The organism is Nocardioides sp. QY071 (assembly GCF_029961765.1).
Lineage (GTDB): Bacteria > Actinomycetota > Actinomycetes > Propionibacteriales > Nocardioidaceae > Nocardioides.
Genome location: NZ_CP124681.1, coordinates 3,111,679 through 3,169,349 on the forward strand (window position 1 = coordinate 3,111,679; position 57,671 = coordinate 3,169,349).

Sequence of the window (57,671 nt, forward strand, 5' to 3'; positions counted from 1 at the left end):
CGTCGAGGGGCGCGAGGAAGGCGGCGGCGTACTCATGGCCGAGGGCCTCGGGCACCAGCGCCAGCGGACCGGCGTCGGCGACCTCCTCCCAGCGCCGGACCGGGCTCGCCGCGGTGGTGCGGTCGAGGGCGTGGCCGGCGGTCTCGGCGCCACGGCGCCCGTCCTGTGCCGGCACCGCCCGCCCGACGCCGGCCCGCAGTCCGCCGGCCCGGGCGAGGACGGCCCCGATCCGCGACGGCACGGCGACCGCCACCAGCTCGCCGTCGAGCAAGCCGGCCAGCACGCCCTCGTCGGCGAGGTCGTCCTCGAGGCGCTCGAGCACGTCGCCGAGCGTCTCCTCGGGCCCGGTCATCCGTACGACGCGCAGCCGCTCGGGCACCGACCGGCCGCCCTCGGCGGCGTCGAGCAGCACCTCGGCCGAGCGCAGGTCCCCGGCGCAGAGCAGCTCCAGGGCGCGCCCGCGCAGCCGGCGGTCGGCGGCGCGGCGCTCGGCGCGGCGCTCCACGGCCAGGCTGAGCAGCACGGCCGCGGTGCTGACCGCGGAGCGCTGCGGCTCGGCCAGACCGCCCGGGAGGCAGACCGCGAGGTAGAGCTCGGGCCGCCCGGCGAGGCCGATCGGGCGCACGACGGTGGTGTCGCGGGCGCGCGTGGTCGTGGAGACGGCGCCCAGGCCCTGGCCCTTGATGCCGGCGACCTCGCCCCGGACCAGGTCGAGGTCGAGGGTCTCGGGGTGCGCGCCGAGCGGCCCCTCGGCCGGTGCCCCGTCGCGCTGCACCAACGCCACGCTCGCGTCGAGGAGCTGGGCCAGCCGCTCGACGAGCGGGCGCAGGTCGAGGCCGAGCGCGGCCCGGGTGAGGCGGCGCTGCAGGTCGAGCGCGAGGCGGGTGGTGGCCGCCTCCTGGTCCTGGAGCAGCTCGGCCGCGGCGCGGGAGACGGCGACGAAGGGCGTGGCCCGCGGGACCTCCAGCAGCACCAGCCCGCGCGCCGCGCAGGCGGCGACGAGGGCCGGCGGCAGCCGGTCGTGGGTGAGCCCGGTGCCGAGGCCGAGAGCCGCGGCGCCGGCGTCGGCCAGCCGGTCGACGTACGACGCCCACTCCCGGCTCCACCCACGGGTGCCCAGGCCGGTGGTGAGCAGCAGCTCCCCACCTTCGAGGTACGGCGTCGGGTCGGCCAGCTCGCTCGTCGCGACCCAGCGCAGGACCGGCCCGTCGAGCGCCGGGGCGCCCTCGGCCGGGCGCAGGCCCAGGCCGGGCATCGCCACCAGGTCGGCCACCGTCACCACGGTGACATTGTTGCACAACCATTCGAGCAAGATTGTGCAGATCGAGCATGGCCGGGCAGGCCGGGCGGTCCTACCGTCGTACTCATGACCGACACCACCTCCGGGCACACCTCCGGCGGCCCTGGCATCACCCAGGAGCGACGCCTCGTCACCGCTATCCCCGGCCCGCGCTCGCAGGAGCTCGCGGCCCGCAAGGCGAAGGCGGTCGCCTCCGGCGTCGCCGTCGGCCTGCCCGTCCAGGTCGTCGCGGCCGGTGGCGGCATCCTCGTCGACGCCGACGGCAACCAGCTGATCGACCTCGGCTCCGGCATCGCCGTCACCACCGTCGGCAACAGCTCGCCGCGCGTGGTCGAGGCCGTGACCCGGCAGGTCGCCGAGTTCACCCACACCTGCTTCATGGTCACCCCCTACGAGGGCTACGTGGCCGTCGCCGAGAAGCTCAACGAGCTCACCCCCGGCACCCACGAGAAGCGCTCGGCGCTGTTCAACGCCGGCGCCGAGGCGGTCGAGAACGCCGTCAAGATCGCCCGCTCGGCCACCGGCAAGCAGGCCGTCGTGGTCTTCGACCACGCCTACCACGGCCGCACGAACCTCACCATGGCGATGACGGCGAAGAGCATGCCCTACAAGAGCGGCTTCGGCCCGTTCGCCTCCGAGGTCTACCGTGCCCCGCTGTCCTACCCCTTCCGCGACGGCGGCCTCGACGGCGTCGAGGCGGCCCGCAGGGCGATCGACGTCATCGAGAAGCAGGTCGGCGCGGGCAACCTGGCCGCGGTCGTGATCGAGCCCATCCAGGGCGAGGGCGGCTTCATCGTCCCGGCCGAGGGCTTCCTGCCGACCCTGGTGGCCTGGTGCCGCGAGAACGGCGTCGTCTTCGTCGCCGACGAGGTGCAGACCGGCTTCGCCCGCACCGGCGAGCTGTTCGCCTGCGACCACGAGGGCGTCGTGCCCGACCTGATCGTGACCGCCAAGGGCATCGCCGGCGGCCTCCCGCTCGCCGCCGTCACCGGCCGCGCCGAGATCATGGACGCCGCGCACGCGGGCGGCCTCGGTGGCACCTACGGTGGCAACCCGCTCGCCTGCGCCGCCGCGCTCGCCGTCTTCGAGACGATCGAGGCCGAAGGCCTGGTCGACCGCGCCCGCACCATCGGCAAGACCATGACCGAGCGGCTCGCCGCGATGCAGGAGAACGACCCCCGCATCGGCGAGGTCCGCGGCCGCGGCGCGATGATCGCCGTCGAGCTGGTCAAGCCCGGCAGCACCGACCCGGACGCCGACCTCACCAAGAAGGTCGCCGCCGCCGCCAACGCCAAGGGCATGGTCGTGCTGACCTGCGGCACCTACGGCAACGTGCTGCGCTTCCTCCCGCCGCTGTCGATGCCCGACCACCTCCTCGACGAGGCGCTCGACCTCCTCACGGAAGTCTTCCAGGAGAACTGATGACCGCGCTCCAGGAGCCCGTCGCCACCGCGACCGGGCCGCTGAATGACGCCCGCACGCAGCTGCGGGAGGCCACCACGCTGCTCGGGTACGACGAGGGCCTGCACCAGATGCTCGCCACCCCGCGCCGCGAGGTGACCGTCAGCATCCCGCTGCGCCGCGACGACGGCACCACCGAGCTGTTCGTCGGCCACCGGGTCCAGCACAACTTCTCCCGCGGTCCGGCCAAGGGCGGCCTGCGCTACTCCCCCGACGTCGACCTCGACGAGGTCCGCGCGCTGGCGATGTGGATGACCTGGAAGTGCGCCCTGCTCGACGTTCCGTACGGCGGTGCGAAGGGCGGCGTCCGGATCGACCCGCGCAACTACTCCGATGCGGAGCTGGAGCGCGTGACCCGCCGCTACACCAGCGAGATCAGCCCGCTGATCGGCCCCGAGCGCGACATCCCGGCGCCGGACATCGGCACCGACGAGAAGACCATGGCCTGGCTGATGGACACCTACTCCGTCCAGCAGGGCCACACCGTCCTCGGCGTCACCACCGGCAAGCCGATCAGCCTCGGCGGCTCGCGTGGCCGCGCCACCGCCACCTCGCGCGGTGTCGTCCACGTCGCCCTGGCGGCGCTGCGCTCGCGCGGCATCTCGCCGGACGCAGCCACGGCGTCGGTGCAGGGCTTCGGCAAGGTGGGCCGGTACGCCGCCCGATTCCTCGCCGAGGCCGGCACCCGGGTGCTGGCGGTGTCCGACCAGTACGGCGCGGTGTTCGCGTCGACCGGACTCGACATCGTCGCCCTCGAGGCGCACGTCGACGCCACCGGTTCGGTCGTCGGCTTCGCCGGCGCCGAGGCGATCACCAACGACGACGTGCTCGAGGCCGAGGTCGACCTGCTCGTCCCCGCCGCGGTCGAAGGAGTCCTCCGCGCCGACAACGCCGGCCGGGTGCGCGCCGCGGTGATCGTGGAGGGCGCCAACGGACCCACCACGCCCGAGGCCGACCGGATCCTGCAGCAGGCTGACCGCCTCGTCGTACCGGACATCCTGGCGAACGCCGGCGGCGTGATCGTGTCCTACTTCGAGTGGGTGCAGGCCAACCAGGCGTACTGGTGGAGCGAGACCGAGGTCGAGGCCCGCCTCGCCGAGCGCATGCTCGACGCGTGGGAGTCGGTCAACGCCGCCGCCACCCGCCTCGACGTACCCCTGCGCACCGCGGCGACCTGCCTCGCCGTCGAGCGCGTCGCCCAGGCGCACCAGCTGCGCGGCCTCTACCCGTGATCCGCACCCCTGATCTGGAGACCACCATGACGAACACCTTCGAGGTCCACGACCCCGCCACCGGCGCGGTCATCGACACCGTCGCCGATGGCACCGTCGCCGACGCGACCGCAGCGGTCGACGCGGCCGCCGCCGCGTTCCCTGCCTGGGCCGCGACGCCGGCCCGGGTCCGTGCCGAGATCCTGCGCCGCTGCTACGACCTGATGGTCCGCGACGCCGACCTGCTCACCGGCCTGATCGCCGCCGAGAACGGCAAGTCCGTCACCGACGCGCGTGCCGAGGTCACCTACGCCGCCGAGTTCTTCCGCTGGTTCAGCGAGGAGGCCGTCCGTGGCGAGGGCACGTACGGCGACGCGCCGGCCGGCAACGCCAAGACCCTGGTGACCTACGCCCCCGTGGGCGTGGCCGCGCTGATCACGCCGTGGAACTTCCCGGCCGCGATGGCGACCCGCAAGATCGCGCCCGCCCTGGCCGCCGGCTGCACCGTCGTCCTCAAGCCTGCCGCGGAGACCCCGCTGACCGCGCTCGCCGTGGCGAGGATCCTGCTCGAGGCCGGCGTGCCCGAGGGCGTCGTCAACGTGGTCCCGACCACCGACGCCGCTGCCGTCGTGACCGCCTGGCTCGAGGACCCCCGTGTCCGCAAGGTCAGCTTCACCGGCTCCACCGGCGTCGGCCGCACCCTGCTGCGCCAGGCCGCCGACCGGGTCCTCAACTCCAGCATGGAGCTCGGCGGCAACGCCCCGTTCGTCGTCACCGCCGACGCGGACATCGACGCGGCCGTCGCCGGCGCGATGATCGCGAAGTTCCGCGGCGGCGGCCAGGCCTGCACCGCCGCCAACCGGTTCTACGTGCACGCCGACGTTGCCACCGAGTTCGTCGAGAAGTTCTCGGCTGCCGTCGCCGCGCTCAAGGTCGGCCCGTCCGCGGACGAGGCCAACCAGATCGGCCCGGTCATCAGCGAGAAGGCGCTCACCGGCATCACCAAGCTGGTCGACGCCGCTGTCGCGGACGGCGCGAAGGTGGCCGTGCAGGGCACCGTCCCGGCCGAGGGGTGGTTCTTCCCGCCGACGATCCTGGTCGACGTACCCGTCGGTGCGCCGATCCTGTCCGAGGAGATCTTCGGCCCGGTCGCGCCGGTCGTCACCTGGACCGACGAGGCCGAGCTGCTCGCGTCGGTCAACGACACCGAGTTCGGCCTCGCGGCGTACGTCTTCGCCGGCCGGCTCCAGGACGCGCTGCGCCTCGGCGAGCGGATCGACGCCGGCATGGTCGGCATCAACCGCGGCATCGTGTCCGACCCCTCCGCGCCGTTCGGCGGGGTCAAGCAGAGCGGCATCGGCCGCGAGGGCGCCCACGAGGGCATCCGCGAGTACCAGGAGACGCGCTACTACAGCGTCGACTGGAGCTGAGTCAGTCACGAGGTTCAGCTCCGGAACCGCCCCTCACCGCTGTGTCGGTGCGGGGCGGTTCCGCCATCTCGGTCGGGGAGCCGCGGCGGCAGGTCGAAGGCGTCGAGCACCTGCTCGTCGCTGAAGACCGTGGCCGTCACGGAGCACGTACGCCGCGAAGCCGGCCTGGCCGTTGGCGCGGACCGGGACGGTGCGCCAGTGCGTGCCGTTGGCCGCGAACACCCAGTCCATGAACACGCCGTAGCTCTCCGGCCAGGTGAACCAGTTGGTCATCGGCGGCATCTCCATGATCACGTCGGCCGCGTCCGGCTCCCGGGCGCGGTCCGCACCCGGGCATCCGGCAGCGGTTGCAACCACGGCACCTCCCCCATCTCGAACGGGCTGCGCGGGTCCGTCTCCGGGACCAGCCCGGACGGCAGCGGGCGCCCGGTCTCGCCGGCGAGCAGGATCCCCGCCTCGCTGCGGGCGATCACCGCGTCGGCGCCGAGGAAGCGCAGGCTGACCCGGGTGTCGACGGCGGTGCTGCCTCTGAGCGGACCGGCGAAGCCCGCCGCCATGGCGTCGCAGACGGCCGCCCGGCCAGCACGCAGGGAGCCGGGCATGATCGCGGGGCCGGTACCTCTGGAGTACGTACTCGCGGCGACGGTGGAACTCACCGGCCTGATCGCGACTTTTCGCGGGTGTCCACAGCAGCGGCCTGACGCGGGGTCGGGGCCGCCGCGCCGGTAGGATTCCGATGTGAAGGCCCTACTCCTCGAGAACATCCACCCGGCCGCCGTCGAGACCCTGGAGGCCCGCGGCTACGACGTGGAGCTGCGTGCGGGCTCCCTGTCCGAGGACGAGCTGATCGCCGCCCTCCCCGGCGTCCACCTGCTCGGCGTACGGTCCAACACCAACGTGACCACCAAGGTCCTCGAGTCCGCGTCCGACCTCGTCGCCGTCGGCTGCTTCTGCATCGGCACCAACCAGGTGGACCTCAAGACCGCCGCCGCCACGGGCATCGGGGTGTTCAACGCGCCGTACTCCAACACGCGCAGCGTCGTCGAGCTGGTCATCGCCGAGATCATCGCGCTCGCCCGCCGCCTGCCCGAGAAGACCCAGCGCATGCACGAGGGCGTGTGGGACAAGTCGGCCAAGGGCAGCCACGAGGTGCGCGGGCGGACGCTCGGCATCGTCGGCTACGGCAACATCGGCACGCAGCTCTCCACCGTCGCCGAGGCCCTCGGCTTCAACGTCGTGTTCTACGACACCGCCGACCGCCCGGCCCACGGCACCGCCCGCCGCGTTCGCTCGCTGCGCGAGCTGCTCGAGATCTCCGACGTCGTGAGCCTCCACGTCGACGGGCGCCCCGGCAACGCCGGCTTCTTCGGTGCCGCCGAGTTCGCCCAGATGAAGCCGCGGGCGCTGTTCATCAACGCCTCGCGCGGCATGGTCGTCGACTACGAGGCCCTGCGTGACTGCCTGGAGTCGGGCCATGTCGCCGGTGCCGCCGTCGACGTCTTCCCCGCCGAGCCGAAGGCCCAGGGCGACCCGTTCGACTCGGTGCTGCGCGGGCTCGACAACGTCATCCTGACGCCCCACATCGGTGGCTCCACGCAGGAGGCGCAGGAGGAGATCGGCTGGTTCGTCGCCGAGAAGCTCGCCCGCTTCGCCCTCGAGGGCAGCACCGCCCTGTCGGTGAACCTGCCCGCCGTCCAGCCGCCCGAGCTGCCCGCCGGCCGGCGCCTGGGCCTGCTGCACCGCAACGTCCCCGGTGTCCTCGCCGACCTCAACGCCACCTTCGCCGAGGCCGGCGACAACGTCGTCGACCAGCTCCTCTCCACCAAGGACGGCCTCGGCTACGTCGTCATCGACGCCGCCGAGCCACTCTCCAGCGCCGCCCTCGACCGGCTCCGCGCCGCCGAGTACACCGTCTGGGCGCGCACCTGGTGACCACCTGAGTGGACGCCCTTCGGGGCTTTCCACAGCTCGCCGCCTGTTGGTGGCGCCTGCCGCCCGGATCGGGATAGCGTCACGAACGCGTCCCCGGTCCGGGCGCTGCAATTCTCGGGAGGACCCATGGGTACGACGCTCCGCGCCGCCGCCGCCGCCGCAGCTGCCGTGCTGCTGCTCGTGGCTGGGTGCTCCGACGACGGCCCGTCCCCACGGGACCCGACCTCGACCTGGAGCCCGACGGGGAAGATGGAGACACCCACCTCCGCCGCGCCCGACCCGGTCGAGCCGGACTTGCCGGCTGCGGCGGCCGAGGCGAGTGAGGCCGGGGCTCGGGCGTTCATCGGGTACTACTGGGAGCTGATCAACTACGCCCAGGCGACGGGGGATGTGAAGGCACTCAGGTCGGTGTCAGCATCGACCTGCGAGGGCTGCATGGCCGGAATACGCGGAATCGAGAAGCACTACAAGGCCGGCGGGTCGATCGTCGGTGGAACCAATCGGATCGCGCACCTGAACCTGACCGAGGTGACGTCGGCATCCGGCATCTACGCGTTCCAAGGCGACGCCCGGGTCGACCACGACGCACAGACGATCGTTGCTGGCGACGGCACCCAGGACCCGCGCACGTCCGGGTCCGACAAATGGAACCTGTACGCCCTTTGGGCAGACAACTCCCATTGGCGCCTGGACGTCATGGAGCTGAAGTGAGAGTCCCGGTCCTAGTGCTGAGCGTAGCGCTCGCGAGCCTCGGGTCAGTGGCCCATGCGGACGACGGCGACTCGTCGGGGACCTCGGACGAGTCGTTCTGGGCTCAGGAAGTCGACGAGTCTCAGGCGAGCGGTGGAGGCCACCCGGCACATCAGGTCAACACCGCCACCGATGAGCCGCACATCACCGTGGGTGAGCACGCGTGCGTAGGAGCAGAGCAAGTCGTGGCTGCTCAATCCGGCGGCGAGACCGGCGCAGCTGTGTGCGGCGCCGAAGCGCAGCCCACGCTCACCACCGCCGACGTCCAGAAAGCCTTCGCCGAGCTCAAGCTCGACCCCGGCACCCTCGTCATCCAACCACCCGACGGCCTCACCCTGGTCAACTTCAAGACCAACTTCTACACGACCACAACCACCCCGACGACCCTGACCGTCACCCTCCTCGACCAACCCGTCACCCTCGAAGCCACCCCCGCCACCTACACCTGGCACTTCGGCGACGGCCAGACCACCAGCACCACCGAACCCGGCGCCGCCTACCCCGCCCTCACCATCACCCACGAATACCTCCGCAAGGGCGACTACCGCCCCAGCCTCTCCACCACCTACACCGGCCGCTACAAGATCGGCGCCGGACCCTGGCAGACCATCCCCGGCACCGTCACCATCGACGGGCCCACCCAACCGCTGCGCGCGATCGAGGCCCAACCCAAGCTGGTCGGCTACTGACCGGCGTCTCAGGCGGCGTTGTCGAGCAGCAACGTCGTCACCATGATGTCGGCGCGCGTCGATACCTCATCCGCCCGCGGGGCGGTGATGCGTCGTGTGCCGCTCGGATCGACCAGGTAGTGAGCCCCGTAGGGATCGCGCCAGATCACGATCCCGGGGAACGGATGTCGTACGTGCCAGCCGGCATGGGTCTTGATCCGGTGATGGGTCCGCGTCAGCGGCGCGAGGTTGTCGACACTCGTCGGACCGCCCTGGGCGTGAGGGACGGCATGGTCCAGGTCCATCCGCCGGCCAGTGTTGGCCGCGAACGGGAACACGTCGCCGGGATGGACCAGGTGGACCGCCTCACGCATGCGGGCGGGGATCTCGTAGGCGTCGACCGGCGCCATCCCCGCAAGATCGAGGACCGGCGTCACCTGCACTCGCGCGGCGGTGCCAGCCAGCAGCTCGACGATCCGGCCGACCGTGACCGGTCCATGGCCCTCGAGCCGGGCGACCGGTGAGTCGGCGTACAGGTGGAGGTAGACCTTGGCCCGCACCTTCACCGGCCCCGCTGTCGCGTCCACCTCGTCGAGGTCTCGGTGGGCGTCGGGGTTGAGCAACAACGCGGCAGCCGCGACCCGACGATCGTTGAGCGCGGCATCGGGCATCGCGCCCTTCAACCGCTCCGCGACCGCCGTGACCGCGGCGTCGATGCCCGCGATGGTCACGGCATCGGCGCGGATGGTGAAGGTCGCCATGCCGTGCAGGTTGACCCGCGAGGGCCGTGCACAGCGCTCCTTGGCGGCTGCTTGCTCACGGACGCGGGCCAGCTCGGGCGCCGCGGCGGCGACCTTGCCTTGGACCAGCAGCTCGAAGCGGGACCACGCCAGTCGGCCGTCCGCGACCTGGACCACCTCGCCGTCGACCCACCCTGCTTCGTCGACGGCGAGCTCGCGGGTCGCCGCAGCCACCCATCGCGCGTGCGAGACCCGCACCGTCCCGGCCTGCACGCCGGCCCACAGCTTCGGCAACCGCAGCACCAGGTCGACCGCGTCCGCGATCAGCCGGCGTGCGCCGTACGGACTCGTCTGGATCCGCGCGCCGAAGGCAGCGGCCGCATGCTCGGTGATCAACGGAGTGCCCGCTCCACCGACCCGACGAGCACGCGTCCGGCCACGTCGATCCGAGACAGGAAGCCGATCAGGATGGTGCAGCACCGCCCACTGGTAGGCCGCCTGCAGGATCCGGCGTTCGGCCTCCACCCGGGCAGCATGAGCAGCCTCGACGAAGTCGAGGACCCCCACTGCAGGCAGACCCTTCAGGTCTGCCACCGCCCGATCGGTGACCATGCCCCGATCGAACACGAGGGGTCCGACACAAACCCCCGCGTCCCGCCCCCGGGCCGACGAGGGTCAGGCGGGCTTGCCCGGCAGCACCGACAACAGCTCGTAGGCGACGTGGGCGGCGGCGATGCCGGTGATCTCGGCGTGGTCGTACGCCGGGGACACCTCAACGATGTCGGCGCCGACGACGTTGAGACCCTCGAGGCCGCGCAGCACCTCGAGCAGCTGGGCGCTGGAGAGGCCGCCGGCCTCGGGGGTGCCGGTGCCGGGCGCGAAGGCGGGGTCGAGGACGTCGATGTCGAGCGACACGTAGACGGGGCGGTCGCCGAGGCGCTCGCGCATCCGGTTGATGATGTCGTCGATGGGCGAGCGCACGAAGTCGCGGGCGTGGACGGCGGAGAAGCCGAGCGCCTCGGACTCGTCGAGGTCGAGCTTGCTGTAGAGCGGCCCGCGGATGCCCATGTGCATCGCGTGGGTGAAGTCGATCAGTCCCTCCTCGGAGGCGCGCCGGAACGGCGTGCCGTGGGTGTACGGCGCGCCGAAGTAGGTGTCCCACGTGTCGAGGTGTGCGTCGAAGTGGAGGACGGCGATCGGCCCGTGCCGCTCGGCCTGGACCCGCAGCAGCGGCAGGGCGATGGTGTGGTCGCCGCCGATGGTGAGCAGGGTGCGCGAGGTACCGGACAGCTCGCGGGCGCCGGCCTCGATGGAGGCGATCGCCTCGTCGAGCGAGAACGGGTTGGCGCCGAGGTCACCGGCGTCGGCGACCTGTGCCCGGGCGAAGGGCTCGCTGTCGTTGGCGGGGTTGTAGGGACGCAGCAGTCGCGAGGACTGGCGGATGTGGTTCGGGCCGAAGCGGGCGCCGGGCCGGTAGGAGACGCCGCCGTCGAACGGCACGCCCCACACGAGGGTGTCGGCGTCGCCGACGTCACTGAGCCGCGGCAGGCGCGCGAAGGTGGTGTCCCCCGCGTACCGCGGGATCTGGGTCGCGTCGACGGGTCCGACGGTCATGCTGCGCCTCCCTGGCTCTGGTTGTCTGCTGCGTCCATGATCTCGCGAGCTCCACGCTTCCCCGACTCGATGGCGCCGTCAATGAAGGCGCGCCACCGGGTCGCGGTGTGCGAGCCGGTGAAGTGCACGCGGCCCTCGGGGCGGGCCAGCGCGTGCTCGTACTTCGCGAACTGGCCGGCCCGGAAGGTCGCCCAGGTGCCGTACGAGAACTCGTCGTGCACCCAGTCGTGGGTGGCGGCGTCCACGACGACGGCGTCCGGCGCGTACTCCCGTACGGCGCGCTGGACGTCGGCGAGGTCGCTCGCGTCGACTCGGTCGTGCTCGGGCGCGAAGCAGACGAGCACGGTGCCCTCGGGCGACTCGTGCATCGCGCCGACGTAGTCGAACGACGTGCCCCAGCCGTAGCCGCTGATGTCGTCGGGCACGTTCGTCGCCAGCGCCCAGACCTTCTGGCCCTGGCCGGCGTGGTTCTCCTGCGAGGCGGCGAGCTTGTCGGCGGGAAGCGCGGGCTCCCACGCGATGTCCTTGAGTACGCCGATCGGCACCGTCACCAGGACCCGCCCGGCGGTGGCGGTGCCGCCGTCGTAGGTCACCGTCACGCCGTCGGCGTCCTGCACGACCGAGCGCACCGGGGAGGACAGCTTCAGCTCACCGGCCAGGTCCGCGCGGATCGCGTCGGCCAGCGACCGGGTGCCGTCGGTGAAGGTGTGGCCCAGCACCGAGGCCTGGACCATGCCCCACAGCGAGTTGTCCATCGAGGCGCACCAACGGATGATGTCGAGCGCCGAGCCGATCGACTCGTGCGCGTTCGCGCAGCCGCAGAACCACGAGATCAGCAGCTCGCGGGCGTTGCCCTTCATCCCGACGCTGTCGGCCCACTCCTCGATCGGCACGTCGAGGTCCGCGAGGTCCTGCTCGGACAGCGGCCGGGTGTAGTCGAGGCGGTCGCCGGCGGCGAGCAGCTGGCGCACGGCGTGCTCGAGGTCGCCGTACTCCGCGGGCGTGCAGGGCAGCAGTGTCTCGAGCACCTTGCCGTGGTCCGACCAGGTCATCCGGTCCGGGAGCACCGAGTCCTGGATCGGTACGCCGTAGCGCTCCACCTCACCCCAGACGTGGGTCTGCTGCGGGACGATCCAGGTGCCGCCCATCTCCAGGCCGACGCCGCCGAGCAGGTCGGTGCGGTACCAGGTGGAGCCGCCGATCCGGTCACGCGCCTCCAGGACGAGGACGCTCCGGCCGGCCTCCCCCAGCTCGCGGGCCGCGGTCAGGCCGGAGAAGCCGGCACCGATCACGATGACGTCGTAGTGCGGTTGGTTCATCGGGCGCTCCTGGTCGAAAAACTGAATGCCCGTTCAGAATGACCCATGCCACACCCGGAGGGCAGGGTCGGATCCTCCAATCTCGTCGACCAGCGTTGGAGGATCCTCCACCTCAGGGCAGGGCGCGCAGCGCTAAGAAGAGGTCGACCCGGTCGGCGGTGGAGGCCAGCGAGCGTCCGGTCAGCTCCTCGACGCGCTTCATCCGGTGGCGCAGCGTGTTGATGTGCACGTGCAGCGCGTCGGCCGTCTCCTGCCAGCGCCCGCCGCCGTCGAGGAAGGCACGCAGGGTGGCGACCAGCTCGGTCCCACGGTCGCGGTCGCTGTCGAGCACCCCGCCGAGCACCGTGCGGGCCAGCGCCTGCAGCACCGCCGGGTCCTGTGCGGCGAGCAGCACCGCCGGGCTGGCGAGCTCCTCGTGGGTCAGCCAGCCCTCGACACCGCGTGCCACCAGGGCGTCGGCCGCGTGCCGCGCCTGGAGCAGGCTGACCCGCAGGTCCTCCGCGGCAGCGGCCTGTCCGACACCGACATAGCCCGCGACCGGCACCCGGGCGACGTCGTCCCCCACGAGGCACACGACGTCATCGGCCCGCTCCACGACGAGGTACGGCGCCAGCGCGGCCGCGACCACAGCCGGGGTCACGCCCCGGGCGACCACGCAGCGCAGCGTGCGGCCGAGCGGGACACCCAGCGCCTCGAGCCGTGCGGTCACCGTCGCGGCCGGTGCGCCGGTGGCGATCCACTCGACGACCTCCCAGGCGTAGCGCTGCTCGGTGGCACGTACCGCCCGCTCCCGCTCCAGCTCCAGCGCCAGGAAGGGCATCGCACTGGAGACGGCGGCCTGGACGTCGACGTCGAGCGCGGCGAGCGGGCGCGGGAGCACCAGTGACGCGTCGGCGAGCCCCTCACCGATCAGCGTGACCGGACAGCCGCCCTCGGGGACCGGGCCGTGGGTCGTCGTACCGGCGACGACGGCGACCTCGATGCCGAGCCGGCGACGCAGCACGCGCAGCACCGAGTCGACACCCCGCTCGGCGCGCAGCGCGGCCACGATGGCGCCGTGGTGCTCGAGCTGGCGGCGCAGCGGCGCCTCCCACTCGACCCGCTTGGCGGCGACGAACACCTCCGCCAGCTGGACGAAGGGCACCGCGACGGGTACGGCGAAGCAGGTCAGCCCGCGCGCCGCGGCGGCGGCCACCAGGCCGGCGGGCGCCTCGTCGTCGGCTGCGAGCCGGCCGAAGCCGATCGCGATCGCACCGGCATCGGCGACCTCGTCCACCCATGCAGCGGGCGCCTGACCGAGCCGCTGCCAGGCGCCGGTGGTCAGCACGACCTCGCCACCACGGAGGAACTCCCCCGGGTCGGCGACCTCGATGCTGTGCACCATGCGCACCTCCCGGTCCGCAGCGCCGGGGACCAGGACCTCGAGACCGAGCGCCGGGTCGTCGAGCAGCTCGTGGAGCAGCACGTCCGCCCCGCTCAGCAGGCGAACTGGCGGCGGTAGCTCTGCGGGCTGACCCCGCGGACCCGCACGAAGTGGTGGCGCAGCGTCGCGGCGTTGCCGAAGCCGACCTCGCCGGCGATCCACTCGACCGGCTGCTCGGTGCGCTCCAGCAGCTCCTCGGCGGCACTGACCCGCTGCCGGGTGACCCAGTGGTGCGGGGTCGTTCCGGTCTCGTCGCGGAAGCGGCGGGCGAAGGTGCGTGGCGACATCAGCGCCCGCTTGGCGAGCGCCTCGACGGAGTGGTCCTCGCCGAGGTTCTCCAGGATCCAGGTGAGCAGCGGGCGGAGCGTGTCGGCGTCGCAGTCGGGCACGGCGCGGGCGATGTACTGGGCCTGTCCCCCGTCGCGGTACGGCGGCACGACGGCCCGACGCGCGACGATGTTGGCGATGCCGGCGCCGTACTCCTGGCGCCAGATGTGCAGCGCGGCGTCGAGCCCGGCCGCACTGCCGGCGCCGGTGACCACCTGGCCCGCGTCGACGTAGAGGACCTCGGGGATCACCTTCGCGAGCGGGTACTCGCGCTGCAGCCGCTCGGTGTGCATCCAGTGCGTCGTGCACTCGCGGCCGTCGAGCAGGCCGGCCTGGCCGAGCACGAAGGAGCCACTGCAGACCGACATCAGCCGGGCACCGCGGTCGTGGGCGGCGCGGATCGCGTCGAGGACGGCCGGCGACGCATCGCAGTTCTTGATCGCGGGGATCGCCACCAGATCGGCCTCGGCGACCCGGTCGAGACCGTGGGCGGCCTGCAGGGTGAAGCCCATCGAGGTGCGCATCGGGCGGTCGTCCTCGGCGCACACGGCGAAGTCGATCGCCGGCACGCCGTCGTCGGTGCGGTCGATCCCGAAGGCCTCGCACAGGATCCCCAGCTCGAACGGAGCGACGCCGTCGAAGGCGATCACGGCCACGTTGGTCAGCACCGGACCACTCTCGCAGCAGAGTGGCAGATAATCAATGCAGTGCGTCTTTTCTGCCACTGGTGGCAGGAACTGCGCCAGAGCATGATTTCTGCCATGACCATCGCACTGATCCTCCTCCTGCTTCTCGCCGGGCTCGGCGGGCTCCTCCACTGGGCACACCGCGACGGGCTGCTCATCCGCCAGCAGCCCACCTGGTTCGACTGACCCGCACGGGCAGGTGGGGATATCCCCACCTCCGGTTCGGGGCCTGGACTCCGCGCGGTCACCGCCTGCGGCGACGAGCGTGGAGCCATGACCACCACCACTCTCGGGCCCACCCGACGCAGCGAGCGTGCGCTCGCCCCCGACCTGATCCGTGGCGCGATGCTGCTGTTCATCGCGCTCGCCAACGCAGGCAACTGCGCCTTCGCCGGCCAGCCCGGCCTCGACCCCGACCCGCACGGCATCGCCAGGGTCCTCAACTTCGGGCTCTCCCTGCTCGTCGACAGCCGGGCCTATCCCGTCTTCGCGATCATGTTCGGCTACGGCCTGGTCCAGATCGCCCGGCGCCAGGAGCGTGCCGGCGCCGACCCCCGGCGGGTCCTCGTCCGGCGCAACGCCTGGCTGGTCGGCTTCGGCCTCGTGCACGCGGGCCTGCTCTACTTCGGCGACTTCCTCGGCGCGTACGGGCTGCTGGGCCTGGCCGCGACCTTCCTGCTCGTGCGCCGCACCGACCGCTTCCACCGGGCGGTGCTGTGGCTGTGGGGACTGCAGTCGATCTACCTCGTCGTGCTCCCGGTCCTCGCCGCCACCCACGACTGGTCCGGCGGCGCCGGGCTGGTCAACTCACCGAACCCCTCGCTCGCCGCGGACTCCTACCGCGCCTCCATCGGCGACCGGATCGCCGAGTGGCCCGCCCACACGCTTTCCGTGCTGCCGGCCATCGTCATCGTCTGGCTCGGGATCTGGGCGGCTCGGCGTCGGATCCTCGAGAACGTCGACCAGCACCGCACCCTGCTCGTCCGCACCGCGGTCATCGGCCTCGGCATCGCGGTCCTCGGCGGACTCCCCTACGCCCTCGTCGCCGCCGGCGTCCTCCACCCGGCCGCCGGCACCGTCGACATCCTCGCCCTGCTCCACGACGTCAGCGGCGAGTACGCCGGGCCCGGCTACATCGCCGCCCTCGCCCTCCTCGGCGCCCGCCTCTCCCGCACGGGACGAGTCGGCGCCGTGGCCGCTCTCGGTCAGCGCTCCCTGTCCGGCTACCTGCTCCAGTCGGTGTGCTGGCTGGTCCTGTTCGCGCCCTTCGCCCTCGACCTCGGCGGCCACACCGCCTTCGCGGTGCTCGCCGCGGTCGGCGTCTGGCTCGCCTCCGTGGCGCTCGCCGCCGGCCTCCACAGGCGCGACCACCCCGGCCCGGCCGAGAAGGTCCTGCGCCGGCTCACCTACGGCCACCGCTGAGACAGCCAGAAAGACCCGAAGGCCCCGACCGTACGGTCGGGGCCTTCGTGGTTGCTGCGGTGAAGCGTGGGGCGATCAGTTGCCGCCGGTCAGCTTCTCGCGAAGCGCCTGCAGCGCCTCGTCGGACGCGAGCGAGCCGCCGGTGGCGTCCTCGGCCGGGGCGGAGGAGTACGAGCTGGACTCGCCCGCCTCGATCTCGGCCTGCTTCGCGTCGGCCTGCTGCTTGACGTGGGCCTCCCAGCGAGCGTGCGCCTTGGCGTACTGCTCCTCCCACTTCGCACGCTGCTCGTCGAAGCCCTCGAGCCACTCGCCCGTCTCCGGGTCGAAGCCCTCGGGGTAGATGTAGTTGCCCTGGTCGTCGTACGTGGCCTCCATGCCGTACAGCGTCGGGTCGAACTCCTCGACGTCCGCCGCGGCAGCGGTCTCGTTGGCCTGCTTGAGCGAGAGGGAGATCCGGCGACGCTCGAGGTCGATGTCGATGATCTTGACCATGACGTCGTCGCCGACCTGGACGACCTGCTCCGGGATCTCGACGTGGCGCTCGGCCAGCTCGGAGATGTGGACCAGGCCCTCGATGCCCTCCTCGACCCGCACGAACGAGCCGAAGGGAACCAGCTTGGTGACCTTGCCGGGGACAATCTGACCGATCTGGTGGGTCCGGGCGAAGTGCTGCCACGGGTCCTCCTGGGTCGCCTTCAGCGACAGGGAGACACGCTCGCGGTCCATGTCGACGTCGAGGACCTCGACGGTGACCTCGTCACCCACGGTGACGACCTCGGACGGGTGGTCGATGTGCTTCCAGGACAGCTCCGAGACGTGGACGAGACCGTCGACGCCGCCGAGGTCCACGAACGCACCGAAGTTGACGATCGAGGACACGACACCCTTGCGGATCTGGCCCTTCTGGAGCTGGGTGAGGAAGCCGTGGCGGACCTCGGACTGGGTCTGCTCGAGCCAGGCACGGCGCGACAGGACCACGTTGTTGCGGTTCTTGTCGAGCTCGATGATCTTGGCCTCGAGGGTCTGACCGACGTAGGGCTGCAGGTCGCGGACCCGGCGCATCTCGACGAGCGAGGCGGGCAGGAAGCCGCGCAGGCCGATGTCGATGATGAGGCCGCCCTTGACGACCTCGATGACGGTGCCCTCGACGACGCCGTCGGCCTCCTTGATCTCCTCGATCGTGCCCCAGGCGCGCTCGTACTGGGCGCGCTTCTTGGACAGGATCAGGCGACCCTCCTTGTCCTCCTTCTGGAGAACGAGAGCCTCGACCTTGTCGCCCACCTGGACGACCTCGGACGGGTCGACGTCGTGCTTGATCGACAGCTCACGCGAGGGGATGACGCCCTCGGTCTTGTAGCCGATGTCCAGCAGAACCTCGTCACGGTCCACCTTGACGATGGTGCCGTCGACGATGTCGCCGTCGTTGAAGTACTTGATGGTCGCGTCGATGGCGGCCAGGAAGTCCGCCTCGGAGCCGATGTCGTTGACCGCGACCTGGGGCGCGTTGTCGTCGAAGCTCGCAAGGGGGGTCGAGAGGGTGCTCGTCATGTAGTCGGTCAGTCCTTGAAGTGGGCAGATGTAGTCGGGATGATGCGTCTGCGGACCGTCGCCCGGCGGGCAGGCCAGCACACAGACGTTCCAGAGTACGCGCCGCCCGACGCGGGAGTCCAACCGGCGACCACTATCCTCGGCAGACGTGCAGGACGTCGAGGGCGCAGAGGGCGTCGAAGCATGGCCACATCCCCCCGTGACCGCCCACCGGCGGGCCGCCGACGAGGGCGAGTCGCGCCGTGCCAACGGAGCCGACTGGGACCGGTACGCCGACGAGTACCAGGCGACCCACGGCGGGTTCCTCGGTGACATCGGCTTCGTGTGGGGCCCCGAGGGGCTGAGGGAGGAGAACGCCGGGATTCTGGGCGAGGTGCGCGATCGCGACGTCCTCGAGGTCGGCTCCGGCGCCGGTCAGTGCTCGCGCTGGGTGCGCAGCCGGGGCGGGCGCGCCATCGGGCTCGACCTCTCCCACCGGCAGCTGCAGCACTCGCGACGGATCGACGAGGCGTCCACGGTCGTCGTACCCAGCGTGCTCGGCACCGCCACCGCGCTCCCCTTCGCCGACGCGAGCTTCGACGTCGTGTTCTCCTCCTTCGGGGCGCTGCAGTTCGTGGCCGACATCGACGTCGCCGTCGCCGAGACCGCGCGGGTGCTGCGTCCGGGTGGCAGGTTCGCGTTCTCGATCACCCACCCCACACGGTGGATGTTCCCCGACGATCCCGGCGAGGAGGGGCTGACGGCGACCCAGTCGTACTGGGACCGCACGCCGTACGTCGAGGTCGACGACGCGACCGGCGCGACGTCGTACGTCGAGCACCACCGCACCCTCGGCGACTGGGTCGCGCTACTGGCGGGGGCGGGCTTCCGGCTGACCACGCTGCTCGAGCCGGAGTGGCCCGAGGGGCACGAGCGGCTCTGGGGCGGGTGGTCCGGGACCCGTGGGCGGCTCACGCCGGGCACGGCCATCTTCGGCGCGGACCTGGGCTGACCTGGTCATTTCGGACCATGGCCGGCCGGGCCTTCCGTCCTCATTCCGGCCGGATCGACGGCGTACCCCTCCCCGGGACCGTCCCGCTCATCAATAGTGGCGGTTCGGGAACCGTGCTGGAGGGAGCACCTCATGTCCGCATCACAGGCGCGTCGCAGGCTCAGGGCCGTGGCGCCACTCGGTACGGCGGCCGCGACCATGGCCGCACTCGCACTGACCGTTCCACTCGCCCCACCAGCGCAGGCCGATCCCCTGCCGGCCCCCTACTCGGGATCGGCGCACGCCGACCTCGTGGACCTGCCGGTCGACGTACTCGATGCGTCGGCGGCGAGCGTGCCGGTGGGCCACGCGCTCACCACCGTCGACAGCACGCTGGCAGCCGACAACGTCACCGCGGACTCCGCCAACGTGGACGTCGCGCTGGCCGGTATCCCGATCGACCTGGACAGCCTCAGCGTCACCGCGCCGCCGACGGACTCCGCGTCCGACACGCTGGTGCCGCTCGACCTCGCCGCCCTGGGCGCGATCGACGCGATCGACCGCACCGTGGCGGCCAATTACGTCAGCGCGACGTCCTGCCCGCCGCTCGTCGGCACCGAGCGCCTGCTCGGCCGCTCCACCAGCTCCGTAGCGTCGGTCGGCCTGCTGAACAACGTGGCGACGATCGGCGCGGTCCAGGCGACGACCACGACGAAGCTGGTCGACGCCGACGTCGACGGTCACGCCGACATGGTCTCCGAGACCAGCACCACGGTCGGCGACGTCCAGCTGCTGCCCGCCGTGGCCGGCGGCATCACGGTCCGGCTCTCCGACGCCGTCGTGACCCGGGCCACCTCGGACGGCACCACCGGTACCGCCGCCGTCGTCAGCCCCGCCGTCACCGCCCAGGTCCTCGTGGCCGGCCTTCCCCTCGCCACGATCAACGTCGGCGACGGCATGGTGAACGTCCCGGTCAACCTCGGTCTCGCCACCGTCAGCCTGCAGATCGGCTTGGCCAACTTCACCGACACCTCCTCCGGCGCCACTGGCGCGGGTGCCCTCGACGCCGTGCTGCGCATCCGGCTGCAGGCGTCGCTCGCCCTCACCGAGCTGGCGGACCTCGACCTGGCGATCGGCGCCGGTGCGGTCGAGGCCACGGCGCCGGCAGGCGGCGTCGAGTGCGGCGCCACCCCGGCCGACACTGTCATCACGGCCCCGGCCGACGCCTCGACCGTCACCGACGCCACCCCCGCCATCACCGGCACCGGCGAGCCCGGCACCACGGTCTCCCTGGTGATCGACGGTGGCACCCCGATCAGCGTGCCGGTCGACGGGTCCGGCAACTGGACCTACACCCCGACCACCGACCTGACTGAAGGCAGCCACACCATCACGGCCGACGGCAACGCCAACGGCACCGGAGTCGACGACACCACCACCTTCACCGTCGACGCCGTACCCGCCGCCGCCACCGTGATCACCGCCCCGGCCGACGCCTCGACCGTCACCGACGCCACCCCCGCCATCACCGGCACCGCCGAGCCCGGCACCACGGTCTCCCTGGTCATCGACGGCGGCACCCCCATCACCGTCCCCGTGGACGGCACAGGGAACTGGACCTACACCCCGACCACCGACCTGACTGAAGGCAGCCACACCGTCACGGCCGATGGCAACGCCAACGGCACCGGCGTCGACGACACCACCACCTTCACCGTCGACGCCGTACCCGCCGCAGCCACCGTGATCACCGCCCCGGCCGACGCCTCGACCGTCACCGACGCCACCCCCGCCATCACCGGCACCGCCGAACCCAACTCGACGATCTCCCTGGTCATCGACGGCGGCACCCCCATCACCGTCCCCGTCGACGGGTCGGGCAACTGGACCTACACCCCAGGAACCGACCTCACCGACGGCAGCCACACCGTGACCGCCGACGGCAACGCCAACGGCACCGGCGTCGACGACACCACCACCTTCACCGTCGACGCCGTACCCGCCGCCGCCACCGTGATCACCGCCCCGGCCGACGCCTCCACCGTCACCGACACCACCCCCGCCATCACCGGCACCGCCGAACCCAACTCGACGATCACCCTGGTCATCGACGGCGGCACCCCCATCACCGTCCCCGTCGACGGGTCCGGCAACTGGACCTACACCCCGACCACCGACCTGACTGAAGGCAGCCACACCGTCACGGCCGATGGCAACGCCAACGGCACCGGCGTCGACGACACCACCACCTTCACCGTCGACGTACCGCCGAAGGACACCGACGGCGACGGCGTACCGGACAGCCAGGAGGCGGCGGACGGGACCGACCCGAACAACCCGGACACCGACGACGACGGGCTGAACGACGGTGCCGAGAAGGCGGCCTGGACCAACCCGAACAACCCGGACACCGACGGCGACGGCCTCAAGGACGGGCGGGAGGTCTTCGGACCGACGGGATGCGTGACTCCGGCTGGTGTCGCGACCAGCACCAACCCGCTCTGGCGCGACACCGACGCCGACGGCCTGACCGACGGCCAGGAGGTCAACGGGTCCGACGTGGCGCAGAAGTACTGGACGGTCCGGGGCAAGCCGAGGAAGTCGAAGGCGAAGACGATCGGCCTGGTCCGCACCAACCCGTGCAACCGGGACACCGACGGCGACCGGCTCACCGACTTCCAGGAGGTCACCGGCGTCAAGGTCGGACAGCGGGTCGTCCGCTCGAAGGCCAACGGCGGGCCCTACAAGATCAAGGTCCGCAAGACCGACCCGACCCTCGCCGACACCGACAAGGACAAGCTGAGCGACTACGACGAGGTCACCGGCGCGAAGAACAAGAGCTTCGGCAAGCGGAAGACCGACCCGACCCTCGCCGACACCGACTGGGGCGGCGGCCGCGACGGCAAGGAGGTCCGGACCAAGACCGACCCGAGCCGCCACGGCTGAGGGGAACCGCCACCTCTCGTGCACTGTCACTAGGGTGGATCCGTGGACGCGGAGGAGATCGCCAAGTCGGCCGAGCTCGAGCACCGGCACTGGTGGTACGCCGCCCGCCGAGCCCTCGTGCGACGTACCGTCCGCGACTGGCCGGCGGGCCGCGCCATCGACGTCGGGTGTGGCATGGGTGGCAACACCGCGGTGCTGCGCGAGCTCGGCTGGCAGGCGATCGGGGTCGAGTACACCGACACCGGCTCCGACATCGCCGCCGCCCGCGGCATCCCGGTCGTGCAGGGCGACGGCCGGCAGCTGCCCGTCGCGGACGCGTCGGTCGACCTGGTGATGTCGACCGACGCGTGGGAGCACATCGACGACGACGCGGCGGTGGCCCGCGAGACCGTGCGGGTGCTGCGTCCGGGTGGCCGCGTGCTCGTGGCGGTCCCGGCCGGGATGGCGCTGTGGAGCGGGCACGACGTCGCGCTGGGCCACGTCCGCCGCTACGAGAGGCAGCAGCTGGCCGACCTCGTGACCGGCGCCGGGCTGGTCATCGACGACCTCTGGTCGTGGAACGTGCTGCTGCGCCCGGTCGTCCGCGCCCGCCGCCGCAACAAGCACGCCGCCGAGAGCGAGATGGAGGAGGTGCACCCGGTGCTCAACGCCGGGCTGCGCGCCGCCCTCGCGGTCGAGCGCGGCCTGCCCGTCAAGCGGCTGCCGGGCGTCAGCCTGGTGGTCCTCGCCCACAAGCCGTGAGCGGGTACGACGACCGCGGCTGGGTCGCCGATCCCCGGATCGGCTGGCGGATCCTGCTGACCGCGAGCGTGCCGGCACCGGTCCGGACCGTCGAGCTCGCCGACCGGCTGGACGCCCTGGTCCGTGCCGAGGGGTGGCCCGCGCGCCCACCGCTCACCGCACCGACCCTCGCCCACCTGTACGACGCACTCGTCGCACCGTCGCGCGAGCCGCTGCTCGTCGGCGCTCACGGCCGCGACGTCGTGGTGTCCGCCCACCACGGCGCAGTCGACGGCCTCGGCCTGCTGACGGTCCTGGATCGCCTCGGCCTGGGTCCCGCGACCTCGTCGGCGCGCGGGGTCGGGGACCGTACGACGACCGGTGGCCTCGTCACGACGGCCGCCCGGCGGCTCGGCGAGGTGGCTCTCCACCCGCCTTCAGGGGTGAGCCCCCCGGCGGTCCCGGTGCCCACGCCCGGCGACGTGCTGGTGGCGGCCGAGGTCCCGGGCACGGTACGCGCGGCGCCGCTGGTCCACGCCGCCGCGCGGGCGGTGGTGCGGCACCAGGCCGCGCGCGGCCAGCAGGCGCGCCACGTCGCGATCGCCGTGGGCGCCGTTCGCGGACAGGCCGGCGCCGGGCTCGGCGACCACAGCGTGCTGCTGCGCCTGCGCGACGTCGAACGGCTCGACCTGGCCGGCGTCACCGAGGCGCTGCGCACCGCCCCCGTGGTGACGCCGCCGAGGCCGGCGCCCGACCGGCCGTGGACGCGCCTGGCGGCCCGGGCGACCGCGACCGGCCTGCGGCTGCTGGCTCCACGGCTGGGCTCGACGCTGCTCGTGTCCCACCTCGGCGAGGTCGAGGCGCCCCACGTGGAGCGGCTCGCCTTCCACCCCGTGACCGCCGGCGGCACCGGGCTCTCGCTCGGCGCGGTCGGCCACCGCGGCCGCACCGTGCTGACCCTGCGGGCCCGCGCCGCGCAGTGGAACGACAACGGCCTCGAGCAGATGCTCGAGGCCGTCGTCTCCCTCCTCGGAGAGGAGTCCTAGGGGTCAGGCGTCGACGAGCGCCTTGTCGTCACGCCGGGCGGTCCGCTGCTGGCGGGCGCTCTTGCCGAGGACCAGGCCCGCGGCCAGCAGGCCGGCGCCGAGCAGCAGCAGGATGCCGGGGAAGACCAGCTTCATGCCGCCGAGCAGGGTCGCGTTGCCCTTGGCGTCGCTGACCAGGTCGTCGACCTGGGCCTGGGTGTACTGCACCGTGCCGGTGAACGCGGGGACGCTGGTGCCGTCGTACCGCAGCTCCTGGACGCGGTTCTCGACCCGGTTGACCGGCGAGCCGGTGGTCGGCTCGACCCAGAAGGTGCGGGTCATCTGGTACCACATCTCGGCCTCGACATTGCCGGTCTCGGTGGAGCCGAAGACCTTCGCCGGGACGCTGCGCGTCTCGACCATGGTGTCGGGGATGGTCTGCACGAACTTGTAGACCGTGAGGCCGTCGACCTTCTCCTCGCCCTCGAACTTCGCGTCGACGGCCTTGCCGAGCGTGCCGTCCCAGAGCGGGTAGTCCTTCTTCTCGGTGGCGAACGGGAACTTGAAGACCAGCCCCTTGCGGGTGACGTCGACCCGGTCGACCTTGGTGAAGTCGTCGGCGCTCGCGACCTCCTCCCACGAGCCGCACTTGGCGCAGTCGACGGCGGCACCGGTCTTGCCGTCGAAGGGCGCCCGCTCACGGGTCTGCTGGAAGTCCTCGCCGCCGACCCGCTTGACCGTGGTCGAGTTCACCCACACCACCGTGTCGCCGGGCGCCTTGACGCCGCTGTCGGCGATGGTGAACGACGTGATGTCGAGGTCCGAGGTCTCCGGCGCGAGCACGTCGGGGTCGGAGTTGAAGATCTCGGCGCCCTTGGCCTCGAGCTTGGTGGTGCCCTCGTAGTCGGGCGGCACGTTGGCGAGAACCGGGTAGGCGTAGAAGCGGACCAGGGCGGCTGCCACGATCAGGAAGACACCGAGTCCGACGGACACGGCGGCGAGCTTGCTGCGCATGAGCGAGCCTCTCTCAGACGGCCACGCGAGCGTCGCGTGGGTGGTGACGGTCGGGCAGCGCGGCCGCGTGCCCGAGGAGCTGGATGGTCAGGTCGCGCGCCTGCGAGCGCATCTGCGACCAGTCGAACTTGTGGGCCCAGGCCAGGCACGCCTCGGCGCGCAGGACGCGGGTCCCGGGGTCGGCGGCGTCGACAAGGGCGGCGGTCAACGCGTCGGTGATCCGGGTGACGACGGTGGCCGGGTCCGCGCTGTCGGGGACCAGCCAGCCGCTCTCCCCCGGCCGGATCGAGTCACGCAGCCCGGGCACGTCCCGGGCCACGGTGGGTACGCCGTGGGCGGCCGCGTCGATGACCGCCTGGCCCCAGCCCTCGGCATCCGAGGCGCACACCTGCACCGAGGCCCGCGCGAGCAGGCCGTCCTTGTCGGCTGCCGGCACGAAGCCGTGGAACGTGACCTGGCCGGCGAGGCCGAGCTCGGCCGCCCTGGCGACCAGCCGGTCGTGCTCGGGCCCGCGGCCGATGACGTCGACGCGGAGGGTGCGGCCGGCGAGCGCGGCGCTGTCCTGCGCGCGGCGCACTGCCTCGAGCACGAGGTCGACCCGCTTGTGGGTGACCAGCCGGCCCAGGACGACGACCCGGTCGGGATCCTTCGCCGCAGCATCGACCTGCTGTGCGTCGGGCAGGTCCGCACCGTTCTCCAGGATCCGGACGTCCCCGGTCCAGCCGAGCTGCTCGCGCATCTCGGCGACGGTCGAGGCCGACACCGCAGCGGTCACGTGGTGCCGGTAGACCGAGCGCATCGCGACCCGCTCCATCCAGCGGCCGAAGGCCGCGACCGGAGCCGGGAAGTGCACCGCGAACTGGGCCTGGTGCACGTGGTGGACGATGAGCAGGGCCGGAGTGCCGCGGCGCAGGACCAGCGGCGAGAACGACGGCAGCCCGCAGGCCGGGTCGATCACGGCGTCGATCCGCCGCCGGTGGCGCAACAGCCAGGCCAGCGCGAACAGGTAGAACGTCAGCGCGCCCCCGCCGCGGCGTACGGCGATCCCGTCGCGGACCTCGCGGGGCGCCTGGCCCTCGTCACGAGCGGTCACGAAGTGCACCCGCGCCCCGGCCTCGTGCAGCGCCCGGGCGTACTGCCAGGCGTAGATCTCCGCGCCGCCGGCGAGCGAGTGGTCGAGGTCGCGCCAGTTGACGACGACGACGCGTCGACCCGCGAGCGCGTGGTCGGGCCGGGTCATGCCTGGCTCCCGGCGAGCAGCACCGGGGCGGCCGCGACCGGCGCGGGCCGGTCGAGCGCCCGGCAGCGCCAGGCGATCCGGGCCAGCTCTGCGAACGCCGCGGCGCCGTGGCGCGACGGCACGAAGGTCGACCCGGGCACGTCGGTCCAGGTCACCGGGATCTCCTGCACCTCGGCGCCGAGGCCGCGCAGGCGCACGAGCAGCTCGACGTCGAACGAGAACCCCGCGGTCTCCAGCCGGCGCGCGGCCGACCGGGCCAGGCTCCCGCGGAACACCTTGAACCCGCACTGGGTGTCGGCGATCCCCGGCACCAGCCGGCCGGCGAGGCGTCGGTAGGCCGCCGCACCCAGCGAACGGGTGCGGCAGTGCCGTGCCTCGGTCTCGCTCCCGGCGACCGCCCGCGACCCGATGACGACGTCGGCGCCGAGGAGCACCTCGCGCCAGGCCGCCTCGATCGCGTCGAGGCCGGTCGCGCCGTCGGCGTCCATGAAGCACACCAGGTCGGCGTCGGTGGCGAGCAGGCCCGCACGGACCGCGGCACCCTTGCCGCGGCGCGCGCACCGCACCACCCGCACGGGCAGCGCCGCCGAGTCGGCCTCACGGGCCACCTCCGCGGTGCGGTCGGTGCTCGCGTTGTCGACGACGAGCACCTCCACCCGGCCGAGCACGCCGCGGTGCGCCGTCACGTGACGACGCAGCTCCCGCAGCGTGCGCGGCAGCCGGCGTTCCTCGTTGTACGCCGGAATGACGATCTGCAGCATCGGACCCTCCCAAGCCGTCTGCTCAGCCGTCCCCCTCCCCAGGGACGGTACGACGAACCGCGCCTCGAGCGACCGGGGTCATTCGAGGATGCGGCGAAGGCGCCCTACTTGCTGGCGTAGCTGTAGAGCTTCTCGTTGCTGACGGGCTTGTGCTCACCCTGCGCGGCGTTGACGCCGGCGACGAGGACAGCGGTCGAGGCGAGTGCCCCGACGACAGTGGCGATGATCGTGTTCATGCGACGGTCCCCTCCCAAAGACCGGCACAGAGCATCACACCCCATGACTTTCATGACTGTGATGCCCGTTACTCCCAGACCGGAGTATCCATGCGGCACCGGCCAAAAGCAAAAGAATCGCGGAAGTCAGGCCGATCGACACCAGAACGTGACGCGAACGGTCGTCGTCGCCCGCAATGTCGGCGACCGGCCCGCCGGCGGCGAGGTCGACGAGCATCAGCCCGCCGCCGTCGTACGCGACCCTGCCGGCGGGGACCTCGGGCTCCCCCATCCCCCGCTCCACCAGCACCCAGCGCACACCCTGGGCGCGCAGGGCTCCGGCCGGGTCGGGATCGGCCAGCGCGAGCGCGACCGCGACGACCCGCGGGTCCTCGGCCGGGACGACGCGGTCGGCCAGCAGCACGCGGTCGTCGACCAGCACGGTGCCGGGCAGCAGCCGGGGCGCCGGGTCGAGGACGGCGCGACGGTGGTTCCAGGAGTAGCCACGGTAGGAGCCCTCCCAGGGCAGCACGACAGTGGTGTCGTCCGAGCCGACCAGGTCGGCGACGTCCTCCCACGCCGTCGGGTACGACGAGCGCGGCAGGTCACCCAGCGCGCCCCACGCCAGGCTGGGCAGGAGCAGCAGGGGGGCCACGACGAGCAGCACCACCGCACTCCACAACGCCCCCGTCCCGGGGCGGATCCGGGCCCGCACCGCGCTGACCGCATGGGCCGAGCCGACCGCCAGCACGAGGCCGAGCGGCGCCAGGAAGCGGTGCGAGTCGCGCAGCAGGGCCAGCCCCGGCACGTGGCCGGCGAGTCCCTCCAGCAGGCCGCTGCCACCCGGCAGCGCGGGCAGCAGCGCGAGCACGACGGCCGCGGCGCCGAGGACCGCCCAGCGACGCCGGTCCGTGCCACCGCGCGCCAGCCCGACGCAGGCAACGACGCTGAGCAGGCAGGACAGCAGCACCAGCACGGCGCTGGTGCGCTCCTCGGGGACGATCGAGGTCTTCCAGATGCCGCCGAGGGAGAACACGCTGGCCGCCGTACCGGCCGCGGACTCGGCGCGGGCCGCGAAGCCCGCGAAGACGCCGTCGGTCGACACCCGCACGGTGGAGGCGGTCAGCGCCGGCACGGCCCAGCACAGGTTGGCGGCGAGGGCGAGCAGGCCCACCCACGCCCAGGTACGCCGGTCCCGACCGAGCGCGAGCACGGCCAGGACCCCGACGGCCATCACCCCGCTCGACGGGCTGCAGACCGCGGACAGCACGAGCACGACGGCCGCAGGTGCCCACGCCTGCCGGTCCGCGCGCAGCCGGAGCGCGGCGAGCGCGACCCACGGCAGCAACAGGTAGCCCAGCAGGATCGCCCACTGGCCGATCAGCAGCCGTTCCAGGACCCACGGGTTCCAGCAGAACAGCGTGATCGCGGCAGCGCGGGCGTACCACCGCTGCTCGGCGACGACGCGCGCGATCCCGAGCCCGCCCGCGAGGAACCCGCCGACCAGCAGCAGTCGCTGGACCACGCTGCCCGGCACCACGTGGGTGGCCAGTGAGACCAGCGCGTCCATCGGGACGGCGCGCGGCAGCGAGCCGTCCAGGCCGAGCCATGCGCTCTTCCAGGGCTGGTGGGGCACGAAGACCATGTCGCCGACGAGCCAGTAGCCGCCGCCGACGAGGAGCGGGCCCAACACCAGCGCGGTGACCGCGAGCGTCACCGCCAGGTCGGGGCCGCCCGCGCGACGCAGGCTCACGGCTGCTCCGGGAGGCCGGCGTCGATGTCGGTGATGCAGACCGTCGACCGGCCGTCGCCGCGGAAGGTGAGCGCGTCGACCTCGCCCGCGAGGTCGGGCAGCACCAGCCACATCCGGTTCGGGCCGCGGCTGGCGAGGAAGTCGGTGCTCCATCCGTCCGTCGTGACGCTCAGCGTCGTCTCGTCCGAGGTGAAGTAGGAGACGCGGACGAGCAGCCGACCGTCGACGGGTACGACGAACGGGGCGCGCCGAGACGCACGGCCGACCTCGTAGCCGCACCCGTCGTCGGGTCCGTCCTCGGCGGGGATGATCCCCGCGAGCTCGACCGGCCGCAGGCTGCCGTCGTCGGCGACCACCCGCAGGTGCGCGGACGCCTCGTCGAAGCGCAGGTGCTCGGGCAGGGGCGCGAGGATCCGCGAGAGCTGGGAGTCGGCGCCGACGAGTGGCAGCACGACGTCGGTCGGTGCGAGCCGGTCGAACAGGACGGCCGTCGGGTCGGCGGCGAACTGCGAGCGCAGCGTCGTGACGAAGGCCTTGTCCTCGGTGTTCTGGAAGTGGGGCACGAGCAGGGCGGTGCCGGCCGCCGACGCGGCGCCGTACAGCAGGACGGTGGTGGCGACGACGCCCCCGCGGACCCGCGCGGACGCCGTCTCCAGCAGCCCGAGCCAGGGCCGGGAGCCGCGCAGGCACAGGGCGACGCAGAGCACCGCGGCGTGCACCGTGTCGGAGGAGTAGCGCGGGTCGAGGCCGATGATCGAGCCGAAGCCCGCGCGGCCGGACAGCAGCAGGGCGAGGTCGGCGGCCACATAGGCGACGAGGAACGCCAGGCCCCAGCGACGGGCCGGCCCGCCGCGGACCAGGAGCAGCACCGCTCCGGCCAGCGCGAGCACGAGCGACACCACCACGACCCACACGGCCGGCCGCACCGCGCCGCCGTCGAGCTCGCCGGTCCACGGACCGCCGAACAGGCCGGGGACGATGTTGCGGCCGAGGAACGACCAGGTCACCTCGAGGCGCTGCTTCCAGGTGCTCTCCCCGCCCTCGACGTCGGTCAGCATGCCGTGCGCGACGAGGAAGCCGCCGAGCAGCAGCACCTGCCCGGCCCACAGCCAGCGGAACCGCGTCAGCGCTGCCCGCAGTCGCCGCCAGCCGGTCGCCTCGTCGGCGAGCGCCACCGCGACGCCGTACAGCACCGGAGGGATGAGCACGGCGCGCTCGTGCCAGAGCAGCCCGACAGCCGTCGTGAGCAGGATCGCGAGCACGGCCCACACCGCCCGGGCATCGCCCTGCCGCCAGCGCACCAGCAGCCACACCGCCAGCAGCGAGCAGAGCACGTGGGGCCACAGACCCATCGCCGCACTCCACCACAGCGTCGTGGCGAGGGTGAGCGGGGCCCACGCGAAGACGGCCAGCAGCACCACCCGGCTCCACCGCTCCCCCAGCAGCCGCGTCAGGATCAGCCACATCACGACCGTGGCCGCGGTCTGCAGCAGCAGCACGAAGGTGGCCACGCTCGCCCAGCTGTACGGCGCCAGGTGGGCGAGCAGCCAGTAGGCCAGCTGTTGCAGCGGGTTGACGTGGCCCGCCGTGTCGCGGACCAGGAACTCGGCGCTCAGGTCGGCGGAGGCCGCCCGGCCCGAGAGGTAGAAGTCGTCCTGGTTGAACCACGAGCCCGCCAGGAGCACCGCCCGGCTGACCACCATCGAGAGCAGTACGGCGATCGCCGCCGTCCCCTGCCGTCCGCGCCACGCGCTCATCGCGCCACCTCCGCGCGACGGGTCGGCCGGCCCAGCACGAGGCCCGCGACCAGGCCGACGCCCAGCGCCGCGGCGACGTCGGCGCTGCCGGTCACGAAGCGTCCGCCGTCGAGGGCGTCGAGCAGGCCCGACGCGGACACCAGCACGAGCACCGCCACCGCGGAGCGGGCCGGGTGTCGGGGCAGGAACGCGCCGGCGAGCAGCCCGACGGCGGCCACCGGGCCGAGCAGCACCCCGGCCGCGACGAGGGCGACGCCCCACCACAGCGGGCGGGTGGCGGGCTCGGTCGCCGGCCACGGACGCCGGCGATCGCGCGGGCTGCGCCGTACGAGCACGAGCACGAGGCAGGCAGCGCCCAGCAGCAGCACGCCGCCACTGACGGCCAGGCCGAGGGGGAGCACGACGGCGTACGTCTGCTGGGGTGCGTAGCGCAGTCGGACCGTCGCGGCCTCCTGGCCGGCCGGGAGCAGCCACCCCTGCTGCCAGCCGTCGACGCGGATCGGCTCGAGGCGGCGCCCGTCGAGCTCGGCGACCCAGCCGGGGTTGGCGTTCTCCGGCAGCCACAGCACCGCCGCGGGGCCGCTGCCGACACGGACCGTACGACGATCACGGTCCCAGCGCTGGACGGTGACGTCACGCTCGCGGACGGCCGTGGCCTGCTGCCCGGCCGGCACGAGTGAGACGTCGGCGAGCTCGAACTCACTCGTCGGCGTGGCGTGCAGGTCCTGGGCACCTGAGGGCAGCCGGACCGCGGACGGCTCGCAGCTCTCGAGCTCGAGCGGGGTCCCGTTGACCAGGTCGGCCATGGTCCCGGTGACACGCGTGGCGACCTCGCGGCCGCCGACCTCGATGACCGGCCCGAGCCCGCACAGCGCGCCGGTGGGCGCGTCCCCCACCAGGGGCCGGGTCACGTCGACGCCGGTCAGCTCGATCTCGGGGACCACCACGTGCCCGGCTCCGGGGGCCTTCTCGAAGCGCACCTGCAGCCGGTTGGTGCGGACCGGGTCGATCGGGACCGCGCCGCCGGCGTCGAGCACGACCCGTTGGGTGCGCCGCCCCGAGGTGATGACCGCCGCCACCGGAGTGCCGGCGACCCCGCTCGCCGGGACGCTGATCCCCGTGATGGTGCGGGTGCGGCGCCACTGGAAGGTCAGGGTCGGGTACAGGTCGCTGTCGTCGGAGACCCACGCGGTGCTCGGCTGCCCGTCGTAGGCGAAGCGGCCGGCGACCTTCGGATCTCCGCCGTACGACGAGGTCACCTCGACCGGGGGACGGCGCTCGACCTGGTCGAGCAGCAGCGCGGCCTCGGGGGTGTTCCGTACGACGACGTGCCCGGTGAGCCGGTAGGAGCCGGAGGCCTCGAGGGCGAAGGACCGGTCGATCCCGCCGGCCTCCTCCGGCTGCCGGATCCGGGTCACGTCGCAGTCCGGCACGCTCGGGGTGATGAAGCACGCGCGGCGGCCGGGGACGGTGCTGAAGGCCAGGGCGTCGTCCGGGCCGGCGGTGCCGGGGACCACGAAGGTGCGACGCGGCCGCAGTCCGTCGACGGCGACCTCGCGCAGGCCCACCCGGGCCGAGCGTGCCGCGGTCGCCGCTTCGACGATCCGCACCTCCACCCGGTCGACGCGGCTGCCGTCGAGGCGCACCCGGACCGGCGCGCCTGTGGCGCCGACGCTCGCCCGGACGGTCTGGGTGCCCGCCGCGACCTCGATCGTGCGGATCGGGACGACCTGCGGGTCGTCGGCGACCGGCGTCACGGTCACGGTCCGCACGGCCCGTGGGGCGGCGAGGTCCAGCCGGAGCCACTGCCGCTCGGGGGCGGTCGCCGACGAGGTGACCCACTGCGTGTCGAGGTCGCCGTCGACGGCGGCGTACGGGCCGGACGCGGTGATGACCGGGCCGAAGTTGTCGGCGTACCCCTGCGCCGAGGAGGCCTCCAGTCCCCTCAACCCCGCGTAGCGGGCGACGACCGGCGTGCCGCCGGGCTCGCCCGGGAAGTCGTGGGCGGCCCGTGCGACGCGCCACGGCTCGTCGGCGGTCATCAGCGCGGAGAGACCCTCGTCGTTGCTGCCGAACGCGCGCTCGCGTCGCTGGTCGGTGTCGGTGACGATGTCGGCCGAGCGGTCCCAGCCGGGCTCGCCCTCGAGGACCGTCGGCTGGTCGGCACCGACCAGGCCGGCGCTCTGGGCGAGCAGGCTGCTCTCGGCCGCGCCGCGGACGGTCGCGACGTCGTCGAGCGCGGTCGCCCGGACCACCGGCAGCCGCCGCGGGACCCGGAACACCTCGACCTCCGGCTCGTCGTCGGCGGTGGCGCCGAACGCCGCGACCCGCTGCATCCCGGCCTTCGCCAGCGCGACCGCGGCGCCTCCGGGATGGGGCGAGCGGGTGACCTGGCGCAGCAGGTCGCGCCGGAGCACGACGTGCCCGATGCCTGCGCGGGCCAGCTCGTCGACGAGGGCCGGCGTCACCCGCCCGGTCACGATCGACTGGTCGAGCGCGGAGAGGTAGCGGATGGACTCTCCCGGCACGAGCGGGACCTGGGTGCGGCTGACCATGTCGACCCCGCCGAGGATCGCCAGCGGCTCGTCGAGGGTCCAGCCCCAGGCCTGCTGCGCGAAGCTCGAGCCCGGTACGACGAGGGTGCGGTCGGCCTGCTGCGAGCCCTCGTCGGCCTGCTGGTCGGCGAGGTAGTCCCGCGCCTGCTGCCAGGGCTCGGAGATGTCGGTCCAGCCCGGGGTGCGGGTGTCGGAGCCGAGGAAGGGCTGGCCGAGCACCGCGAGCAGCAGCAGGGGCACCAGGACCAGGCCGCTGCGCCCCGGCTCGAGCCGGGGCCGGCGGGCCACCAGGCGCTCGGCGCCGGCCGCGACCGCCGTACCGAAGCCGAGGGCGAGGGGCAGTCGCACTACCGGGTCGATCTTGTGGACGTTGCGGAAGATCTGCAGCGGGCCGTCGAGCAGGTCGCGGAAGGCGCCGGCGACCGGGGCTCCGGCGACGCCGCCGTGGGCGACGGTCAGGCAGCCCAGGCCGAGCAACGCGGCGAGAAGCAGCGGGCGCCGTACCGGACCCTCGATGAGGGTGAGCCCGGCCAGCCCGACCCCCGCCACGACGGCCGCCACGACGACGAGGACCGGCTCGGTCGCGAGGTCGAAGGCCGCCGGCCACCACGGCCGGTCGCCGGACAGCAGGTAGCCGAGCCACGACGAGTCGCCGCGGGCCGCCTCTGACCAGCCGATCAGCGACGTGGTGTCACTGGCGCTCTCGACGTACTCGAAGAACGGCGGCGCGTACTTGGCCAGCACCGCGAGCGGCAACGCCCACCACAGGCAGGCGGCGCCGACCGCGGCCGCCCAGCCGGCCGCGAAGCGCCACGTGGCGAGCCGGCCGCGCACGCCCCACAGCACGAGGAGGACGGCGAGCGGGAGGCAGGCGGCGGTCTCGACGGCGTTGACGCCGCCCATGCACACGACCGCCGCACCGCTGAGCAGTGCCGCTGCGCGCCCGGAGAGCCGGCCGCGCAGGTGGAGCACGACGGGCAGGACCAGCCACGGCATGACCGCGCCGGGCAGCGACTCGGCCGTCTGGACCGTCACGGTGCCGAGCAGCCGCGGCGAGAGCGCGAAGAAGGCGCCGGCCAGCAGCGCGGGCAGCTCCGCCAGCCCGACCGCACGGCCCACCCGCCGCGCACCCTCGCACGCCAGGACCAGGATCAGGGCGGACCACAGCCGCTGGCTCACCCAGTCGGGCATGCCGAGGAGGTCGCTGAGCCAGAACCAGGTGCCCTGCGGGAAGAGGTAGCCGTAGGCCTGGTTCTGGAACTCGCCGAAGTTGGACTCCGGGTGCCACAGGTTGAAGGCGCCGGACAGGAAGCTGCCGGGGCGCTCGGTCAGCTCCGCGCGGGTGTCGTAGGTGGTGGTGCCGGGCTGCTGCAGGAGCATGAGGACCGTCATGACGGCGTACAGCGCCACCGCGACTCCCGTGCCCCGCACGGCCGGCTCGGATGTCTCCCTCATCCCCCTCCTCCCACAGGTCGCCCGGCGACACTGTAGGAGACAGGACCCCGGCGACGCCGGGTCGGCTTAGGTTCACGCCCACCGGCCCCCTAACCTGCTCTGGTGACGACGACCTCCCGCCCGGCGGGCTCACGCATCTCCCGGCTGCTGCGCAGCAGCGCCGGCATCGCCATCGCGATGGCCGTGATGAACGTCGGTACCTACGGCTTCCAGATCGTCTCCGCGCGGCTGCTCGGTCCCGGCCAGTACGGCGCGCTCGCCGGCGTGATGGCGCTGCTGCTGGTCCTCTCCGTGCTCCAGCTCGGCCTGCAGGCCACCTCGGCGCGACGGATCGCCGCCGACCCCGAGCACGTCGCCGCCGTCGAGGCCGCCGTCCTGCGCACCGGCTGGCGGCTGGCCCTGGTCCTCGGCGCCGTGACCGTCCTGGCCGCACCGCTCGTCACGAAGCTGCTGCGCCTCGACGGGCTGCTGCCCGCCGTCCTGCTCGGCCTGGCGATCGTCCCCGCGACCGTGATGGGCGCCCAGGCCGGCGTGCTGCAGGGCGAACGCCGCTGGCTCCCGCTCAGCCTGGTCTACCTGGCGGTCGGCGTACCCCGTGTCATCCTCGGCATCGGCTTCCTGCTGGTGTGGCGCTCGGAGAGCAGCGCGATGCTCGCCGTGCTCGTCTCGACGTGGATCCCCGTCCTGGTCGGCGCCTGGGCGCTCGGCCGCCATCCGCGGCGCGAGTCCAGCGTGACCGAGACGGAGATCCGGCGCGACGTGCTCCGCGAGACGCTGGGCAGCTCGATCGCGCTGCTGGCCTTCTTCGCCATGGCGAACCTCGACATCGTCGTCGCCCGCAGCATCCTCGGCGAGCACGACGCCGGCCTGTACGCCGGCGGCCTGATCGTCACCAAGGCCGTCCTGTTCCTGCCCCAGTTCGCCGTCGTGGTGCTCTTCCCGTCGATGTCGACCGGCGGCGAGAGCCGCGCTGCGGTCATCAAGGGCCTGGCCTTCCTCGGCTCGCTGGGCGCGCTCGGCGTCGCCGCGACCTATCTGCTGCCCGGCCTCGCGATCATCTTCGTCGGCGGCGCCGACTACGCCGAGGTGCAGGACCGGCTGTGGATGTTCGCCGTCCTCGGCGCCCTGCTCTCGCTGCTGCAGCTGCTGGTGTACGCCGGCCTGGCGACCCGCGGCGTCGCGACCAAGTACGTCGTCGGCATCGGCGTGCTGCTGCTCATCGGCCTCGGCGCCACGGCCTCCAGCGTGACCGGCCTCGCCACGCGGGTCGGCGCGGTCGACCTCGCCGTCCTGCTCGTGCTCGTCGCCCTTCAGGTCGTGCGGCACCGTCGCGACGACGAGGTCACGCCCGCGCCAGCCAGCTAGTGGTCATCCCCGGAAGTTGTGCGGGGGTGGCCAGTGCCCCGGGTGCGTGCATCGCAAGGCGCCGGCGCGCAGCCATACCGGGTCGTCTCGCAAGCGTCGGCAACGCCGCGAAGTGCGTGCCCGGGGTGCAGGACACTCGCAGAACTTCCGGGGATGGCCACTAGTGCGCGGCCTCGTGCCAGGACCGGCCGGTGCCGACGGAGACGTCGAGCGGGACGGTGAGGTCGGCGGCGCCGGCCATCTGCTCGCGGACCAGGGCCTCGAGCGCGTCCTGCTCGCCGTCGGCGACCTCGAACACGAGCTCGTCGTGGACCTGCAGCAGCATCCGTGAGGCCAGCCCGGCCTCCTTCAGCGCGGCGTCGGTGCGCAGCATGGCGACCTTGATCAGGTCGGCGGCCGAGCCCTGGATGGGGGCGTTGAGCGCCATCCGCTCGGCGGCCTCGCGACGCATCCGGTTGTCGCTGGTGAGGTCGGGCAGGTAGCGGCGCCGGCCCATGATGGTCTCGGTGAAGCCGGTGCGGCGGGCCTCGTCGACGACGCCCGCGAGGTAGTCGCGGATGCCGCCGAAGGTCTCGAAGTAGTCGTCCATCAGGGCGCTGGCCTCGCGCGGCTCGATGCCGAGCTGCTGGGACAGCCCGAAGGCGGACAAGCCGTAGGCGAGGCCGTAGTTCATCGCCTTGATCTTGGCGCGCATCTCCGGTGTGACCGCGTCCGACGCGACGTCGAAGACCCGCGAGGCGGTCTCGGCGTGGAAGTCGCGGCCGGAGCGGAACGCCTCGATGAGCAGGTCGTCCTCGGACAGGTGGGCCATGATCCGCATCTCGATCTGGCTGTAGTCGGCGGTCATCAGCGACGCGTAGCCGCTGCCCACGACGAAGCTCTCGCGGATCCGGCGGCCCTCCTCGGTGCGCACCGGGATGTTCTGCAGGTTGGGGTCGGTGCTCGACAGGCGGCCGGTGGCGGCGATGGTCTGGTGGAAGGTGGTGTGGATGCGGCCGTCGGGCTGGACCGTCTTGAGCAGGCCCTCGATGGTCTGCCGCAGGCGGATCACCTCGCGGTGGCGCAGCAGGTGGAGCAGGAACGGGTGCTCGGTCTGGACGAACAGCCACTGCAGCGCGTCGGCGTCGGTCGTGTAGCCGGTCTTGGTGCGCTTGGTCTTCGGCATGTTGAGCTCGTCGAAGAGCACGACCTGCAGCTGCTTGGGTGAGCCGAGGTTGATCTCCTGGCCGATGACCTCGTAGGCCTTCTGGGCCTCACTGCGGACCTCCTCGCCGAAGTGCGCCTCCAGCCCCTCGAGGTGCTCGACATCGATGGCGATGCCGGTGCGCTCCATGGCGGCCAGGACGCCGACGAGTGGCATCTCCACGTCGGTGAGCAGCCCGCGGCCACCGGCCTTCTCGACCTCGTCGGCCAGCTCGGCGGACAGGTCGAGCGCCGCGCGGGCCTGGACCATCGCGCTGGTCGCGACGCCGCCCTGGTCGGCCGCGCCGTCGTCGAAGAGCAGCTCGCCCTGGTCGGGGTCCTGGGCCTGGGCGAGCTCGCGGTGGAGGTAGCGCAGCGAGAGGTCGGCCAGGTCGTAGGAGCGCTGGTCCGGCGCGACGAGGTACGCCGCCAGCGCGGTGTCCTCCGCGACGCCGGCCAGGCTCCAGCCCTGCGCGGCGAGCGCGTGCAGCGGTCCCTTGGCGTCGTGCAGCACCTTGGGGCGCGCCGGGTCGGCCAGCCAGGCCGCGATCGCCGTGTCGTCGGCGGGGCTCATCGCCGCGACGTCGACGTACGCCGCTCGTCCGTCGGCCAGGGCCAGCGCCAGGCCGTCGACGCGACCGGTGCCGCTGCCCCACGTGCCGCGGACCGACAGGCCGATCCTCTCGTCACCGGCCCGCTCCAGCCAGGCGGCAACGGCGTCGGGCGCGAGCGTCGTGCCGTCGAGCTCGACGCCGGTCTCGACCTGGACGTCCTCACCCGGTGCGACGACGTCGAGGATCCGGGTGCGCAGCTCGCCGCGGAACTCCAGCTCGTCGAGCAGCTCGAGCGCCGCGGCGCGGTCCCACTCCTTGAGCACCAGGTCGTCGACGACCACACCGAGGTCGAGGTCGCGCACCAGCGCGTTGAGGCGGCGGTTGCGGATGACGTCGCCGAGGTGCTCGCGGAACGCCTCGCCCTTCTTGCCGGTGATCTTGTCGGCCTGGGCGATGACGTTGTCGAGGCCGTCGTAGGTGTTGATCCACTTCGCGGCGAAGCCCGCGCCGACACCGGGGACCCCGGGCAGGTTGTCGGACTGCTCCCCCACGATCGCGGCCAGCTCGGGATAGCGGTGCGGCGGTACGCCGTACTTCTCCTCGACGAAGGCCGGCGTCATCCGGGACAGGTCGGAGACACCGCGCATCGGGTAGAGGACGGTGGAGCGCTCGGTGACCAGCTGGATGGAGTCGCGGTCGCCGGTGAGGATCAGCACCTCGAGGCCGCTCGTCTCGTCGGCGAGGGCCTGGGTGACCAGGGTCGCGATGATGTCGTCCGCCTCGTAGCCGGGGACCTTGATGAACGGGATCGAGAAGGACGTCAGCATCCGCTCGATCAGCGGCAGCTGGCTGCTGAACTCACCGGGGGTCTTGTTGCGCTTGGCCTTGTACTCGGCGTACTCCTCCGTGCGGAAGGTCTGCCGCGAGACGTCGAACGCGACCGCCACGTGGGTGGGCTGCTCGTCGCGCAGCACGTTGACCAGCATCGAGGTGAACCCGTAGACCGCGTTGGTGTTCTGTCCGGTCGCGGTGGAGAAGTTCTCGACGGGCAGGGCGAAGAAGGCGCGGTAGGCCAGCGAGTGACCGTCCAGGAGAAGGAGTCGCGGGCGAGTCGTCTCCGTCATGTCGTGAGGCACCCGGCGACTCTACCGATGCCCGCCGACTATCGTTTCGGCCCATGACGACCATCGACGAGATCGCCGACTTCATGCGCACCCACATGGGTGCACTCAACGAGCGGATGGGCATCGAGCTCGTCGAGGTCACCGCGGACCGGGTCGTCGCGACGATGCCCGTCGAGGGCAACACCCAGCCCTACGGCCTGCTCCACGGCGGTGCGTCGGTGGTCCTCGCCGAGACCCTCGGATCGGTGGCGGCCGCGATCCACGCCGGCCCGGACCGGTTCGCGGTCGGCACCGACATCAACGCCACCCACCACCGTTCGGCCACGTCCGGTGTCGTCACCGGCGTCGCGACGCCGCTGCACCGCGGCCGGACCATGGCCAGCTTCGAGATCGTCGTCAGCGACGACGCCGGGCGGCGGGTGTGCACCTCGCGGATCACCTGCGCGCTGCTCGAGCGCGATCCCAGCCCCAAGGCCTGAACGCGCTCCCGGTCACTCCGGGAGGACGAGCCGCTCGGTGCGCGCCCGGCGCAGCGAGCGGCGGGCGGCGAGCACCCGGCTGCGGCTCCCGTCGACACCGGTCTGCTGGCGCTGCGGCGAGACCCGGCTGCGCAGCAGCGTGGTCGGGGCGATCCGGTACATCACGACCGGCGCCAGGCCCAGGCGCGCCATGAACCGGTTGGACTCGCGCGAGGAGTGCGGGACCGCGGTGACGACGTGCAGGATGCCGTTGTCCTCCGCGAACGCGGTGGCGGCCTCCATCAGGGCGTGCCCGACGCCGTGGCGCCGGCAGGCGTCGAAGACCCGCGGGTGGATCGACTGGACGCACGGCTCGAGGTTGAGCGGCGAGAGCGTGGTGATCCGCAGGTAGACCGCGCCGGCGACCTTGCCGTCGTACTCGACGACGACGAGGCGCTGCTCCGGCGAGGCCGCGGCGGCCTTGACGATCAGCTCGACGTCGGCGACCTGCTCGGCCGGATCGGCCCGGCGTACTGCGTCGCTCCACAGCTCGGCGAGCACCGGTGCGTCCTCGCGCGTGGCGACGCGCGTCGTCAGCGAGTAGCGACTCATCCCGACCCTGCCCCTCCATGACCCCCACGGCGCAGACCGCTCGGTCCCGAACGGTCAGGCGGAACACTACGCTCACCCGGCCGCGTCGCACAGGGGGACGCCCCATCTGCGTTTTCGGCAAAGGATCAATCTCGGATCCGAGAAATGTGTCCTGCGACACGCCTTCGCGGCGCCGGAAACAGGGGCCTAGAGTGCGGCTCATGCAGAAGTCGCGCATCACCGCCCTCGCCCTGACGGCCCTCGCCACGTTCGCGCTCAGCGCCTGTGGCTCCGAGGACAGCGCCAAGTCCGCCACCGGCGCCGACCTCATCAAGAAGGACACCCTCACCGTCTGCTCGGACGTTCCGTACCCGCCGTTCGAGGATTTCGACAAGTCCAGTGACACCGGCTTCAAGGGCTTCGACGTCGACATCGTCTCCGAGGTCGCCAAGCGCCTCGACCTCAAGCTCACCATCAAGGACTCGTCGTTCGACGCGCTCCAGAGCGGTCAGGCCCTCAACGCCAAGCAGTGCGACCTGGTCGCCTCCGCGATGACGATCACCGACGACCGCAAGAAGAACCTCGACTTCTCCGACGGCTACTACGACTCCAAGCAGTCGCTGCTCGTCGCAGCCGACAGCAAGATCGCCTCCATCGGCGACCTCAAGGACGTGAAGCTCGGCGTCCAGCGCGGCACCACCGGCAAGACGTACGCCGAGGAGAACGCCAAGGGCGCCAAGATCTCCACCTTCCCGAGCGACGCCGAGATGTACCAGGCGATCAAGGCCGGCCAGGTCGACGCCCTGCTGCAGGACCTCCCGGTCAACCTCGACCACACCACCGACGGTGCCTTCAAGGTCGTCGAGACCTACGACACCGACGAGGAGTACGGCTTCGCCATCAAGAAGGGCAACAGCCAGCTGGTCAAGGACATCGACGGTGCGCTCGAGGAGATGCACTCCGACGGCACCTACGACACCATCTACAACAAGTACTTCGAGGTGAAGTGAAGCGCACCACACAGCGCCGGCTGACGATCTGGAGCCTCAACCTCGGCGTGCTCGTCGTCGTCGTCGCGCTGGCCGCGCTCGCCGACTGGGACCAGATCCACCACAACTTCTGGAACTCCGGCGGCGTCGACGGCTGGTCGGCCGGCAACTGGGCCGACCTGGTCACCATCGGTGCGGTCAACACGGTCAAGTACACCGCGATCGCGTTCGTCGGCGGCCTGGTCCTGGCGCTCGCCCTGTCCCTGATGCGGCTCTCGCCGGTCGCGACGCTGCGCTGGCTCGCGACGGTGTACGTCGAGTTCTTCCGCGGCCTGCCGGCGCTGATCGTGATCTTGTTCATGGCGTTCGGCCTGCCGATCGCCATCGGCTGGACGCCCCCGGGCGGGCCCGCCGGGGCCGGCCTGATCGCGCTGATCATGGTCGCCGGCGCCTACATGTCCGAGACGCTGCGGGCGGGCATCCAGGCCGTGCCGAAGGGCCAGACCGAGGCGGCCCGCTCGCTCGGCATGAGCGGGACTGCCACCTTGTTCAAGGTGGTGCTCCCCCAGGCGTTCCGGGTCGTCATCCCACCGCTGACCAACGAGTTCGTCCTGCTGATCAAGGACACGGCCCTGCTCTCGGTCGCCGGGGCCACCTTCGACAGCCGCGAGCTCACCAACGTCGCCAACGACTTCACCACGTCGGGTCCCTCGACCGGCACCTCGACCAGCCTGATCCAGGCGGCCCTGCTCTACCTGGTCATCACGATCCCGATCACCCAGCTCGTGGCCTGGCAGGAGCGCCGGCAGAGGAAGGCGACCCGATGAACTCCCCCACCCTCGCCAACGGCGAGCCGATGCCGGCGATCGCGGTCCGTGGCCTGCACAAGTACTACGGCAACCACGAGGTGCTCAAGGGCATCGACTTCTTCGTCGACGCCGGCCAGGTCGTCTGCGTGATCGGCCCCTCCGGGTCCGGGAAGTCGACGCTGCTGCGCTGCGTCAACCGGCTCGAGGAGCCCACCTCCGGCGAGATCCTGATCGAGGGTGTCGACATCTGCGACCCCGAGACGGACCTCGACGAGATGCGCTCGCGGATCGGCATGGTCTTCCAGCAGTTCAACCTGTTCCCGCACCTGTCGGTCCTCAAGAACCTGACCCTGGCCCAGCGCAACGTGCGGGGCCGGAGCAAGGACCAGGCGGTCCAGATCGCTCGTCAGAACCTGGAGAAGGTCGGGCTCTCGGACAAGGAGTCGGCCTACCCCGCCCACCTCTCGGGTGGTCAGCAGCAGCGAGTCGCGATCGCCCGGGCGCTGTCGATGGAGCCCGACATGATGCTCTTCGACGAGCCCACCAGCGCCCTCGACCCCGAGCTGGTCGGCGACGTCCTCGGCGTCATGAAGGAGCTCGCGCAGGAGGGCATGACCATGATGGTCGTCACCCACGAGATGGGCTTCGCCCGCGAGGTCGGCGACAAGCTGGTCTTCATGGACGGCGGGGTCGTCGTCGAGGAGGGCCTGCCCGCCGAGGTGCTGTCCAACCCCCAGCACGAGCGGACCCAGTCCTTCCTCTCGAAGGTCCTCTGAGCCGATTCGTCACGCAGTACGACGAAGGGGCCCCGGCATCGCGCCGGGGCCCCTTCGTCGTCCTGCGTGCCGGATCGGCTCAGACGTCGCCTCCGAGGTAGGCGGCCTTGACCGCCGGGTCGACGGCCAGGTCGGCGCCCGCCCCGGACCGGACGATCTCGCCGGTCTCGAGGATGTGGGCGTCGTGCGAGCGCTTGAGCGCCTGGGCGGCGTTCTGCTCCACGAGCAGAACCGTGGTGCCCTGCTCGTTGATCTCCGTGATGATCGTGAAGATCTGCTGGATCAGCTTGGGCGCCAGGCCCATCGAGGGCTCGTCGAGCAGCAGCAGCTTGGGCCGGGACATGAGTGCACGCCCGATCGCCAGCATCTGCTGCTCACCGCCGGACATGCTGCCGGCTGCCTGCTTCTCGCGCTCCTTCAACCGGGGGAACAGCGTGAAGACCCGGTCCAGGTCCTCCCGGTAGGCCGCGGTCTTGCGGTCCTTGCGCAGGAAGGCACCCATGTCGAGGTTCTCGCTCACGGTCATGCCAGGGAAGCAGCCGCGCCCCTCGGGCGACTGGCTGATCCCCCGCTTCACCCGCTCGTACGGCGGGAGCTGGGTGATGTCCTCGCCCTGGAACCGGACCGCACCACCGCGCACCTTTCGCAGCCCCGAGACCGTCTTCAGCGTGGTCGTCTTGCCGGCGCCGTTGGCTCCGACCAGCGAGGTGACCGTGCCTTCGGGCACCGAGAAGCTGATGCCACGGATGGCCTCGATGTGGCCGTAGTTGACCTGCAGGTCGTCAACCTCAAGAAGCATCTTCATCCACTCCCAGGTAGGCGGCGATGACCGCCGGGTTGTCGCGGATCTCGGCAGGGACGCCCTCCGCGATCTTGCGGCCGAACTCGAGCACCACGATCCGGTCGGTGACGCCCATGACCAGGCGCATGTCGTGCTCGATCAGCAGCACGGTGTAGCCCTCGTCGCGCACCTTGCGGATCAGCTCCATGAGCTTGACCTTCTCGGCGGGGTTGAAGCCGGCCGCCGGCTCGTCGAGGCACAGCAGCTTCGGACCGGTGCCCATCGCCCGGGCGATCTCGAGGCGCCGCTGGTCGCCGTACGACAGGTTGGCGGCGAGCTCGTCGTGCCGGGCGGTGATGCCGACCAGGTGAAGCAGCTCCTTGGCCCGCTCCCGCGAGGCGCCCTCGGTGCGGCGGTGACGGGGGGTGCGCAGCAGCGCGTCGAAGAAGCCGACCTTGCTGTGGGCGTCGGTGCCGACCATGACGTTCTCGAGCACTGTCATCGACTTGAACAGCCGGATGTTCTGGAACGTCCGGGCCAGGCCGAGGCGGGTGATCTTGTGCTTCTTCATCTTCGCCAGCACATTGCCGTCGAAGCGCACCTGCCCCGAGGTCGGCCGGTAGACGCCCGTCATCACGTTGAAGCAGGTGGTCTTGCCGGCGCCGTTCGGGCCGATCAGGCCGAGGATCTCGCCCTCGCGGATCTCGAAGCTGACGTCGTCGAGCGCTGTCAGGCCGCCGAACCGCAGGGTGACGTGGTCGACCTCGAGCAGAGCCCTGCGCTCCCCCGGCATCGCCGTCGTCTGGTCAGTCGTCTGCTCAGGCATTGGCGTCCTCCTCCAGCTCGCCCTCTTCGAGTGCCTCGATCTCCGCTTCCATCGCCTTCGCCCGCCTCGTACGGCGTGGCGGCAACAGGCCCTCCGGCCGCAGCACCGCGAGCACGGTGAGTGCGAGGCCGAAGATCAGCAGGCGGTAGTCGTTGATGTCGCGGAACCGCTCGGGCAGGTAGGCCACCAGCGCACCACCGGCGATCGCTCCCCATCGGTTGCCTGAGCCGCCCAGGATGACCGCCGCGACGAAGAGCATCGAGAGCAGCAGCGGGAAGCTCTGCGGGTTGATGTAGCCGCCTTGGCTGCTGGCGTAGAACGACCCCGAGAGGCCACCGATGGCGGCACCGAGGGCGAACGCCATCAGCTTGTACTTGAAGGTCGGCACGCCCATCAGCTCGGCCGCGTCCTCGTCCTCGCGGGTCGCCTCCCAGGCCCGACCGACCCGGCTGGCCTTGACCAGCCGGTCGCCGATCAGCACCAGGATCAGCACCGTGAGCAGCAGCCAGTAGTAGGGGATCGCGTCCTGCGAGCCGAAGATCAGGAAGGAGGTCGGGTGGTCGTGGTCGAGGTGCGGGACCAGGCCGTCCCACTCCAGCCGCGGGATCTGGAACAGCCCGCGCTCGCTCGGGTCGACGAACGGGCCCTCGGGGTTCGGTCCGATGTTCGGCGGGTGCGGGATGTCCTTGATGCCGGAAGCGGCACCGAGCCACTCGACGTTGGTCACGACGATCCGGATGATCTCACCGAAGCCGAGCGTCACGATGGCGAGGTAGTCACCGCGCACGCGCAGCGTCGGGGCGCCGAGGATCACGCCGGTGACCATGGTGACGGCCACCGCCACGGGCAGCGCCAGCAGGAACGGCCAGCTGCCGTGGTAGACGGTCAGCACACCGGTCGTGTAGGCGCCGACGCAGTAGAAGCCGACGTAGCCGAGGTCGAGCAGGCCGGCGTACCCGATCACGATGTTGAGACCCAGCGCGACCAGCGCGAACGCGATCACCTGGAACATCACGCCACCGAAGTCGATGCCGCCGGTGGTCAACAGCGGAGGCCGCAGCAGCGGCAGCGCGTAGAAGAACAGCACGAACAGCAGCAGGAACCCCAGCTTGACCGGCGTCGGCTTCCTGTTGAAGCCGTCGACCACGCCGTCCCACTTCTGCCCGATGCCCCGCAGGGCGTCACCGATGGAGCTCATCACGCACGCGCCTTTCCGAGGGCCTCGCCCAGCAGGCCGGAGGGCCTGACGAGCAGGATCAGGACGAGGAGCACGAACGCCACCACGTCCTTCCACTCCGAGCCGAAGATCGCGGACCCGTAGCTCTCGGCGACGCCGAGCACCAGGCCGCCGAGGAGGGCACCCCGCAGGTTGCCGATGCCGCCGAGGACGGCGGCAGTGAAGGCCTTGACACCGAGCAGGAAGCCGGCGTTCTGGCGGGTCGAGCCGATCTTCATCATGTACAGGGCGGCCGCCGCACCGGCCATCAGGCCTCCGATCAGGAAGGTGACCTGGATGACCCGGTTGGAGTTCACCCCCATCAGGGCCGCGGACTCCGGGTCCTGCGCGACGGCACGGATGCCGCGGCCGAACCGGGTCCGCCGCACGAAGGTGTCGAGCGCGACCATCATCAAGATGGCGGCGACGATGATGACCAGGTCGACGTCGGTCAGCGTGTAGTTGCCGACGTCGAAGAGGCCCTTGGGCTGGATCGTGACCGGGTTCGAGTACACGTCGCGCGCCTTGGCGACGTAGTCGGACAGGTTGTCGTCGAGGTGCACCCAGCCGGCGAACCGGTCACGCAGGCCCATCGCCTCGGCGAGAGCGAAGGACGCTCCGATCGCCGAGATGAGGGCGATGAGCTTGGGGGCACCCTTGTTGATGAGTGGTCGGTAGGCCACGCGTTCGAGGAGGAGCGCGATGGCGGCCGACAGGATCATGGCGGCGACCAGCGCCACCAACAAGAGGGGCAAGGCCTTGCCCAGGCTCCAGGTCACCGAGTCGGTGCCGTGGAAGAGCACGAAGACCCAGGCGACGGCGAAGGTGCCGTACATGAAGACTTCGGAGTGTGCGAAGTTGATCAGCTGCAGGACGCCGTAGACCATCGTGTAGCCGAGGGCGACCAACGCGTAGATCGCGCCGAACACCAGGCCACCGATCGTGAACGCCGGCAGGTTGTTGATGAGAACGTCGAAGTGCAAGGGGTCCCCCCTGGTCGCCGGTCTTGACTCGACTGCGGCCGGGGGGCGGTGGCCCCCCGGCCGCAGCTCAGCGGATGACGCGTGTGGTCACCCGCCGACGATCACTTGATCGCCTCCGGGTTCTCGAGGTCGAGCTTGCCGCCCTTGACGAAGTACGCGTAGATCGTCGAGGAGGTGATGTCACCCTTGTCGTCGAACGCGATCGGGCCACTGGCGCCCTCACCGTCGTACTTGCCGATGAAGTCGTTGACCTCCTCTGCGGTGGCTGCGCCGTCCTTGACCGCGGCGAGGAAGATGTTCGCCGCGTCGTAGGCCTGGGTGGAGTACAGACCGGAGTCGGCACCGACGACGGCCTTGTACTTGTCGTTGAAGTCGGCCGGGGCCGGGGCGGCCGGAGCGGAGAGGACCGCGCCCTCGGCCGCGTCGGCGCCCGCCGCCTTCACGAACGCCGGGTCCTCCGAGCCGTCGCCCGACATGAAGGTGCCGGTGAAGCCGCCCTGGCGCAGCTGCTTGACCAGCAGGCCCGCCTCGGCGTAGTAGCCGCCGTAGAAGACCGCGTCGGCGCCCGAGGCCTTGATCTGGGTGACGACCGCGGACATGTCGGTCTGGCCCACGGTGATCTGGTCCTCGCCGACCTTCGCGTCGCCGAGGCCCTCCTTGACGTAGCCCGCCAGGCCCTTGCTGTAGTCCTGGCCGTCGTCGACGACGAACACCTTGGTGGCACCGACGGTCTCGGTGAGGTACTTGGAGTCGGCCTTGCCCTGCGCCTCGTCGTTGCCGATGACGCGGTGCCAGGTGATCCAGTCCTGCTGGGTGATGGTCACGTTGGTGGCCGACGCGGAGATCGACGGCAGGCCGGCCTCGTAGAACGTCTTGCCGGTCGCGAGCGACTCACCGGAGAAGCCGGGGCCGACGAGGCCGAAGATCGAGTCGTCGTTGATGATCTGGGTGGCGAGGCCCGGAGCGACCTTCGGGTCACCCTGGGAGTCGAACTCCTTGACGCCGATCTTGCAGTCGGCGTTCGCCTTGTTGTACTCGTCGAGCGCGAGCTTCACGCCACCGAGCATGTTCTGGCCGAGAGCAGCCGCGTCGCCCGTGAGGGCGCCGAGGAACGCGATGTTCTTGCCGCAGAGGTCGCCGCCACCCTTGGCGCCCTTGTCGCCGTCCCCGCTGTCATCGGACCCACAGGCCGTGACGGTCAGGCTGAGGGCCAGCACCGCAGCCCCGACACCGAATACCTTGTTTCGCCTCAAGAGACCTCTCCCGCTTCCTCATCGGCCGGGGACGGCGCGGTGCCACCCCGGAGTTGTCCTGCCGCGGGAACCTACACCGGCGCACGGGTCGGTGGAAGCAACTCGGTGGCCCAGGTCACAAATCATGACGAATCTGTTACCTGGACGACCCGAACGTCGGACGATTTACGGAGCGGGCGTGCCGGGGACGCCGTGGGCGACCACCCCGTCGGCCACCTCGCGCATCGACATGCGCAGGTCCATGGCCGTCTTCTGGATCCACCGGAAGGCCTCGGACTCCGAGAGCGAGAGCTGCTCCTGGAGGATGCCCTTCGCCCGGTCGACCGCCTTGCGGGTCTCGAGCCGCTCGGTCAGGTCGCTGACCTCGTTCTCGAGCTGGCGGATCTCCGCGAACCGGCTCACCGCCATCTCGATCGCCGGCACGAGGTCGGACTGCGAGAACGGCTTGACGAGGTACGACATCGCGCCCGCCTCCCGCGCCCGCTCCACCAGGTCGCGCTGCGAGAACGCCGTCAGCATGACCACCGGCGCGATCCGCTGGCCCGCGATCGCCTCGGCCGCCGCGATCCCGTCGAGCACCGGCATCTTCACGTCGAGGATGACCAGGTCGGGCCGCAGCTCCTCGGCCAGCTCGATCGCCTTCTGCCCGTCGCCGGCCTGCCCCACGACGTCGTACCCCTCCTCGGCCAGCATCTCGGCGAGGTCCATCCGGATCAGGGTCTCGTCCTCGGCGATGACCACGGTGCGGGGCTGCGGCTGCTCGTTCGGGGCGGTCTCGGTCACGGGGTCAGGCTATCGGGCCGGGCGGTGCAGGGGCGGCGGAGTGTCTCGGCTACCGTTTCTCCTGACCTGGCCGGGTTGGCGGAACGGCAGACGCGATGGTCTCAAACACCATTGTCCGAAAGGGCGTGTGGGTTCGAATCCCACACCCGGCACCCCATCGATGAGTTTCTGCCGGACCACCGAGGCACCCTGTGCCATGGTCCACGTCCGCCCCGCTGAGGTCGTCGACAGCGCTCTGCGCGACTCCGATGCCGGGATGTCGGACGCCGAGAACGCAGCCAAGCATGGCGTCGCCATCAAGACGATCCGTCGCTGGCGGCGCCTCTACCAACGTCGCGGTCAGGCACGCGGACAGGCACACACCTCGGTTCCGTGTCCCCGCTGCACCGACGCCGAACTCGACCATGGCTCATACGCAGAGCTCCTTGGGTGGTACCTCGGCGACGGGCACATCTCGCGCGGCCGGGGCGCCGTCTGGAACCTGCACGTCTTCAACGACGAGAAGTACGTCGTCGACAACGCGCGCCTGATCGACCTGATGACGCGGGTGAAGCCCGGTGGTCGCCCGCACACCCGGATGGCACCGGGCTGCGTGATCACGACCGTGTCCTGGCAACACTGGACGTGCCTGTTTCCGCAACACGGACCGGGCCGGAAGCACGAGCGACCGATCGTGCTGGAGGACTGGCAGCGCGCGATCGTCGAGGACAACCCCGGCCCGTTCCTACGTGGACTGTTCCACTCCGACGGCTGCCGAGCCAACAACTGGACGCGCCGGATGGTCGCGGGTCGGCCGAAGATCTACCGCTACCCACGGTGGCAGTTCTGCAATGCCTCCCAGGACATCCGCGAGCTCTGCTGCTGGGCTCTCGACCTGGTCGAGATCCCATGGCGCCAGTCCAACACCCGGGTGATCAGCGTGTCCCGCCGCGACGCGGTTGCACGGCTGGACGCGCTGGTCGGGCTGAAGACCTGAGGATCAGCGGCTGCGCCGGTACGCGGGGGCGACCTCATTGATCGCGTCGCCCATCCGGTGCACGCGCAGCGCGTTGGTCGAGCCCGGGATCCCCGGGGGGCTGCCGGCGACGATCACGACCCGGTCACCCTCCTTGACCCGGCCGATGCGGAGCAGCTCCTCGTCGACCTGGCGGACCATCTCGTCGGTGTGCTCGACGGTGGAGGTCTGGAAGGCCTCGACGCCCCAGCTGACGGCGAGCTGCGAGCGGGAGCGGGCCTCGGGTGTGAAGGCGAGGACGGGGATCGGACTGCGCAGGCGGGCCAGGCGGCGGGCGGAGTCGCCGGACTGGGTGAAGGCGACGACGTACTTGGCGCCGACGCGCTGGGCGACCTCCTCGGCGGCCTTGGTGATCACGCCGGAGGTGGTGTGGGGGTCCCACTCGATGCGGCCGAAGCGGCTGAAGCTCTCGTCGACGAGGGCGTGCTCCTCGGTGGCGGTGATGATCCGGGCCATCGTCTCGACCGTGTGGACGGGGTGCTCCCCCACGCTGGTCTCGCCGGAGAGCATCACGGCGTCCGCGCCGTCGAGCACGGCGTTCGCGACGTCGCTCGCCTCCGCGCGGGTCGGGGCGGGGTTGGTGACCATCGACTCGAGCATCTGGGTGGCGACGATGACCGGCTTCGCGTTGCGGCGGGCGGCGACGATGATCTTCTTCTGCAAGAAGGGCACCTCCTCCAGCGGGCACTCCACGCCGAGGTCGCCGCGGGCGACCATGAACGCGTCGAAGGCGTCGACGACCTCGTCGAGGTTCTCGATGGCCTGCGGCTTCTCGATCTTCGCGATGACGGGGACCACGATCCCCTCCTCGCGCATGATCGTGCGCACGTCCTCGGCGTCGGCGGCGTTGCGCACGAAGCTGAGGGCGATGAAGTCGACGCCGAGGCGCAGGGCGAAGCGCAGGTCCTCGGTGTCCTTGTCCGACAGCGCCGGCACGGAGACCGCGACACCGGGAAGGTTGATGCCCTTGTTGTTGCTCACCTTGCCGGCGACCAGGACCTCGGTGACCACGTCGGTCCCGTCGACGACCTCGACGACGCGGAGACGGACCTTGCCGTCGTCGATGAGCAGCGGGTCGCCGGGCGCGACGTCGCCGGGGAGGCCCTTGTACGTCGTACCGCAGATCTCGGCGTCGCCCTCGACGTCGCGCGTGGTGATGACCCAGCGCTGCCCTCGCTTGAGCTGGACCGGCCCGTCGGCGAAGCGCTCGAGGCGGATCTTCGGGCCCTGCAGGTCGGCGAGGATGCCGACGCCGTGGCCGGAGGCGTCCGACGCCTCCCGGACCAGGCGATAGGCCTCGGCGTGCTGCTCGTGGCTGCCGTGGCTCATGTTGAGACGGGCGACGTCCATGCCGGCATACACGAGCTCGCGGATCCTCCGCTCCGAGCTGGTGGCCGGACCCAGGGTGCACACGATCTTGGCTCTCCGCACCCTCAGAGCCTATCGGGCAATTGGAACGTCAAAAACGCCGACCCGGCTCATCCCGAGAGGTTTCGGGATGAGCCGGGTCGTTGTCCGTCAGACCACCAGCGGACGCGCGGTCGGCGGGATCGGCGCGGGCAGCTGGGTGCTGCCGGTCAGGAAGGTGTCCACACCGGCGGCCGCGGCCCGGCCCTCGGCGATCGCCCACACGATGAGCGACTGGCCGCGGCCGGCGTCGCCTGCGACGAAGACGCCCTCGACGTTGGTCGCATAGCTGTTGTCGCGCTTGATGTTGCCGCGCTCGTCGAGCTCCAGGCCGAGCTGCTCGACCAGGCCGGGCTGCTCGGGACCGAGGAAGCCCATCGCGAAGAGGACCAGGTCGGCCGGGATCTCCCGCTCGGTGCCCTCGTGCTCGACCAGCTTGCCGCCCTCGAAGGACACCTCGACCAGGCGCAGCGCCCGGACGTTGCCGTCCTCGTCGCCGAGGAACTCCTGGGTCGACACGGCGTACACCCGCTCGCCACCCTCCTCGTGAGCGGAGGAGACCCGATAGGTCATCGGGTACGTCGGCCACGGCTGCCCGTTCGGGCGGTCCTCCGTCGGCTGGGGCATGATCTCCAGCTGCGTGATCGAGGCCGCACCCTGGCGGATCGAGGTGCCGAGGCAGTCGGCGCCCGTGTCACCGCCACCGATGATGACGACGTGCTTGCCGTCGGCGCGGATCTGGTCCTCGACCGTCTCCCCCAGGGCGACCCGGTTGGCCTGCGGCAGGAACTCCATCGCCTGGTGGATGCCCTTGAGCTCGCGGCCCGGGACCGGGAGGTCGCGCGGGACGGTGGAGCCGACGGCCAGGACGACGGCGTCGAAGCGGTCCTTGAGCGCGTCACCGGTGAGCTTGCCGGTGCCGACCTCGACGCCGGAGCGGAAGACCGTGCCCTCGCGGCGCATCTGGTCGAGCCGGCGCTCGAGGTGCTTCTTCTCCATCTTGAACTCGGGGATGCCGTAGCGCAGCAGGCCACCGGGCTGGTCGGCCCGCTCGTAGACGGCCACGGTGTGGCCGGCCCGGGTGAGCTGCTGGGCGGCGGCCAGGCCCGCGGGACCGGAGCCGATGACGGCGACGGTCTTGCCGGTCAGCCACTCGGGCGGCTGCGGCCGCACGAAGCCCGACTCGTAGGCCCGGTCGATGATCGAGACCTCGATGTTCTTGATGGTGACCGCGGGCTGGTTGATGCCGAGGACGCACGCCGTCTCGCAGGGAGCCGGACAGAGGCGACCGGTGAACTCCGGGAAGTTGTTGGTCGCGTGCAGGCGCTCGATGGCACCGTCCCAGTCGTCGCGCCAGACCAGGTCGTTCCACTCCGGGATGATGTTGCCCAGGGGGCAGCCGGAGTGGCAGAACGGGATCCCGCAGTCCATGCAGCGGCTGGCCTGGACGTTGATGATCGGCAGCAGCGCACGACCGATCCCACCCGGGTAGACCTCGTTCCAGTCGTGGACCCGCTCCTCGACCGGACGACGCCCGGCCACCTCACGGGTGTTCTTCAAGAACCCCTTCGGGTCAGCCATGGAGCACCTCCATAATCCGGTTGGCGGCGGCGTCGGCGTCGAGGCCCTCGGCCTCGGCGTCGGCCTGGACCGCCAGTACCTTCGCGTAGTCGCGCGGCATGACCTCGGTGAACCGCGGCAGTGCGGCCTCCCAGTCGGCCAGCAGCGCCTCGGCGACCTCGGAGCCGGTCTCCTCGAAGTGGGCGCGGACGATCTGCTGGAGCTCCGCGGCGTAGGCCTCGGAGACCGGACGCAGGTCGACCAGCTCGGCGTTGACCCGGAAGTCCTTGAGATCCAGGACCCAGGCGATGCCGCCCGACATGCCGGCCGCGAAGTTGCGGCCCGTCTTGCCGAGGACGACGACGCGGCCACCCGTCATGTACTCGCAGCCGTGGTCGCCCACGCCCTCGGTCACGATGGTGGCGCCCGAGTTGCGCACGCAGCACCGCTCTCCCACGCCACCGCGGATGAAGATCTCACCCGACGTCGCGCCGTAGGCGATGGTGTTGCCGGCGATGATGTGCTCCTCGGCGCGGAAGGTGGCGTTCCGGTCGGGCCGGATCGCGATCCGGCCGCCCGAGAGGCCCTTGCCGACGTAGTCGTTGGCGTCGCCCTCGAGGCGCAGCGTGATGCCGCGAGGCACGAACGCGCCGAAGGACTGGCCGGCCGAGCCGACGAACGTCAGGTCGATCGTCCCGTCGGGCAGGCCCTCGCCGCCGTACTTCTTGGTGACCTCGTGGCCGAGGATCGTGCCGACCGTGCGGTTGACGTTGCGGATCGAGAGCTGGGCCCGGACGGGCTCGCCGCTCTCGATCGCCGCCGCCGCCAGGGGCAGGATCTCGGTGACGTCGAGCGACCTCTCCAGGCCGTGCTCCTGACCGCCGGTGTTGCGCAGGTCCTGGTCGGGGAAGTGCGTCTCGGCGATCTCGACCTTGTGCAGGATCGGCGCGAGGTCGAGACCCTTCGCCTTCCAGTGCCGCTCGGCGTCGACGGTGTCGAGCACCTCGACCTGGCCGATGGCCTCCTCGATCGACCGGAAACCCAGCTGCGCGAGCAGCTCACGGACCTCCTCGGCGATGAACTCGAAGAAGTTGACGACGTACTCGGCCTTGCCGCTGAACCGCGAGCGCAGGGTCGGGTTCTGGGTCGCCACGCCCACCGGGCAGGTGTCGAGGTGGCAGACCCGCATCAGGATGCACCCCGAGACCACCAGCGGGGCGGTCGCGAAGCCGAACTCCTCGGCACCGAGCAGCGCCGCGATGACCACGTCGCGACCGGTCTTGAGCTGGCCGTCGGTCTGGACGACGATCCGGTCGCGCAGGCCGTTGAGCAGCAGCGTCTGCTGGGTCTCGGCCAGGCCGAGCTCCCAGGGACCACCGGCGTGCTTGAGCGAGGTCAGCGGGGACGCGCCCGTGCCGCCGTCGTGCCCGGAGATGAGTACGACGTCCGCGTGCGCCTTGGACACACCGGCCGCGACCGTGCCGACGCCGACCTCGGAGACCAGCTTCACGTGGACGCGGGCCGACGGGTTGGCGTTCTTGAGGTCGTGGATCAGCTGGGCCAGGTCCTCGATCGAGTAGATGTCGTGGTGCGGCGGCGGGCTGATCAGGCCGACGCCCGGCGTGGAGTGCCGGGTCTTGGCCACCCACGGGTAGACCTTGTTGCCGGGCAGCTGGCCGCCCTCACCGGGCTTCGCGCCCTGCGCCATCTTGATCTGGATGTCGTCGGCGTTGGTGAGGTACTCCGAGGTGACGCCGAAGCGGCCCGAGGCGACCTGCTTGATGGAGCTGCGACGCTCGGGGTCGTGCAGCCGCTCGGAGTCCTCGCCGCCCTCGCCGGTGTTGGACTTCGCGCCCAGCCGGTTCATGGCGATGGCCAGCGTCTCGTGCGCCTCGCGCGAGATCGAGCCGTAGGACATGGCACCGGTCGAGAACCGCTTGACGATGTCGGCCACCGGCTCGACCTCGTCGATGGAGATCGGGGTGCGGCCGAACGCGCCGGCGTCCTTGAACTTGAACAGCCCGCGCAGCGTCATCAGCTTCTCGGACTGGTCGTCGACGGCCTGCGTGTACTGCTTGAAGATGTCGTAGCGGCCGGTCCGCGTGGAGTGCTGCAGGCGGAACACCGTCTCCGGGTTGAAGAGGTGCGGCTCGCCCTCGCGACGCCACTGGTACTCGCCACCGATCTCGAGCTCGCGGTGCGCGGGCGCGATGCCGGCCGGCGGGTACGCCTTGGCGTGCCGCGCTGCGACCTCCTGGGCGACGACCTCGAGCTCGACACCGCCGAGCTTGGAGGTGGTGCCGGTGAAGTACTTGTCGACGACCGACTGCGAGAGGCCGACGCACTCGAAGATCTGCGCACCGGTGTACGACGCCACGGTGCTCACGCCGATCTTGGACATCACCTTCACGACGCCCTTGCCGAGCGCCTTGACGAGGTTGTTGACCGCCACCTCGGGCTCGGCCTTGACGTAGTAGCGCTCGCGGGCGAGGTCCTCGACGCTCTCCATGGCGAGGTACGGGTTGACCGCCGCCGCGCCGTAGCCGACGAGGAGCGCCACGTGGTGCACCTCGCGGACGTCGCCGGCCTCGACGAGCAGGCCGACCTGGGTGCGGGTCTTCTCGCGCACCAGGTGGTGGTGGACCGCACCGGTGAGCAGCAGCGACGGGATCGGCGCGAGGTCGGCCGTCGCGTGCCGGTCCGAGAGCACGATGATCCGCGCGCCGGACTCGATCGCGGCCGACACCTCCTGGCAGATCTCGTCGAGCCGGGCCGCCATCGCGGCGCCGCCGCCGTTGACGTCGTACAGACCGCGGGCCACGTGGGTCTGGAACCCGGGGTGGTCGCCGTCGCGGTTGATGTGGCGGATCTTCACCAGGTCGTCGTTGGAGATGACCGGGAAGGGGACCACGATCTGGCGGCAGGACGCCGGGCCGGGCTCGAGCAGGTTGGCCTCGGGGCCGATGGTGCCGTTGAGCGAGGTGACGAGCTCCTCGCGGATGGCGTCCAGCGGCGGGTTGGTGACCTGCGCGAACAGCTGGCTGAAGTAGTCGAACAGCAGCCGGGGCTTGTCGCTGAGCGCCGCGATGGGCGTGTCGGTGCCCATCGAGCCGAGCGGCTCGCCGCCGGTGTTGGCCATCGGCGTGAGGATGACCCGCAGCTCCTCCTCGGTGTAGCCGAAGATCTGCTGGCGACGCGTGACCGAGGCGTGGGTGTGCACGATGTGCTCACGCTCGGGGATGTCGTCGAGGTGGATGATCCCGCCGTGCAGCCACTCGCCGTACGGGTGCTCCGTGGCGAGCTGGTCCTTGATCTCCTCGTCCTCGATGATCCGGTGCTCCTCGGTGTCGACCAGGAACATCCGGCCCGGCTGCAGGCGGCCCTTGCGGACCACGGTGGCCGGGTCGAGGTCGAGTACGCCGACCTCGGAGGCGAGGACGACCAGGCCGTCGTCGGTGACCCAGAAGCGCGAGGGACGCAGGCCGTTGCGGTCGAGGACCGCGCCGATCTGGGTGCCGTCGGTGAACACGACGCACGCCGGGCCGTCCCACGGCTCCATGGTGGCTGAGTGGAAGCGGTAGAAGTCGCGCCGCTTCGCGTCCATCTCGCTGTGGTTCTCCCACGCCTCCGGGATCATCATCAGCACCGCGTGCGGCAGGCTGCGACCACCCATGTGGAGGAGCTCGAGGACCTCGTCGAAGGAGGCCGAGTCCGACGCACCGGGCGTGCAGATCGGGAACAGCCGCTCCAGGTCGCCGGGGATGGCCTCGGAGGCCAGCAGCGCCTCGCGGGCGCGCATCCAGTTGCGGTTGCCCATCACGGTGTTGATCTCGCCGTTGTGGGCGATGAACCGGAACGGGTGCGACAGCGGCCAGCTCGGGAAGGTGTTCGTCGAGAACCGCGAGTGCACCACGCCGATGGCCGAGGCCATCCGCTCGTCGCGCAGGTCGGGGAAGAAGTTGTCGAGCTGGTCGGTCGTCAGCATGCCCTTGTAGGCCAGCGTGCGCGACGACAGCGACGGGAAGTAGACGTCGGTCTCGCGCTCGGCGCGCTTGCGCAGGCAGAAGGCGAGGCGCTCGAGGTCCATGCCGTTGAGGGCGCCGCCCGGCGCCTGCACGAACAGCTGCGTGAAGGTCGGCATGACGCTGACCGCCATCGTCCCGAGGATGTCGGGGTTGACCGGGACCTCGCGCCAGCCGAGGACGACCAGGCCCTCCTCGGCGGCGATCTCCTCGATCCGGGTCCGGGTCTTGGCGACCTGGCCCTCGTCACCGGGCAGGAAGGCAGTGCCCACGGCGTACGTGCCGGCGACCGGCAGGGTGATCCCCGCATCGGCGGCGACCGCGCGCAGGAACGCGTCGGGCACCTGCATCAGGATCCCGGCACCGTCACCGGAGTTGGCCTCGGCGCCGGCGGCACCGCGGTGGTCGAGGTTGCGAAGAGCCGTGAGCGCCTTCGCCACGATGTCGTGGCTGGCCTCCCCGGTCAGCGTCGCGACGAAGGCGACGCCACAGGCGTCCTTCTCGTGGCGCGGGTCGTAGAGACCCTGCGGCGGTGGGAACGAGTGCATGGAAGGCACCAAGGTTCTCCCGTCGGCTACGTCTGCGTCCCGGTCGAGCCCGTGGGCCGGTGAGGGACTAACAGAAGGTGGGGCGCAAGGGACGGCACTGGCCCACGCGGCGGAGCCCTCAGGTTAGCAGCATGTCAACTGCGTGTGTTCAATCGTTTTCGTCCGTGGATGCGTCGCCGGTCACATCGGCCGCGGGCTCGTCCTCGGCGGCCGGGCCGCGCCCGTCGACGTACACCTGCTCCTCGCGCCCGGGCCGGTTGCGCGTCGCCCACACGAAGTAGGCGGCCGCCGCGATGAACAGCACGATCGAGGTCCACACGTTGAACCGCAGGCCGTAGACGTTCTCGAGCTGGACGTTGTCGACGCGGAGGTACTCGATCCAGCCGCGGCCCAGGGTGTAGGCCATGACGTAGACCGCCATCACCCGGCCGTGGCCCAGGCGGAAGCGGCGCTCGAGCCAGATGATGAGCGCGAACGCGGCCAGGTTCCACAGGCACTCGTAGAGGAAGGTCGGGTGGAAGACGACCCCGTCGGGGTAGGGACCGCCGAGCGCGACGCCGCAGTTCGCCCCGCTGGTCTGCACGCCGTCGACCAGGCACTGCCAGTGCTTCTGCTGGATCTCCAGGCCCCACGGCAGGTCGGTGGGCCGGCCGTAGAGCTCCTGGTTGAACCAGTTGCCCCAGCGGCCGATCGCCTGCGCGACCAGGACCCCGGGCGCGAGCGCGTCGAGCAGCGGCAGCACCTTGATGCCGCGGCGGCGGGCGCCGATCCAGGCACCGAGGGCGCCGAGGGCGACGCCGCCCCAGATGCCGAGGCCGCCCTCCCAGACGTAGAGCGCCTTGACCGGCTCGCCGCCGGAGCCGAAGTACTTCTCCCAGTCGGTCGCGACGTGGTAGAGACGGGCGCCGACGAGGCCGAACGGGACCGCCCAGATCGCGACGTCCTGGACCTCGCCGAACGTGCCGCCGCGGGCCTGCCAGCGCTTCTCGCCGATCCAGATCGCCACGACGATGCCGAGGATGATGCACAGGGCGTAGCCGCGGAGCGGGAACGGCCCGAGGTGCCACACGCCCTGCGACGGGCTGGGGATCGTGGCAGCGATGAGGGCGGGAAGCACGGCGACTCCTGGTCGTGTCCTGGTCGTGTGTCAGTCGTCGGTGAGCAGCGTGTGGATGTCCGAGGCGAAC

46 protein-coding genes and 1 tRNA gene (2 of these 47 only partly in view) are annotated in these 57,671 nt (G+C 71.6%); 18 read left to right on the forward strand and 29 right to left on the reverse strand.

Annotation, left to right across the window (positions count from 1 at the left end):
• Nucleotides 1–1,282, reverse strand: partial view of a PucR family transcriptional regulator gene (locus tag QI633_RS15040; protein WP_282426241.1) — the 5' portion only. It extends 197 nt beyond the left edge of the window; only the first 1,282 of its 1,479 coding nucleotides appear in the window; its start codon is at nucleotides 1,280–1,282; its stop codon lies off the left edge, out of view.
• Nucleotides 1,283–1,366: 84 nt separating this feature from the next.
• On the opposite strand from QI633_RS15040, the gene gabT reads away from it, so the two are divergent.
• Genes gabT through QI633_RS15055 form a run of 3 tightly spaced genes read left to right on the forward strand, consistent with a single transcriptional unit; the run spans nucleotide 1,367 to nucleotide 5,402 of the window.
• Nucleotides 1,367–2,722: a 4-aminobutyrate--2-oxoglutarate transaminase gene (gabT, locus tag QI633_RS15045; protein ID WP_141798456.1), complete on the forward strand. Its 1,356-nt coding sequence runs from the start codon at nucleotides 1,367–1,369 to the stop codon at nucleotides 2,720–2,722.
• Nucleotides 2,722–3,993 (forward strand): Glu/Leu/Phe/Val dehydrogenase, encoded by a 1,272-nt coding sequence (locus QI633_RS15050; protein WP_141798455.1) that lies wholly within the window; start codon nucleotides 2,722–2,724, stop codon nucleotides 3,991–3,993. Before gabT ends, QI633_RS15050 begins: the two co-directional genes overlap by 1 nt.
• Before the next feature lie 26 nt (nucleotides 3,994–4,019).
• On the forward strand, nucleotides 4,020–5,402 hold the full coding sequence (locus tag QI633_RS15055) for an NAD-dependent succinate-semialdehyde dehydrogenase (protein ID WP_282426242.1): 1,383 nt from the start codon (nucleotides 4,020–4,022) through the stop codon (nucleotides 5,400–5,402).
• A gap of 33 nt (nucleotides 5,403–5,435) precedes the next feature.
• Here the strand turns inward: QI633_RS15055 and QI633_RS15060 are convergent, their stop codons facing one another.
• Together QI633_RS15060 and QI633_RS15065 are read right to left on the reverse strand one after the other, a co-directional pair.
• A complete protein-coding gene (locus tag QI633_RS15060; protein ID WP_282426243.1) occupies nucleotides 5,436–5,675 on the reverse strand; it encodes a hypothetical protein in 240 nt (79 codons plus the stop codon).
• Nucleotides 5,676–5,692: 17 nt separating this feature from the next.
• Nucleotides 5,693–6,058 carry a hypothetical protein gene (locus QI633_RS15065; protein ID WP_282426244.1) on the reverse strand — a complete coding sequence of 122 codons (366 nt, stop codon included), beginning with the start codon at nucleotides 6,056–6,058 and terminating at the stop codon, nucleotides 5,693–5,695.
• 82 nt (nucleotides 6,059–6,140) lie between these two features.
• On the opposite strand from QI633_RS15065, the gene serA reads away from it, so the two are divergent.
• The 3 genes from serA to QI633_RS15080 all read left to right on the forward strand — a co-directional run bounded on the left by serA (nucleotide 6,141) and on the right by QI633_RS15080 (nucleotide 8,773).
• Complete coding sequence (gene serA / locus QI633_RS15070) at nucleotides 6,141–7,334, forward strand: phosphoglycerate dehydrogenase (protein ID WP_282426245.1); 1,194 nt, start codon at nucleotides 6,141–6,143, stop codon at nucleotides 7,332–7,334.
• A gap of 126 nt (nucleotides 7,335–7,460) precedes the next feature.
• Nucleotides 7,461–8,045, forward strand: coding sequence for a DUF6318 family protein (locus QI633_RS15075; protein ID WP_282426246.1), 585 nt, complete (start codon nucleotides 7,461–7,463; stop codon nucleotides 8,043–8,045).
• 224 nt (nucleotides 8,046–8,269) lie between these two features.
• On the forward strand, nucleotides 8,270–8,773 hold the full coding sequence (locus tag QI633_RS15080; protein ID WP_282426247.1) for a PKD domain-containing protein: 504 nt from the start codon (nucleotides 8,270–8,272) through the stop codon (nucleotides 8,771–8,773).
• 8 nt (nucleotides 8,774–8,781) lie between these two features.
• On the opposite strand, the gene QI633_RS15085 is transcribed toward QI633_RS15080, so the two are convergent.
• The 5 genes from QI633_RS15085 to QI633_RS15105 form a co-directional block, all read right to left on the reverse strand.
• Entirely contained in the window at nucleotides 8,782–10,104 is a 1,323-nt protein-coding gene (locus QI633_RS15085) for an HNH endonuclease signature motif containing protein (RefSeq protein WP_282426248.1), read from the reverse strand.
• A gap of 63 nt (nucleotides 10,105–10,167) precedes the next feature.
• The gene (speB, locus tag QI633_RS15090; protein WP_141798448.1) at nucleotides 10,168–11,106 is read right to left on the reverse strand and encodes an agmatinase; all 939 of its coding nucleotides are present in this window, start codon (nucleotides 11,104–11,106) and stop codon (nucleotides 10,168–10,170) included.
• Nucleotides 11,103–12,425, reverse strand: coding sequence for an NAD(P)/FAD-dependent oxidoreductase (locus QI633_RS15095; RefSeq protein WP_282426249.1), 1,323 nt, complete (start codon nucleotides 12,423–12,425; stop codon nucleotides 11,103–11,105). Before QI633_RS15095 ends, speB begins: the two co-directional genes overlap by 4 nt.
• A 112-nt stretch (nucleotides 12,426–12,537) precedes the next feature.
• Nucleotides 12,538–13,890, reverse strand: coding sequence for a PucR family transcriptional regulator (locus QI633_RS15100; RefSeq protein ID WP_282426250.1), 1,353 nt, complete (start codon nucleotides 13,888–13,890; stop codon nucleotides 12,538–12,540).
• An 11-nt stretch (nucleotides 13,891–13,901) separates the two neighbouring features.
• Complete coding sequence (locus tag QI633_RS15105) at nucleotides 13,902–14,843, reverse strand: helix-turn-helix domain-containing protein (protein ID WP_282426251.1); 942 nt, start codon at nucleotides 14,841–14,843, stop codon at nucleotides 13,902–13,904.
• A gap of 291 nt (nucleotides 14,844–15,134) precedes the next feature.
• Between QI633_RS15105 and QI633_RS15110 the strand changes: the two genes are divergently transcribed.
• Nucleotides 15,135–16,283 carry a DUF418 domain-containing protein gene (locus tag QI633_RS15110; RefSeq protein WP_282426252.1) on the forward strand — a complete coding sequence of 383 codons (1,149 nt, stop codon included), beginning with the start codon at nucleotides 15,135–15,137 and terminating at the stop codon, nucleotides 16,281–16,283.
• A gap of 75 nt (nucleotides 16,284–16,358) precedes the next feature.
• Here QI633_RS15110 and rpsA read toward each other — a convergent pair whose 3' ends face one another.
• Nucleotides 16,359–17,831, reverse strand: a complete 1,473-nt coding sequence (gene rpsA / locus QI633_RS15115; protein WP_141798443.1) for a 30S ribosomal protein S1 — start codon at nucleotides 17,829–17,831, stop codon at nucleotides 16,359–16,361.
• Between the two features lie 199 nt (nucleotides 17,832–18,030).
• On the opposite strand from rpsA, the gene QI633_RS15120 reads away from it, so the two are divergent.
• From QI633_RS15120 to QI633_RS15135, 4 genes are all read left to right on the forward strand, one after another.
• Complete coding sequence (locus QI633_RS15120) at nucleotides 18,031–18,822, forward strand: class I SAM-dependent methyltransferase (protein WP_141798442.1); 792 nt, start codon at nucleotides 18,031–18,033, stop codon at nucleotides 18,820–18,822.
• 132 nt (nucleotides 18,823–18,954) lie between these two features.
• Complete coding sequence (locus QI633_RS15125; protein WP_282426253.1) at nucleotides 18,955–21,747, forward strand: Ig-like domain-containing protein; 2,793 nt, start codon at nucleotides 18,955–18,957, stop codon at nucleotides 21,745–21,747.
• A 42-nt stretch (nucleotides 21,748–21,789) separates the two neighbouring features.
• Entirely contained in the window at nucleotides 21,790–22,488 is a 699-nt protein-coding gene (locus tag QI633_RS15130) for a class I SAM-dependent methyltransferase (RefSeq protein WP_282426254.1), read from the forward strand.
• Nucleotides 22,485–23,513, forward strand: coding sequence for a hypothetical protein (locus QI633_RS15135; RefSeq protein ID WP_282426255.1), 1,029 nt, complete (start codon nucleotides 22,485–22,487; stop codon nucleotides 23,511–23,513). Before QI633_RS15130 ends, QI633_RS15135 begins: the two co-directional genes overlap by 4 nt.
• A gap of 3 nt (nucleotides 23,514–23,516) precedes the next feature.
• Here QI633_RS15135 and QI633_RS15140 read toward each other — a convergent pair whose 3' ends face one another.
• From QI633_RS15140 to QI633_RS15170, 7 genes are all read right to left on the reverse strand, one after another.
• Nucleotides 23,517–24,506: a DUF3068 domain-containing protein gene (locus QI633_RS15140; protein WP_282426256.1), complete on the reverse strand. Its 990-nt coding sequence runs from the start codon at nucleotides 24,504–24,506 to the stop codon at nucleotides 23,517–23,519.
• 13 nt (nucleotides 24,507–24,519) lie between these two features.
• On the reverse strand, nucleotides 24,520–25,746 hold the full coding sequence (locus QI633_RS15145) for a glycosyltransferase family 4 protein (RefSeq protein ID WP_282426257.1): 1,227 nt from the start codon (nucleotides 25,744–25,746) through the stop codon (nucleotides 24,520–24,522).
• Nucleotides 25,743–26,507, reverse strand: a complete 765-nt coding sequence (locus tag QI633_RS15150; protein ID WP_141798436.1) for a dolichyl-phosphate beta-glucosyltransferase — start codon at nucleotides 26,505–26,507, stop codon at nucleotides 25,743–25,745. Before QI633_RS15150 ends, QI633_RS15145 begins: the two co-directional genes overlap by 4 nt.
• A 104-nt stretch (nucleotides 26,508–26,611) precedes the next feature.
• Complete coding sequence (locus tag QI633_RS15155; protein ID WP_260805935.1) at nucleotides 26,612–26,743, reverse strand: hypothetical protein; 132 nt, start codon at nucleotides 26,741–26,743, stop codon at nucleotides 26,612–26,614.
• Between the two features lie 34 nt (nucleotides 26,744–26,777).
• Nucleotides 26,778–28,475 (reverse strand): hypothetical protein, encoded by a 1,698-nt coding sequence (locus tag QI633_RS15160; RefSeq protein WP_282426258.1) that lies wholly within the window; start codon nucleotides 28,473–28,475, stop codon nucleotides 26,778–26,780.
• Nucleotides 28,472–30,232: a hypothetical protein gene (locus tag QI633_RS15165; RefSeq protein ID WP_282426259.1), complete on the reverse strand. Its 1,761-nt coding sequence runs from the start codon at nucleotides 30,230–30,232 to the stop codon at nucleotides 28,472–28,474. The genes QI633_RS15160 and QI633_RS15165 overlap by 4 nt, the downstream gene beginning before the upstream one ends.
• Nucleotides 30,229–34,242: an alpha-(1->3)-arabinofuranosyltransferase family protein gene (locus tag QI633_RS15170; protein ID WP_141798433.1), complete on the reverse strand. Its 4,014-nt coding sequence runs from the start codon at nucleotides 34,240–34,242 to the stop codon at nucleotides 30,229–30,231. Before QI633_RS15170 ends, QI633_RS15165 begins: the two co-directional genes overlap by 4 nt.
• Nucleotides 34,243–34,344: 102 nt before the next feature.
• On the opposite strand from QI633_RS15170, the gene QI633_RS15175 reads away from it, so the two are divergent.
• Nucleotides 34,345–35,607: an oligosaccharide flippase family protein gene (locus tag QI633_RS15175; protein ID WP_282426260.1), complete on the forward strand. Its 1,263-nt coding sequence runs from the start codon at nucleotides 34,345–34,347 to the stop codon at nucleotides 35,605–35,607.
• A gap of 160 nt (nucleotides 35,608–35,767) precedes the next feature.
• On the opposite strand, the gene polA is transcribed toward QI633_RS15175, so the two are convergent.
• Complete coding sequence (gene polA / locus QI633_RS15180) at nucleotides 35,768–38,467, reverse strand: DNA polymerase I (protein WP_282426261.1); 2,700 nt, start codon at nucleotides 38,465–38,467, stop codon at nucleotides 35,768–35,770.
• 53 nt (nucleotides 38,468–38,520) lie between these two features.
• On the opposite strand from polA, the gene QI633_RS15185 reads away from it, so the two are divergent.
• On the forward strand, nucleotides 38,521–38,946 hold the full coding sequence (locus QI633_RS15185; RefSeq protein ID WP_282426262.1) for a hotdog fold thioesterase: 426 nt from the start codon (nucleotides 38,521–38,523) through the stop codon (nucleotides 38,944–38,946).
• Between the two features lie 12 nt (nucleotides 38,947–38,958).
• On the opposite strand, the gene QI633_RS15190 is transcribed toward QI633_RS15185, so the two are convergent.
• Entirely contained in the window at nucleotides 38,959–39,537 is a 579-nt protein-coding gene (locus QI633_RS15190) for a GNAT family N-acetyltransferase (protein ID WP_141798429.1), read from the reverse strand.
• Between the two features lie 200 nt (nucleotides 39,538–39,737).
• Here QI633_RS15190 and QI633_RS15195 point away from each other — a divergent pair, with 200 nt between their 5' ends.
• The 3 genes from QI633_RS15195 to QI633_RS15205 are packed head-to-tail and all read left to right on the forward strand — an operon-like array spanning nucleotide 39,738 to nucleotide 42,090.
• The gene (locus QI633_RS15195; protein ID WP_282426263.1) at nucleotides 39,738–40,526 is read left to right on the forward strand and encodes an ABC transporter substrate-binding protein; all 789 of its coding nucleotides are present in this window, start codon (nucleotides 39,738–39,740) and stop codon (nucleotides 40,524–40,526) included.
• Complete coding sequence (locus QI633_RS15200; RefSeq protein WP_282426264.1) at nucleotides 40,523–41,332, forward strand: amino acid ABC transporter permease; 810 nt, start codon at nucleotides 40,523–40,525, stop codon at nucleotides 41,330–41,332. The genes QI633_RS15195 and QI633_RS15200 overlap by 4 nt, the downstream gene beginning before the upstream one ends.
• Entirely contained in the window at nucleotides 41,329–42,090 is a 762-nt protein-coding gene (locus tag QI633_RS15205) for an amino acid ABC transporter ATP-binding protein (RefSeq protein WP_282426265.1), read from the forward strand. Before QI633_RS15200 ends, QI633_RS15205 begins: the two co-directional genes overlap by 4 nt.
• 79 nt (nucleotides 42,091–42,169) lie before the next feature.
• On the opposite strand, the gene QI633_RS15210 is transcribed toward QI633_RS15205, so the two are convergent.
• The 6 genes from QI633_RS15210 to QI633_RS15235 form a co-directional block, all read right to left on the reverse strand.
• Complete coding sequence (locus tag QI633_RS15210) at nucleotides 42,170–42,895, reverse strand: ABC transporter ATP-binding protein (RefSeq protein ID WP_222117810.1); 726 nt, start codon at nucleotides 42,893–42,895, stop codon at nucleotides 42,170–42,172.
• The gene (locus QI633_RS15215) at nucleotides 42,879–43,697 is read right to left on the reverse strand and encodes an ABC transporter ATP-binding protein (protein WP_141798426.1); all 819 of its coding nucleotides are present in this window, start codon (nucleotides 43,695–43,697) and stop codon (nucleotides 42,879–42,881) included. Before QI633_RS15215 ends, QI633_RS15210 begins: the two co-directional genes overlap by 17 nt.
• Nucleotides 43,690–44,895, reverse strand: a complete 1,206-nt coding sequence (locus QI633_RS15220; protein ID WP_174245206.1) for a branched-chain amino acid ABC transporter permease — start codon at nucleotides 44,893–44,895, stop codon at nucleotides 43,690–43,692. Before QI633_RS15220 ends, QI633_RS15215 begins: the two co-directional genes overlap by 8 nt.
• Entirely contained in the window at nucleotides 44,895–45,896 is a 1,002-nt protein-coding gene (locus QI633_RS15225; protein ID WP_141798425.1) for a branched-chain amino acid ABC transporter permease, read from the reverse strand. Before QI633_RS15225 ends, QI633_RS15220 begins: the two co-directional genes overlap by 1 nt.
• Before the next feature lie 101 nt (nucleotides 45,897–45,997).
• Entirely contained in the window at nucleotides 45,998–47,113 is a 1,116-nt protein-coding gene (locus tag QI633_RS15230; protein ID WP_160158226.1) for a branched-chain amino acid ABC transporter substrate-binding protein, read from the reverse strand.
• Nucleotides 47,114–47,314: 201 nt separating this feature from the next.
• Complete coding sequence (locus QI633_RS15235) at nucleotides 47,315–47,932, reverse strand: response regulator (RefSeq protein ID WP_282426266.1); 618 nt, start codon at nucleotides 47,930–47,932, stop codon at nucleotides 47,315–47,317.
• Between the two features lie 69 nt (nucleotides 47,933–48,001).
• Between QI633_RS15235 and QI633_RS15240 the strand changes: the two genes are divergently transcribed.
• Nucleotides 48,002–48,084 (forward strand) — tRNA-Leu (locus QI633_RS15240).
• Between the two features lie 44 nt (nucleotides 48,085–48,128).
• Nucleotides 48,129–48,908 (forward strand): transcriptional regulator, encoded by a 780-nt coding sequence (locus QI633_RS15245; RefSeq protein ID WP_141798422.1) that lies wholly within the window; start codon nucleotides 48,129–48,131, stop codon nucleotides 48,906–48,908.
• 3 nt (nucleotides 48,909–48,911) lie between these two features.
• Here the strand turns inward: QI633_RS15245 and pyk are convergent, their stop codons facing one another.
• The 5 genes from pyk to QI633_RS15270 all read right to left on the reverse strand — a co-directional run.
• Complete coding sequence (gene pyk, locus QI633_RS15250) at nucleotides 48,912–50,378, reverse strand: pyruvate kinase (RefSeq protein ID WP_141798421.1); 1,467 nt, start codon at nucleotides 50,376–50,378, stop codon at nucleotides 48,912–48,914.
• An 87-nt stretch (nucleotides 50,379–50,465) separates the two neighbouring features.
• Nucleotides 50,466–51,935, reverse strand: a complete 1,470-nt coding sequence (locus QI633_RS15255; protein WP_141798420.1) for a glutamate synthase subunit beta — start codon at nucleotides 51,933–51,935, stop codon at nucleotides 50,466–50,468.
• Nucleotides 51,928–56,484 carry a glutamate synthase large subunit gene (gltB, locus tag QI633_RS15260; protein ID WP_282426267.1) on the reverse strand — a complete coding sequence of 1,519 codons (4,557 nt, stop codon included), beginning with the start codon at nucleotides 56,482–56,484 and terminating at the stop codon, nucleotides 51,928–51,930. The genes QI633_RS15255 and gltB overlap by 8 nt, the downstream gene beginning before the upstream one ends.
• A 148-nt stretch (nucleotides 56,485–56,632) precedes the next feature.
• Complete coding sequence (gene lgt / locus QI633_RS15265) at nucleotides 56,633–57,601, reverse strand: prolipoprotein diacylglyceryl transferase (protein ID WP_282426268.1); 969 nt, start codon at nucleotides 57,599–57,601, stop codon at nucleotides 56,633–56,635.
• A 30-nt stretch (nucleotides 57,602–57,631) separates the two neighbouring features.
• Nucleotides 57,632–57,671: the 3' portion of an SCO family protein gene (locus QI633_RS15270; protein ID WP_260805934.1), read on the reverse strand. Its footprint extends 554 nt past the window's final position; only the last 40 of its 594 coding nucleotides appear in the window; its start codon lies off the right edge, out of view — the gene reads right to left on this strand; it ends in the stop codon at nucleotides 57,632–57,634.

What these genes read in the sequence shown, in the direction of transcription:
- gabT (WP_141798456.1), top strand. Translation starts at nt 1,367, where the DNA reads ATGACCGACACCACCTCCGGGCACACCTCCGGCGGCCCTGGCATCACC.
- QI633_RS15050 (WP_141798455.1), top strand. Translation starts at nt 2,722, where the DNA reads ATGACCGCGCTCCAGGAGCCCGTCGCCACCGCGACCGGGCCGCTGAAT.
- QI633_RS15055 (WP_282426242.1), top strand. Translation starts at nt 4,020, where the DNA reads ATGACGAACACCTTCGAGGTCCACGACCCCGCCACCGGCGCGGTCATC.
- QI633_RS15060 (WP_282426243.1), bottom strand. Translation starts at nt 5,675, where the DNA reads ATGACCAACTGGTTCACCTGGCCGGAGAGCTACGGCGTGTTCATGGAC.
- QI633_RS15075 (WP_282426246.1), top strand. Translation starts at nt 7,461, where the DNA reads ATGGGTACGACGCTCCGCGCCGCCGCCGCCGCCGCAGCTGCCGTGCTG.
- QI633_RS15085 (WP_282426248.1), bottom strand. Translation starts at nt 10,104, where the DNA reads ATGGTCACCGATCGGGCGGTGGCAGACCTGAAGGGTCTGCCTGCAGTG.
- speB (WP_141798448.1), bottom strand. Translation starts at nt 11,106, where the DNA reads ATGACCGTCGGACCCGTCGACGCGACCCAGATCCCGCGGTACGCGGGG.
- QI633_RS15095 (WP_282426249.1), bottom strand. Translation starts at nt 12,425, where the DNA reads ATGAACCAACCGCACTACGACGTCATCGTGATCGGTGCCGGCTTCTCC.
- QI633_RS15110 (WP_282426252.1), top strand. Translation starts at nt 15,135, where the DNA reads ATGACCACCACCACTCTCGGGCCCACCCGACGCAGCGAGCGTGCGCTC.
- rpsA (WP_141798443.1), bottom strand. Translation starts at nt 17,831, where the DNA reads ATGACGAGCACCCTCTCGACCCCCCTTGCGAGCTTCGACGACAACGCG.
- QI633_RS15125 (WP_282426253.1), top strand. Translation starts at nt 18,955, where the DNA reads ATGTCCGCATCACAGGCGCGTCGCAGGCTCAGGGCCGTGGCGCCACTC.
- QI633_RS15140 (WP_282426256.1), bottom strand. Translation starts at nt 24,506, where the DNA reads ATGCGCAGCAAGCTCGCCGCCGTGTCCGTCGGACTCGGTGTCTTCCTG.
- QI633_RS15145 (WP_282426257.1), bottom strand. Translation starts at nt 25,746, where the DNA reads ATGACCCGGCCCGACCACGCGCTCGCGGGTCGACGCGTCGTCGTCGTC.
- QI633_RS15150 (WP_141798436.1), bottom strand. Translation starts at nt 26,507, where the DNA reads ATGCTGCAGATCGTCATTCCGGCGTACAACGAGGAACGCCGGCTGCCG.
- QI633_RS15155 (WP_260805935.1), bottom strand. Translation starts at nt 26,743, where the DNA reads ATGAACACGATCATCGCCACTGTCGTCGGGGCACTCGCCTCGACCGCT.
- QI633_RS15165 (WP_282426259.1), bottom strand. Translation starts at nt 30,232, where the DNA reads ATGAGCGCGTGGCGCGGACGGCAGGGGACGGCGGCGATCGCCGTACTG.
- QI633_RS15170 (WP_141798433.1), bottom strand. Translation starts at nt 34,242, where the DNA reads ATGAGGGAGACATCCGAGCCGGCCGTGCGGGGCACGGGAGTCGCGGTG.
- polA (WP_282426261.1), bottom strand. Translation starts at nt 38,467, where the DNA reads ATGACGGAGACGACTCGCCCGCGACTCCTTCTCCTGGACGGTCACTCG.
- QI633_RS15185 (WP_282426262.1), top strand. Translation starts at nt 38,521, where the DNA reads ATGACGACCATCGACGAGATCGCCGACTTCATGCGCACCCACATGGGT.
- QI633_RS15190 (WP_141798429.1), bottom strand. Translation starts at nt 39,537, where the DNA reads ATGAGTCGCTACTCGCTGACGACGCGCGTCGCCACGCGCGAGGACGCA.
- QI633_RS15195 (WP_282426263.1), top strand. Translation starts at nt 39,738, where the DNA reads ATGCAGAAGTCGCGCATCACCGCCCTCGCCCTGACGGCCCTCGCCACG.
- QI633_RS15205 (WP_282426265.1), top strand. Translation starts at nt 41,329, where the DNA reads ATGAACTCCCCCACCCTCGCCAACGGCGAGCCGATGCCGGCGATCGCG.
- QI633_RS15210 (WP_222117810.1), bottom strand. Translation starts at nt 42,895, where the DNA reads ATGAAGATGCTTCTTGAGGTTGACGACCTGCAGGTCAACTACGGCCAC.
- QI633_RS15215 (WP_141798426.1), bottom strand. Translation starts at nt 43,697, where the DNA reads ATGCCTGAGCAGACGACTGACCAGACGACGGCGATGCCGGGGGAGCGC.
- QI633_RS15220 (WP_174245206.1), bottom strand. Translation starts at nt 44,895, where the DNA reads ATGAGCTCCATCGGTGACGCCCTGCGGGGCATCGGGCAGAAGTGGGAC.
- QI633_RS15245 (WP_141798422.1), top strand. Translation starts at nt 48,129, where the DNA reads ATGGTCCACGTCCGCCCCGCTGAGGTCGTCGACAGCGCTCTGCGCGAC.
- QI633_RS15255 (WP_141798420.1), bottom strand. Translation starts at nt 51,935, where the DNA reads ATGGCTGACCCGAAGGGGTTCTTGAAGAACACCCGTGAGGTGGCCGGG.
- gltB (WP_282426267.1), bottom strand. Translation starts at nt 56,484, where the DNA reads ATGCACTCGTTCCCACCGCCGCAGGGTCTCTACGACCCGCGCCACGAG.